The organism is Mycobacterium sp. 94-17, assembly GCF_035617725.1.
GTDB lineage: Bacteria > Actinomycetota > Actinomycetes > Mycobacteriales > Mycobacteriaceae > Mycobacterium.
In genome coordinates this window covers 55,868-113,181 of record NZ_JAPIYN010000010.1, presented here as the reverse complement: position 1 = coordinate 113,181, position 57,314 = coordinate 55,868, and the positions used below count along the sequence as shown (strand labels likewise).

The following is a 57,314-nucleotide window of genomic DNA, read 5'->3' as shown; positions in this document are numbered from 1 at the left end:
CGTCAGCACGCGCAGGTTGTCGACCGATGTCCCGTCGCCGAGAACCGGCGCCAGCACCACTGTGAGTGCCCTGGCAAGTTTGGCGGCCAGCTCCGCGGAGTTGACGCTCACTTCTTGCCGAAGTTGAACAGGCGCTGCGCCACCCGGCGAATCTGGATCTCCTCGGCGCCCTCGGTGATCCGGTAGCGGCGGTGATGACGGTAGATGTGCTCGAACTGCTCGTGGCGGCTGTAGCCGAGGCCGCCGTGGACCTGCATGGCGCGGTCGGCGGCGTCACAAACCAGGCGATTGGCGCGGTAGTTCGCCATCGACACCTTGTCGGAGACCTCCATGTGGTGGTCGCGGTCCAGATGCCAGGCGGCGTAATGCACCAGCAGCCGCACCATCTGCGCCTCGGTCTGCAACTCGGCCAGCGGCCACTGCACGGCCTGGTTGACCGACAGGGGCTTGCCGAACACGTTTCGGCCCGCGGCGTATTCGGCGGCGCGGTCGATGCAGTATTGCGCCGCACCCAGGCTGCTCGCCGCTTGCCGAATCCGGTTCTCGTGCAGGAACGTTTGCGCGACCTCCAGGCCGCGATCCACCTCGCCGAGCACCGCGTCCCCGGGAATGCGGACATCGGTCAGTTCGACTTCACCGTGGTCGGTGGGCATGTTGAAGGTCCACCAGTAGTAGGGGACGTTGAAGCCCGGCGAATCGGTCGGCACCAGGAACGCGGTGATGCCCCGGGCGGATCCCGGTTCGCCGGAGGTGCGCGCGAAGACCAGGTCGTGGGTCGCGCGGTGCACGCCGGTGTTGAACCGCTTGGCGCCGTTGATCACCCAGCCATCGCCGTCGCGTTCGGCGTGCGTCTCCAGCCAGGTGGCATCCGACCCGTGTTGCGGCTCGGTCAGGCCGAACGCCATCGACCGCTCCCCGGTGATCAACGCCTCCGACCACGCCTTGCGTTGCTCGTCGGTGCCGAACCGCTCCATCATGATCACCTGTGGGAAGTTCCCGACGATCGACGATTCGTTCTGCAGGTCGTTGTGCAGGCCAAGGCCCTTGTGCGCCAGGTGTTCCCGGATGACCGCCATGTCGACATTGCTGCCGTCGCGGCCCCCCAGCGAGGCGGGCAGCCCGTAGCGCAGCCAGCCGGCCTTGTCGGCACGCCTGCGCATCTCGACGAGCAGATCCTCCCACTCGCGCGTCGGGATCCCGTCGTTGTCCCAGTCGGTGCGCGCATGCTCACGACGCTTGTCGAAGTACTGTATGTTCTCGCGTTCCAGCGGCTTGATCTCGGCCTCGATGAATTCGTCCATCTCGGCCAGCAGGCCCGGAAGATGTTCGGGCAGAGTGAAATCCACGTTGATTACTCCTTATTGGTCAGGCGCCGTACAAAGTCTTCTTCCAGATCCGGGACAGCAGTGCGATCGCGTCCTCATCGGTGATCGTCACGCCCAGGCCCTTGTGGGGATCGGACCTGCCGACGAATACGGTGGTGAAGTTCTCGAACAGCAGCGCGATGGCCGCCGCGGTGTGCTCCGGGACGAGCTCCGATGCGTGTCCCTGCTCTTGGGCCCGCCGCACCGAGGCGGCCACAATGTCCATGCCGAGCCGCCGAAACTCGTTCTGCACGTCGGCGAAGCGTGGCTGGGTGGCCGCGAGCTGGGCCACGGCGATCATGATGCCGATGTTCTGCTTGAACATGTTCCAGTAGCCGGTGACCACCGAGGTGAAGAAGGCGTCGTCGTCGGGGGAGTCCGGCAGCAGCACGCTCAGCCCGGACGGTTCGACCACCTCGTGCAGGAACGATTCCGCGAGGGCCGCCAGCAGGTCTTCCTTGTCGGTGAAATAGCGATAGAACACCGCAGGTGACTTGCCCGCGGCCGAGGTGATATCGGCCAGGGTGGTGCCGTGAAAGCCCCTCTCGGCGAACAGCTTCCGGGCCGCCTGCTCGATGGCCTGACGGGTCTGCCGACCCTTGGCGCTCACCAGTTCCGCGGGCATCAGCTGCGGATCCGGTCTCCCGCGCGCAGCAGAGCGCTCGGCAGGTCATGGCCGACGGCTTCCTTCGCGACCCGGGCCGCGGCGATGGCGGCCTGCAAATCGACGTCGACCTGGTAGCCGCTGTCGGCCAGCAGGTACACCAGGTCCTCGGTGGCGATGTTGCCGGTGGCGCCCGGCGCGAACGGGCAACCGCCCAGGCCTCCCACCGACGCGTCCAGCCGGGTCACGCCGGCGGCGACGGCCGCGTAGGCGCTGGCCAGGCCGGAGCCGCGGGTGTTGTGGAAGTGTCCCCCCAGTGGCAGGTCGCCGACGATCGGCAGTAGTTGCGAGACAAGCGATTTCACCCGACCCGGGGTGGTGGTGCCGATGGTGTCGGCGATCGAGAACCGGTCCACGCCGCGATCGCGGGCGGCCGCGGCTATGTCGAGCACCCGCTGCGGGGGAGTGGGGCCCTCGAACGGGGAGTCCCAGGCGGTGGCGACGATGACTTCGACGCTGACGTCATTGCCGTGGGCGATGGCGACGATCTCACCGATCTGGGTGGTGGCCTCGGCGCTGGTGCGCCCGACGTTCTTCATGCTGAACGTGTCGTCGGCGGCGACCACGTACTCGATCGACCGCAGGCCGGCGGCGATCGCGCGTTTGGTGCCGTTCGGGCTGGCAACCAGTGCGGAGAATTCGATGCCGGGGAAGTTGTGCAACTCGGCGGCCACCTTGGCCGCGTCGGCCATGGATGGCACCTTGGTGGGGGAGACGAAGGCGGTGGCCTCGACTTCGCGCACCCCGGTTTTCGCGATGGCGGACAGCAGTTCCAGCTTGACCGACAACGGGATTGGTTTCTCGATCTGCAGGCCGTCGCGCAGCGCGACCTCGCGGATGGCTATCCGAGTCATACGATCTCCTCGGCGCGCAGCTCCTCGAGCTCCCCGGCTGTCTTGCCCAGCAGCCCGGTGTAGACGTCGTCGTTGTGCTGGCCGGGACGGGCCGGGCCGGCGTAGCGGACTCGGCCGGGGGATTCGGACAGCAGCGGGACGATGCCGGGCCCCAGCACGTCGCGTCCGATCCGCTCGTCGCGGTGCGCCACCAGCATGCCGCGGGCCTGCAGCTGCGGGTCGTTGACCACCTCGGCGACGGTGTTGATCGGGCCCGCGATAACGCCCGCGGCGGAGAGGGTTTCGATGATGTCGCCGGGCCGGCGCTCCGCGGCCCAGGCGCCGATGATCTCGTCCAGCTCGTCCTGGTTGCGGCCGCGGGCGCGGTGGGTGGCGAACTTCTCGTCAGTGGCGAGCTCGGGGCGGTCCATCGCCTTGCACAGCCGGGCGAACACCGTGTCCTGATTGGCCGCGATCACCACCCAGGAACCGTCGGCGCTGCGGTAGATGTTGGACGGCGCGATGCCCTCGAGCCGGGTGCCGGACGGGCCGCGCACCACGCCGCCGACGTCGTAGTCGGGAATGGTGGATTCCTGCACGGCCAAACAGGATTCGGTGAGCGCGACGTCGACGACCTGGCCCTGGCCGGTGACACTGCGGCGATAGAGTGCGGCCAGCGCGCCCTGCGCGCCGAACATGCCGGCCAGGGTGTCGCCGAGCGAGAGCGCAAGGCGCGGCGGCGGGCCGCCGGGAAAACCGTTGAGGTGCCGTAGCCCGCTGGCCGCCTCGGCCACCGAGGCGTAGCCGGCCTTGTGCGCGTCGGGTCCGGTCTGACCGTAGCCCGACACCCGGACCAGGATGATGCCCGGATTGCGTTCGGAGAGCACGTCGTAGCCCAGGTTCCACTTCTCCAGCGTGCCCGGACGGAAGTTCTCCACCACCATGTCGCATTTCTCGACGAGTTCGAGGAACAGTTGGCGGCCGCGGGGTTTGCGCAAGTCCAGGGTGATCGCCCGCTTGTTGCGGGCGTGCACGGTCCAGAAGACGTGGTGCCCGTCGACCTCGGCCTGGCCCCAGGTGCGCAGCGGGTCCGGGGCGCCGGGCGGCTCGATCTTGATGACGTCGGCGCCCATGTCGCCCAGCAGCCGGCCGACCATGGGACCGGCGATCAGGGTGCCCAGCTCGAGCACCCTGACGCCGTCCAGCGCGCCGGATCCTGTGCGGCGCTCCTCCTCATCGCGTCGCTCTGCATCGTCGCCGCCGGGTTCTGTGCGGCGCTCCTCCTCATCGCGTCGCTCTGCATCGTCGCCGCCGGTCATTCAGCCCCCGCGAATCCGTGCCGGCCCAGCCAATCGGTGACGATGCTTACCGCTTCGCGCAGCTTGTCGCGCTGGTCGGGACCGGCGTAATAGTGTGTGGCGCCGTGGATTTCGTGCATCTCCTTGTCGGGGTGCCCGATCGCCTCGAAGAGCCGCCGGGTGTGGCTGGGTGTGCATGCGTCGTCGCCCAGGTTACCGATGACCAGGGCGGGGACCGCAAGGTCCTTACCGCACGCCACGCCGTCGCCCCGGGCCTCGTCGTAGCTCCACTGCGACAGCCACCCGCGCAGCGTGGAGTAGCGGGCCAGCCCGACCGGGCTCATGTTCACCACCTGCGGGTCGCCGAGGTAGCAGGTTCCCGGCTTGCGCTCGTTGGGATCGACGGTCGGGTCCAGCCAGCGCGGGTCGGCCATGGTGCCGTGCACCACGAAGCAGAACTCGTCGTCGGGGCGGCCCGCCGCTTTCAGCTCGTCCAGTTTCTGGTGCACCCATGCGGTGATGCGCCGGTTGCGGTCGATCTGGGCCTGCCGGTAGCGGGCCAGGAACTCCTTGGTGTAGGGCGGCTGGTTGGGGTTGTCGGGGTTGTAGAGGTCGAGCTCGGGATCGCGCTCGGTGGGGTCGGATTCGTCGAGGATGGACGCGTCCAGCCATTCGGTGAGTGTGCCGTGCCGGCTGATGTGCGCGGCCAGCAGCATGATGCCGTCGGCGGCGCACAGGTCGAGCTTGGTCAGGTCGGGGCCGTCGCCGGTGGGGCTCGACGTAATGGTCGGGTGCTGCGCCTGCTGTTGGTAGAACATCGACAGCGAGCCGCCCCCGCTCCACCCGGCCAGCACCACCTTCCGGTAGCCGAGGCGGTTCTTGGCGTCCTTGATGCACTCGCCGAGGTCCTCGACGACCTTCTCCATCAGCAGCGAAGAGTCGGTACCGCGAAACCGGCTGTTGCAGTAGATGACATGGTGGCCGGCGCGGGCCAGCGCGTTGATCATCGGCAGGTAAGCGCCCCCGCCGATCGGATGCATGAACACCAGCACGGTGTCGCTGGGCCGGTCTTTCGGCTTGAGCAGATAGCTTTCCAGCACGGTGATCTCGGCCAGGCCGCCGTAGACGTCGCGGACGCCTGAATTGTTGGCGAAGGCAACCAGATACGGGATGCGCTCGTAGTCGTACTTAACCGGGGCCTGCGTCATGTCAGTGTTGTCCTAGGTCGTTGGCCAGTATCTCGGGCGAGGGAGTGAGCCGGCGGCGGGTGTCGATCGCGATCACCTGCCAGTCGACCCGTGTGTAGTCGTCGAACTTGCGGCGCGCCCGTTCCCGCGCCTTCTCCGGAGCGCCGTGGTGCACCCCTTGCGGCGCATGGGAAATGAGTCCGGGCGGCATCGGGATGCCGTAGAGCGAACCGCCGTGGAAGAAGGCGATCTCGTCGTAGTCGACGTTGCGGTGATACCAGGGCGTGCGTTCGGTGCCGTGCACACCTTCGGCGGGCTTGGGCAAGAAGTTCATCACGTAGACGCCGGTGGCCTGCATGAACAGATGCACGGTCGGGGGCAGGTGCACGCTGTCGGAGGTGACGACGTTGTAGTCGGCGATGTTGAAGGTGAACGCGAAGTTGTCGCCGCGCCAGCCCTCGACGTCGAGCGGATTATGTTGATAGTAAAGGGTTGTCGGTCCCCCCTCATGGATCAGGCGTACTCGGTACTCCTCGCGCCCGTTGTCGTCGATCGGCGCCGGGTCCGGGATGACGGCCTGCGAGGGATCGAAGGGGAAATGCCGGCCCAGCGTACCGGGCGGGGGGGCCCGGAACTCGTCGGTGGCCTCGATCATCAGCAAAGTCGTTTCGCCATCCGGGATTTGGCGCCAGGTGCAGGCCTTCGGGATGTACACCCAGTCGCCGGGCCGGTAGTTCAGTGGCCCGAATTCGGTCTCGAACAAGCCCGAGCCGTTGTGCACGAAGCACAACAGGTCGCCGTCGACGTGGCGGGCGTAGAACGGCATCTCCTCGCTGCGGCGGCTCAGCAGCACCCGGCAGTCTGCGTTGCTGAACATCAGCAGCGGTCCGCCGTCGGGTTCGGCGGCGTCGCTGGGTTTGAGCTGGTCGGCCAGCACGTCGACCGGGCGCAGCGGGCCGACCGCGCGGTAGGCGGTGGGGTCGTTGCGGCGATACATGTTGGCGGTGCGCCCGGTGAACCCGCCACGGCCGAGTTCGTCGTCCTTGAGGCCGTCAAGATCGGCATGAAGCCGGCGCGGCGTCTTGCCTTTGCGCAGGTGGATGAATGATTCCATGAGCCGCTCCGGGAGGTTGTCGAACCAAAACTGAAAGTGACGTTACTTTTGTTTTCGGTGGAAGGCAAGGGCCGCCCGGCGCGGGGAGGAGCCCGTCGTTGAAGTCTTGCGCTCAGAGTGCATTGCGCGACGCGTCAGCGTCGCGTCGCCAGATTCGCAGTCGACGGAACGGCTAGCGCACCCGCAGCACGACTTTGCCCTTGGCGCTACGGTTTTCCAGCGAAGCCACCGCGGCCGCGGCCTCCTCCAACGGAAAGACCTCGGGATCCGGGGGCGCCAACTTACCTGATGCGAACAAATCCTGGAGGGCGGCCCACTGGCTCTCGAGCGTGCCGGGGTGCCGGCCCGCCCAGGCCCCCCAACCCACGCCCACGACGTCGATGTTGTTGAGCAGCAACCGGTTTACCTTCACTGTCGGGATCTCCCCGCCGGTGAATCCGATGACCAGCAGCCGGCCCGCCGGAGCCAGCGACCGCAGCGAATCGGTGAACCGGTCACCGCCCACCGGGTCCACCACGATGTCGACGCCGCGCCCGCCGGTGAGTTCCTGGACCGCGTCCTTGAAGCCGTCGGCCAGCACAACGTCGGTCGCGCCCGCCGCCGACGCGATCTCGCCCTTCGCCTCGGTGCTGACCACCGCGATCATCCGGGACGCGCCCAGCGCCGGCGCCAGCCGCAGCGCCGACGTCCCGATGCCGCCGGCCGCACCATGCACCAGCACCGTCTCGCCCTGGGCCAGCCGGCCGCGGACGGCCAGCGCGAAGTGCATGGTCAGGTCGTTGAACAGCACTCCCGCGCCGGCCTCGAAGCCGACGTTGTCGGGCAGCTTGAACACCCGGTCGGGGGCCAGCACCGCAACCTCGGCCATGGCCCCGGTCAGCATGGTCAGGCCCAGCACCCGGTCGCCGGCCTTGACGTGGGCGCCGTCCGGCGCCGAGCGCACCACCCCGGCGATTTCGGCGCCGAGCACGAACGGCGGGTCCGGCCGGTACTGGTAGAGGCCACGGGTCAGCAGCGCGTCGGGGAAGGCCACCCCGGCCGCGTGCACGTCGACAACCACACCGTCGCCGGTGGGTTCGTCGACGTCCGCGATCTCGATCGCGTCCGGACCGTCCAGTCGAGTCACCCGTGCTGCGCGCATGCCGATCACCCTACTTCCGGGCGAGGACCGGCCCGCAGCCCCTAGCACGACGAGGCCATCTACGGTGTCGTTATGGATCCCTTCCCGCTCGGCCCCTGCTCGGTGTCTCGCGTCGGTTTCGGCGCGATGCAACTTCCAGGTCCCGGCGTCATGGGGCCGCCCACGGATCGCGACGGGGCGCTGGCGGTGCTACGCCGGGCGGTGGAGCTCGGCGTCAACCACATCGACACCGCCCAGTTCTACGGACCCGACGTGGCCAACGAACTCATCCGGGATGCGCTGCACCCCTACCCGGACAACCTGGCCCTGGTCAGCAAGGTGGGCGGACGCCGCGACGACGCCGGCGCGTGGCTGCCGCTGTCGGAACCCGCGGACCTGCGCCGCGATCTGGAAGCCAACCTGCGCACCCTCGGTGTCGACCGGCTCGCGGCGGTCAACCTGCGGCTGTTCGAAAGCCAGGGGCCGGACCCGCTTTTCGACGACCAGCTCGCGGTCCTGATCGCCGCCCGCGACGAAGGGCTGATCGGCGGCATCGGGCTCAGCGAAATCACCCTCGAACATCTGGTGCACGCGCTGGACTCAACCGAAATCGTGTGTGTGCAGAATGCTTTCAACATCGTGCATCGGGCGTCGAAGCCGGTGCTGGACGAATGCACTGCCCGCGGAATCGCTTTCGTGCCGTTCTTCCCGCTCGGCGCGGCGTTCACCGGCGCCAACAACCCGGTGCTCAACAACGAGGTGGTGCGCAGCGCCGCAGAGCGACTGGGGTATACCCCGGCCCAGATCGCGCTGGCGTGGACCCTGAACGTGGCGCCGAATGTGCTGCTCATCCCGGGCACCTCGTCGGTGCGGCACCTGGAGGAGAACCTGGCCGTCGCGTCAGTCGTCCTGGACGACGAAGCGTGCGACCGGCTGAACGTGATCGCCACTTGAGCTTTCGCCGAACGTGCACTGAGGGCGGAAAAATCGCGAAAAACCCACCACCAGTGCACATTCGGCGACGCGCGCGATCGACGGCTACTTGAGCTCGGCCGACGACAAGCCCAGCAGCCGGCGTGCGACCACCAACTGCTGAATCTGTTGCGTGCCTTCGAAGATGTCCAAAATCTTCGAGTCACGCGACCATTTCTCCAGCAGTGACTGCTCGGAATAGCCTGCGGTGCCCGCCAATTCGACGGCCTTGAGCGTGACGTCAGTGGCCATCCGGCCGGCCTTGGCCTTGCTCATCGACGCTTCTTTGGAGTTGGGGATCTTGTTATCGGCCTGCCACGCCGCCCGCAGAGACAGCAGATAGGCCGCCTCCCAATCGGCTTCCATCCGCAGGAACTCCGACGCCGCCGCGCTCTGGGCGTGCGAGGGCTTGTCGTAGGAGATCTCGACGCCGGCCTCGGTGAGGATCTTGCGGATCTCCTCCAACGCGGCGCGGGCGACACCGACGGCCATGGCGGCGACGATGGGCCGGGTGTTGTCGAAGGTCTCCATCACCCCGGAAAAGCCCTTGCCGACCTCGATTTCGGGATTGCCGAGGAGGTTTTCCTTCGGAATGCGGGCGTAGTCGAACCGGATGACCGCGGTGTCGGAACCCTTGATGCCGAGCTTGTGCTCGAGCCGTTCGACCGTGACGCCGGGGTGCTCGCGCGGCACGACGAACGACTTGATCGCCGCGCGGCCCTGCGACTTGTCGAGCGTCGCCCACACCACGATGTGGGTGGCGCGGGAGCCGGCGGTCACGAAGATCTTCTCGCCGTTGATCACATACTCGTCGCCGTCCAGGGTGGCGGTCGTCGACACCGCCGCCGAGTCCGATCCGAAGCCCGGTTCGGTGATGGCCATTGCCGCCCACACCTTGCCCAGGCGCTGCAGCTGCTCCTCGTTGGCGACGGCGGAGATGGCCGCGTTGCCCAAGCCCTGATAGGGGACCGACAGCATCATCGCGAGGTCGCCCCAGCTGGCTTCCAGCGTCTGCAGCAGCGCGGCCATGTTGGCGCCGTTGTGGTTCTTGTCCCGCTCCTGGTCCTCACCGCCCAGCGCGTTCGCTCCCGCGAATTCGATTGACTCCGAGGCGCCTTCGAAGAGGCTGAACAGAGTGTCGAGTTCGACCGGGTACGCGTGCTCCTTGAGGTCGTACTTGCGGGCGATCGGACGCATCAATTCGGCGGCGCCCTGGTGCGTCTTCGTCGTCACAGCCTGCATCTTGCGGGGAAGCTCCAGATTGATTGCCATGATTGAACTTTCAGCTCGAGTTGGATAACGACTCAGATAACGACTCAGATAACGACAACGCCCTCGGCGACGCCGATGGCCCGCAGGTCGCGGTACCAGCGCTCGACCGGGTGCTCTTTGGTGTAGCCGTGGCCGCCGAGCAGCTGAACGCCGTCCAGACCGATCTGCATGCCCTTGTCGGCGCCGAGCCGCTTGGCCAGCGCCGCCTCTCGGACGAACGGCAAGCCTTGTTCGGCACGCGCAGCGCCGCGCCAGGTGATCAGCCGCAGCCCGTCCAGTTCGATCGCGATGTTGGCGCACATGAAGGCCACCGCCTGCCGGTGGGCGATCGGCTCACCGAAGGCCCCGCGTTCCTTCACGTACGGGACAACGTAGTCGAGCACCGCGTGCGAGGTCCCGACGGCCAGCGCGGCCCAGCCCAGCCGGGCCAGCGCGATCGCCTCGGAGTAGTCCTGGTCCGTCGCCGCATCCTCGCCGAGCCGGGCGTGCGGCGGCACCGTCACCCCGGAGAGTTCCAGGTGGCCCAGGGCCGCGGCGCGGATTCCCATACTCGGATCCGCTTTCACGGCAAGACCTTTCGCCGAGGACTCGACGATGAACAGGGCCGGCTTGCCGTCCAGCTGCGCGCCGACGATGAAGAGCTCGGCGCCGGCGGCGGCCGGGACCAAAGACTTCACCCCCTCCAGCCGGTATCCGCTGGGGGTGCGCACGGCGGTGGTCTTCAGCCGGGTGGGATCGAAGAGTGGTTGCGGCTCGGCGATCGCCACGCATGCCTGTGGCACGTTCTCACCGGCGAACTCGGGCAGATAGGTGGCCTGCTGGTCGGCGCTGCCCCAATGGGTCAGCGCGGCGGCTACGCCGCCCGGGGCCAGCAGCGGCAGCGCCAGACCCATGTCGCCGTAGGCCAGCGCCTCAGCGACCAGCACGTTGGTCACGCTGGAGCGGTGTGCGGCGATGCCGTCGAAGTCCTCGGGGATGTTGATCGCGGTGATGCCGAGTTCGGCGGCCCTGGTGACCAGGTCGCGCGGGTAAGTCGCCGCTTCGTCGGCGTCGTGCGCGGCGGGCCGCAGGACTTCCTCGGCGAACTCCTCGAGGGTCTCGACGATCATTTTCTGCTCGTCGTCGGGCGTCAGGTCGAAGTAGTCCTTACCGCTCGACTTGAGCCGGGTGGGGCCGCCGCGCAGGTTCTGGATGCGCTTGAACTCGCGGGAAGAGTTGGCGGCGGTGGAGAAGACCGTCTTGGTGCCGTAGCGCAGCGCACGGTTGAGCGGGTCACGCAGGTGGTATTTGTCCAGGAACTCCTGCCCGACGAGTGGGGTGAGCAGCGCGATGGCGATGTCGATGCCGGTGCGTTTGTGCGATTGCAGGCCGACGGCGGAGTCGTGGCCGCGCTTCTTGGCGCGGGTGGATTTCTGTTGAGAACCGGAACCGGTCATGGTGAGCAAGCCTCAGGTCGTTGGGCAACGCGGATGGAGCCTATCTTACTCCGGAGTAAGATCAGAGAGAACACTTGTTAACTAATTCACAGGCGGCGGGGCCGCGAGGCTGTCGAGCACTTGTTGCTGCAGCAGGCCATTGGTCGCCACGGCGCTGCCGCGGTGGGGTCCCGCAGTGCCGTCCAATGCCGTCAGCGTTCCGCCCGCTTCGCGCACCAGGATGTCGAGCGCCGCGAGGTCCCATACCGACACCTCCGGTTCGGCGGCGATGTCGACCGCCCCTTCGGCGAGCAGACAATAGGAGAAAAAGTCGCCGAAGGCGCGCACCCGCCACACCGCGTCGGTCAGCGCGATAAACCGGTCCCGCACACCGAGATGCGCCCATCCCGACAGGCTGGAGAACGATAGGCTGGCCGAACTCAATTGCGCCACTGAGGAAACCGAAAGCCGGCGCGCGGACGCGCCGTTGGCCTCGACGAACGCGCCCTCGCCCTGCGCGGCCCACCACCGGCGCCGCAATGCCGGGGCGCTGACGACGCCGACGACCGGCACACCGTCGTGCAATAGCGCGATCAGTGTGGCCCACACCGGCACCCCGCGGACGAAGTTCTTGGTGCCGTCGATCGGGTCGATGATCCACTGACGTCCGGTGTAGGTCGTGGCGCCGCCGAGCTCTTCGCCGACGATGCTGTCGTCCGGCCGCTCGCGCCCGAGCACCTCACGCAGCTCGGTTTCCACCGCGCAATCGGCGTCGGTCACCGGCGTCAGGTCGGGTTTGGTGTCCACGCGCAGGTCCAGCGCACCGAATCGGGCAGCGGTCAACGCGTCTGCGCGGTCGGCCAATGCCAGTGCCAGCGCCAGATCGCCGGTGCGACTCATGACGCAGTCTTATCACGGCCCTACCATGGCCTCGTGTGGGAATTCGGATTGCTGCTTCTGCTGGTGGCGATATTGGGCGTGTTTCTCGTCCAGCGGTTCGTCCCGCGTGGCCCGCGCGGTGAGCTGCTCAACGGCACGTTGCTGGTGACCGGGATTAGCCCGCGTCCCGACGCCGCCGGCGAGCAGTTCGTCACCATCGCCGGCGTGATCAACGGGCCCACCGTCAACGAGCACGCCGTGTATCAGCGCATGGCCGTGGACGTGAATCAATGGCCGAGCATCGGCCAGCTGTTCCCGGTGGTCTATTCGCCGAAGAATCCGGACAATTGGCGATTCGCTCCCGCCGTGCCGCCTGCGCCACCCGAACCGCCGCAGCCGCCGCCGGTCGGCTGAGCGTGCGTCACCCGCGATGGTTCAGGTTGTCGACCATGCCCTGCAGCATTTCCGGATGCCGCAGGAACGGGGTGATGATGTCGACCGGCAGCGGGAAGACGACGGTCGAGTTCTGGTCCGCGCCCAACTCCAGCAGCGTCTGTAGGTAGCGCAACTGCAGCGACGCCGGGCTCTTGGAAAGGGTCTCGGCGGCCTCGCGCAGCTCCTCGGACGCCTGTAGCTCTCCCCGGGCATTGATCACCTTCGCGCGGCGTTCGCGCTCGGCTTCGGCCTCGCGGGCCATCGCCCGCTGCATCGACTCGGGGATTTCGACGTCCTTGATCTCCACGACGCGCACTTGCACGCCCCAGGGCTCGGTCTGCTTCTCGATGATGGTGCGCAGATCGCTGTTGAGGTCCTCCCGGTGTGCCAGCAGCGTGTCCAGGTCCGCCCGGCCCAGCAGCGAACGCAGCGTCGTCTGAGCGATCTGCGACGTCGCCACCGCGTAGTTCTCCACCGCCAGAATGGCTTTCAGCGGTTGCATCACCTGGAACATCACGACGGCGTTGACCCGCGCCGGCACGTTGTCCCGGGTGATCACCTCCTGGGGCGGAATGGTCAGCGTCACCAGGCGCTGGTCGACCCGAATCATCTTGTCCAGCAGCGGGATCAAAACTCGCAATCCCGGGCCGTACAGCGGGCGTATGTGTCCCATCCGGAACACCACTCCGCGTTCGTACTCGCGCAGCACGGTCAGCGACCACGCCGCGAGCACGGCGAGCACGACGATGCCGGCGGCGATCAAGCCGACCACGAGGGCAGTCATGTTGTGTTGTCCTCCTTGCTCTTCCAGCCACCCCAACGCGTGGAGTAGCGGTCGATGGCTGCGGCCACCTGATCCTCGATGCCGGTGCGGTGTGGTAGGTGTTCGGGCGCGTTGGACGGAGTGTTCCACAGGTGACGGACCAGAGGCAGCCCCAGCAGCGCGACGACCAACACGGTAGCCGTCAGGACCAGTGCGTCGGCGGCCGAGTGGTCGGCGACCAGCGTCGCCAGTGACAGCACGATCCCCAGTCCGGCCACGCAGCAGGCGATTCCGCGGTGAAACCGTCCGGCATCCGAATGTGGCCAAGGATCGACCTCGCGGCTTATCTCACGGCCGTGCTCGGACGTGGTGCAGCCGGATTTGACGGGACAGCTGTTGCAGACCATCGGCAGCGCGCGGTAGCGCATGACCCGCTGCTTGGGGTCGAAGGAGGTCGGCCACAGCCAATGATCTTGCGGGCAGACCCACGCGTCATGGTCGGGCCGGTAGGTGAATCGGCCGGTGCGCCAGCGTGCTGCGTGGGCCGAAGCCCGCCGGGCCATCGCGTCGAAACTCCAGCCGACGGCCAGCAGGGCCAGAGAGTATCCGGCGATCATCCACACCGAGGTGCTCGGCGCAGTCACCGGTCAATCCTTCGCCGGCGCCGCGGCACCGGTCCCGGGCGGCGCTTGGGTATACAGCGGGTTTTCCGGCAGTTCGTCGGTGGTGGTACCCGACCGGAAGTTGCGCAGCGCGGTCCAGGCGATCCAGACGAAGGGCAGGACACCGCCGCCGATCAAGATGATGTCGCCGGGCAGCCGGAGCCACTCCAGGACGGCGTTGCCGGGCTTGGTGATATAGCCCAGCGACCGCGCCTCGAAGTAGCCGTCGTTGACCGAGTGGTAGAGCTGCAGCACGCCCAGCGGCAGCAGGGTGGCGAACACCATCCAGGCGAGCCCGATGTTCATGCACCAGAACGAGATTCGCGCCAGCTTCTCGGGCCATTTGTCGGGCGGGATCACATAGCGGAAGGCGAACATGGCCAGGCCGACCGCGAGCATGCCGTATACGCCCATCATCGCGGCGTGCGCGTGGTTGGCCGTCAGGGCGGTGCCGATCTGGTAGTAGGACACCACGGGGAGGTTGATCAGGAATCCAAAGATGCCCGCCCCCAGGAAGTTCCAGAATCCCACCGCGACCAGGAACATGACCGCCCAGCGGTGCGGGAACGGGTTGGCGTCGCCGGACTGCTGGCGCGCACCGAGCTGCAGGAAGGCCCACGCTTCGACGGTCAGGAAGGTCAGCGGAATGACTTCGGCGGCCGAGAAGAATGCGCCCAACGCCATGTGCTCCACCGGTGTTCCGGAGAAGTACAGGTGGTGCATGGTGCCGATGACACCGCCGGCCGAATACAGGATGACGTCGAGGAAGATCACCCCGAGCGCGATTCGCTCGCGCACCACGCCGAGCAGCACGAACATGTAGGCCACCATGACGGTGGTGAACAACTCGAGGAAGTCCTCGACCCACAGGTGCACGACCCAGAACCGCCAGAAGTCGGCGACGGTGTAGTGGGCGTCGCTGCCGGCCAGCAGGCCGACGGTGTAGAAGCCCGGGATGGCCAGCCCGGAGAAGAAGAACAGCCAGGGCATGTTCATCTTCGACTCTCCTTTGAGCCTGCCGCGGATGCCCCGCCAGATGATGGCGATCCAGAGGAACATGCCGACGATCAGCAGGATCTGCCACAGGCGCGGCAGGTCGAGGTACTCCCACTGCTGGGAGAACAGCCCGCCCGCCGGGATCACGCCGTAGATAGACAGCGCCTCGCAGATCAACGACCCGAACACCACCACAGCGACTGCGCCCAGGAGCACATAAGCAAGCAGTGCCTGACGTTTGGGCTCGCGGCGCGCGATGAACGGCACCAGGAAGATGCCACCGGCCAGGAAGGCCGCCGCCGTCCAGAACAGTGACAGCTGCAGATGCCAGGTGCGGGCCAGGTTGTAGGGCAGCACGCGGGCCAGGTCCAGACCGAAGAAGTTCGACAGGTCGGCCCGGTAGTGTTCGGCCGCGGCCCCGAGCAGCGTCTGGGCCAGGAACAGCACCGACACGATGGCGAAGAACCAGATGCAGGCGCGTTGCGCCGGTGTCAGGCTTACCTCGCCGGGCTGCCGGAAGGACAGGGTGGACGACTCGGCGCTGTGCCAGCCGACCTTCTGGCTCCAGCGGCCGTAGACCGCGAACATGATGCCGATACCGCCCAGCAGTGCGATCAGCGACAGCGCCGACCAGACGATCACCGCAGCGGTGGGGCCGTTGTCGACGCGCGGCTCGGCCGGCCAGTTGTTGGTGTAGGAGTACTTGTGGCCCGGACGTTCGGCCGCCGCCGCCCAGGCCGTCCAGGCGAAGAACGCCGTGAGGTCACGGATCTGCGCCCGGTCGGTGATCATGTGCGGTAGGAGGCCGTACTTCGTCGAGTTCTCGCCGAAGTAGGCGGCGTACTGGCTCTGGATGTGATCAAACGCGGCGGCTTGGCGATCGGTGAACACCAACGTTTTGGTGGACGGGTCGTAGCGGTTGGCGCGGAACTCGGTGACGACGCGGTCGCGCGGATCGGTGATGCCCTGCGCGCGGAACTGGCCGGCGACATCCTGCGTGGCGGTCCGCAGATACTCGGCGGTGTAGTCGGGTCCCAGGTAGGCGCCGTGGCCGAGCACCGATCCGTATTCCATCAGGCCGCGAGCCTGGTAGAGCTCCTGGCCCCGGGTGATGTCCTGGCCGGTGAACAGGAGCCGGCCCGATTCGGCGACGACTTTGTCCGGCATCGGCATCGACGCCGTATAGGTGCGGTAGGCCAGGATCCCCATCACCAGGAAGCCGAAGATCATAACCAGGGCGACGCCCTGGATCCAGCCCTTTCCGACCAGGGGCTGTGACGATGATTGTGGCGCGGTTGTCTCGTGAACGGTCATGCGCGAGGTCTCCCGTCTCGGTGGTGGGTGGGCGATGCCCGCCGTCCCGCATGTCAAACGCAGTTGGTTTCGTCCGTACCCAATACTCGATCGCCGATGCCGCGATGGCAACAGTCGAATCGATCTTTCGAACCGGCAATAGGGTCCAATGGCACCTATCTGTGGACCAATGCCTCTGGGGGAGTGAGCTTTACGGGTCATAGCGTGGTACCAGAGCGGAAGGAAGTCGCGATGAGCAGTGTGTATCCAGCTCCCGCAATTCTGGTAGGCGTCGACGGATCCAGGGCGGCGATATGCGCGGCCGTCTGGGCGGTCGCCGAGGCCGTCGGCCGCGACATCCCGTTGCGGCTGGTGTATGTGATCGACCCGCGCGACGGGTCGGGCGCGCAGGCCGGTGACGCCCGGATCGCCAACGCCCGTGCCGCGCTGGCCGACGCTCGTCGGGCCGCCGAGGCCGCCGGCGAGACGGTCAAGATTGAAACCGAAATACTGTGGGGTAGAACAGTATCCAAGATACTGGAAGCATCGAGATCGGCGGTCATGATCTGCGTCGGGCGGATCGGCCTCAACCATGCCTGCCGCGGCGGACCGGCCGTTGCGGCCTCCTTGGTCCGCTTGGCGGCGTGTCCGGTCGCCGTCATTCAGCAGGCGACGGCCCGGCCGGCGAAAGTCGGCGATGTGGTGGCCCAGGTGGACAACGGCACGGTGCTGCGGCACGCGTTCGACGAAGCGCGGCTGCGCCGGACGACGCTGCGGGCGTTGCTGGTCGCACCGGACGCGGCCGCGTGCGAGACAAACCCGGGAAGGCCCTCAGCGCTAGGGCAATTGGACCGCCGGCTCGCGCGGTGGATGCGGTTGTATCCCGACGTGCACGCCGCGCCGACAGTGGTGACCGGGGGCGTGCAACGCTACCTGCGCGACCAGCACGATGCGGGACAGTTGCTGGTCACCGACGCCTACCGGGCCGAAGCTCTGTGCCGCGCGGGCCATTCCGTGCTCGCGATCCGTTGCGGCAACCTGTGACTCGGCGGACGAGCGCTGTGGATTGAAACATGATGCTCTGCAACAGCGTTCATCGACACCGCAAAGATTGCCGTGGTGTCAAGGGACTTAAGGCCCTGTTGGGGGACCCGGGGTCGGGGCAAGATGGTGATGCGCCAAGTTGCGGTTGTATCGAAGGGTTGCCGACCATGAGCCTGCGCACGGCTGCCGAGGCGAGCGCAGACCTGACCGACCGCGCCGATGTGGAGGCGTTACTGCGGCGTTTCTACGGGCGGGCGCTGGGCGACGAGGTCCTGGCCGAACCGTTCGCCGAGTTGCGGGCCACCGGCTTGGAGAACCACGTCCCGACGATGTGCGATTTCTGGGAGACCGTGCTGTTCCGCGCGGCGCTCTATCGCGGCAGTGCCTTGCAGGCGCACGTTGCCATCCACCGGCGCGCCCCGCTGTCTGAACGTGACTTCCGTCGCTGGCTCACCTTGTGGCACAACACCGTTGACGAGATGTACCGCGGACCGGCCGCCGATCGGGCGAAGGTTCAGGCAGGTCGGATCGCGTGGGCTATGCACCGGCGACTGACCGGCACCGACGCGCCCGAGCTCCTCGTCACGCCACCGGTTCGTGGCGGTCGGGCTCCGGACCGAAATGGAAATGGCGGCCGGTGACTTCGGTCGGCGTGATGCGCACATAGTGCGGTTTGAGCGTTGCGGTCCACGGCAGCAACTGCGCGCGCTCGGCGTGTTGAACATCCGCGTCGCTCTTGAGCAGTCGTGCGCGACCGCGCACGATCACGCTCCATCCCTCGATCAGGTTGTGGTCGTCGACCTCGAAGACCACCGCCTGATTCGCCACGGCCGAGAACAGTTTTGTGCCCTGCGCGGTGCGGAACAGCACGGTGCGGTCCTGCACGACGAAGTTGACGGGAAAGATCTCGGGCTCGCCGGCGAAGTTGGTGACGAGCCGGCCCAGCGAGACGCTGCCCAGCAGATTCCAGTTCTGCTTCTCCGAAAGCGGGGAGACGGGTTGGTTGCTGCCCATGCCCACAACGCTACGGAGGGTCGACGTCGTTGAGTAGAGCCCTTCGTACTCGCGGGCCGCAACTCAACCGTGGCTGATCCGCAGCAGCTTGTCCAAACTCGGCAGCTTGACGCGCGGGCGTCCGTGCGGCTCCCCGGCCGCCCGCTCGTGGGCGTCGATGAGGTCCCAGTGCGCCGAGGTGACCAGCTTGGGCTGACGCGATGCCAGCCAGTCGGCCACCCGGTCGGCGTGATCGTCGGGGAAGTCCGCGAGACCGTCGCCACCGGACAGGTCGGCGAGCAGCGTGTCCACGGTGTCCTGGGAGTCCTTCTTGTTGGTGCCGATCACCCCGGTCGGCCCCCGCTTGATCCACCCGACCACGTATTCGTTACGGCTGCGTTCGATCCGGCCGCCGGCGTTGGGGATCGTCGCGGTCTTCTCGTCGAACGGCAGCCCCGGGGTGGGGACGCCGCGATACCCGACCGAGCGCACCACCAGCTGGACGGGCAGCTCCTCGCGCTCGCCGGTGTCCACCGCGGACACCCACCCACTGTCGTCGATGACCAGCTCGTTGCGGCCCAGCACCATCGCCTCGACCCGCTCGCTTCCCTTGATCTCGATGGGGGAAGTCATGAAGCGCAACACGATGCGGCGGTGGCCGGGACGCGGGTCACGCTTGGCGTAGCCGCGCAGCACGTTGATGTTCTGCTTCGCCGTCTTGCCGGCCGCGGCCGCATCCTCGTCGCTGATGCCCTCCAGCTGGGCGGGGTCGACGATCACGTCGACGTTGTCCAGGTCTCCCAGCTCACGCAGCTCGAGGGTGGTGAACGCGGTCTGCAGCGGCCCGCGCCGGCCGATGACCACCACCTCGTCGACGCCGCACGGGCGCAGCGACTCCAGCGCGTGGTCGGCGATGTCGGTCTGGCCCAGCACGTCGGGGTCGGTGACCAGAATGCGGGCGACGTCGAGCGCGACGTTGCCGTTCCCGACGACCACCGCCCGGGCCCCCGAGAGGTCGGGCGTGGCCGCCTCGAAATTCGGGTGCGCGTTGTACCAGCCCACGAAATCGACGGCGGCGATGCTGCCCGGCAGGTTCTCGCCGGGGATGTTCAGGGAACGGTCGGACTGTGCCCCGACCGCATAGACGACGGCGTCATAGCGCTCGGCGAGCTCGGCGGCCTGCACGTGCTCGCCGACTGCGATGTTGCCGAAGAAGCGGAAGCGGGGATCCTGCGACGTCTTCTCGAATTGCTTGCTGATCGACTTGATCTTCGGGTGATCGGGCGCGACCCCCGAGCGCACCAACCCCCACGGGGTGGGCAGCATCTCCAGCATGTCGACGGCGACGTGGATGTCTTCGGCGCCGTCGGCCGCCTTCAGCAGGGAAGACGCGGCGAAAAAGCCCGACGGTCCGGAGCCAACGATTGCAACGTGGTAAGGGCGCATTCTCGACCTTCTATTCGTGCCCGAGTGCGCGCAGGGGGCTGGCGCGCAAAACGGGGCGCACATGATCGTGACTCGATGCTAAACGCATGACCGCTGGTCGTGAGCTGGACACTCGCTGCGGGCCGAGCCGGTTGGGAGCCCGGGTAACCTTGTCGGCTGTGGAGCCCGACCGTCAAGCCGATATCGCCGCCCTCGATGCCACCCTGACCACGGTGGAGCGGGTGCTCGATGTGGACGGTTTGCGTGCGCGCATCGAGAAGCTCGAACACGAGGCCTCCGATCCCCAGCTGTGGGATGACCAAGCCCGTGCCCAGCGGGTGACCAGCGAGTTGTCGCATGCCCAGGGCGAGCTGCGCCGGGTCGAGGAACTGCGCGGGCGGCTGGACGACCTGCCGGTGCTCTACGAGCTGGCGACCGAGGAGGGGGGAGATGACGCCGGCAGAATGGAGGCGCTGGCCGAGGCCGACACCGAACTGAAGGCGCTGCGCGCGGACATCGAAGCCACCGAGGTGCGCACCCTGCTGTCGGGTGAGTACGACGAGCGCGAGGCGCTGGTCACCATCCGCTCCGGCGCGGGCGGGGTGGACGCCGCCGACTGGGCCGAGATGCTGATGCGGATGTACATCCGCTGGGCCGAGCAGCACAAGTATCCCGTCGAGGTTTTCGACACCTCCTACGCCGAAGAGGCAGGCATCAAGAGCGCGACGTTCGCCGTGCACGCCCCGTTCGCTTACGGCACGCTGTCCGTGGAGCAGGGCACCCACCGGCTGGTGCGAATCAGCCCGTTTGACAATCAGAGCCGGCGTCAGACGTCGTTCGCCGAAGTCGAGGTGCTTCCGGTGGTCGAGACCACCGACCACATCGAAATACCGGAAGGCGATGTGCGCGTTGATGTTTACCGCTCCAGTGGCCCGGGAGGCCAGTCGGTGAACACCACTGACTCCGCGGTACGTTTAACCCACATACCAACGGGTATCGTCGTGACTTGCCAGAACGAAAAATCGCAACTGCAGAACAAGATCTCGGCGATGCGAGTGCTTCAGGCAAAGTTGTTGGAACGCAAGCGTTCCGAAGAGCGTGCCGAGCTGGACGCGTTAAAAGGTGAAGGTGGTAGTTCGTGGGGCAACCAGATGCGCTCCTACGTTCTGCACCCGTATCAGATGGTCAAGGATCTGCGAACCGAGTACGAGGTTGGCAATCCCGCGGCCGTCCTGGATGGAGACATCGACGGATTCCTGGAGGCGGGAATTCGTTGGCGCAACCGAAAAGATGACGACTAACACAAAACTTCTTGCGGGCAACGACGTTCTCGCAACAGCCATGACGTCAGCGACGCACCGCTGGCACGACTTCTGGCGGGGTGAGCTCGGCGAGTGGATCATCACCAAGGGTCTGCGGATCGTCATGGTCCTGGTCGCTGCGGTGCTGGCCGCCCGGTTCGTCAACTGGGTGGCCCAGCAGGTGACCCATCAGCTCAATCTGGGCTTCACCGAAAGCGACGCCCTGGTGCGCTCGGAAGCGACCAAGCATCGGCAGGCCCTGGCGTCGGTGATCTCCTGGGTGTCGGTCGTCATCATCGGCATCTGGGTCATCCTGCAGATCTCCAATGTGCTGCAGTTCTCGGTGGGCGGGCTGGTCGCACCCGCCACCGTGGTGGGCGCCGCGCTGGGTTTCGGCGCACAGCAATTGGTGCGCGACCTGCTGGCCGGCTTCTTCATCCTGGTGGAACGCCAGTACGGCTTCGGAGACCTGGTCACCATCACCGTCGTGTCCGCGACGGAGGCCAGTGGCACCGTCGAGAACGTGACCTTGCGGGTGACCCGCCTGCGGTCAGCGGACGGCGAAGTGCTGACCATCCCCAACGGGCAGATCGTCAAGGTGGTCAACCTGTCCAAGGACTGGGCGCGCGCCGTGGTGGACATCCCGGTGTCTACCAGCGCCGACCTCAACCGGGTGAACGAGGTCCTGCATCAGGAATGCGATCGCGCCATGGACAACCCGGTGCTCGGGGAACTGCTGTTGGATGCGCCCACCGTGATGGGTGTGGAAAGCATCGCGGTCGACACCGTGACCCTGCGGCTGGTGGCCCGGACGCTGCCCGGCAAGCAGTTCGAGGTCGGCCGGCAGCTGCGCGTCCTGGTCATCCGGGCGCTGGCCCGCGTCGGGATCGTGACCGCGGCGGACGCGACCATCGGCCTGGTGGAAGACCCGTCGGTGCCGGTCGCCCAGGCCGCCGAACGGCAAGCCGATGACGAAGCCCAAGGTGCGGTGCAGAAGCGTTGAAGTTCACCCTGAACATCCTCGAGAAGCGCGGCGACGCCGACCACCCGGATGCCGAGCATCGCTGGCCGAACTACGTGTTCGGCGGACGGATGCGCACGTCGACCCTGGTGCTGCTGATCACCTTCCTGGTGGTCTGGTGGGTCTACGACACCTACCGGCCCGAGCCGGCGCCCAAGCCCCCGGCGCAGCAGGTGGTGCCGCCGGGCTTCGTTCCCGACCCCAACTACACCTGGGTGCCGCGCAGCCGGGTGGAGGCGCCGGCGACCGTCACCTATACGCCAACGCCAACGTCGACGCCACCACCACCTCCGCCGCCACCACCTCCACCGGTGACGACCACGACCACCACCACACCGGCGTTCCAGCTGCCACAACTTCCGTGCATCTTGCCCGCGCCGTTCTGCCCGCCCAGCTCGAGCCCCGCCACGCCACCGCCGCAGCAACCACAGCCGGGCCCCGGCCCGGTGCCGACTTCACGGCCACCGGCCAGTTGACTTCGCCTGCCAGCGAAATTCACCGCTACACTGGCGTGCCGTGATGATCACCCTGGACCATGTCAGTAAGAAGTACAAAGCGTCGGCCCGCCCGGCGCTGGAAGACGTCAACGTCAAGATCGACAAGGGTGAATTCGTCTTCCTGATCGGGCCGTCGGGGTCGGGCAAGTCCACCTTCATGCGGCTGCTGCTCGGTGCGGAGAACCCGACCAACGGTGACGTCCGGGTGTCGAAATTCCACGTCAACAAGCTGCGCGGTCGTCACGTCCCGAAGCTGCGCCAGGTGATCGGCTGCGTGTTCCAGGATTTCCGGCTGTTGCAGCAAAAGACGGTCTACGAGAACGTCGCGTTCGCGCTCGAAGTGATCGGCAAACGCACCGACGCCATCAACCGGGTGGTGCCGGAGGTGCTGGAGACCGTCGGCCTGTCCGGCAAAGCCAACCGCTTGCCCCACGAGTTGTCCGGTGGCGAGCAGCAACGGGTGGCGATCGCCCGCGCGTTCGTCAACCGGCCGCTGGTCCTGCTGGCGGACGAGCCCACGGGCAACCTCGACCCAGATACCAGTAGGGACATCATGGATTTGTTGGAGCGGATCAACCGCACGGGGACGACGGTGCTGATGGCGACGCACGATCACCACATCGTCGACTCGATGCGCCAGCGTGTCGTCGAGTTGTCGCTGGGCAGGCTGGTCCGTGACGAGCAGCGCGGCATCTACGGGATGGACCGCTAAGTGCGCTTCGGTTTCCTACTCAACGAGGTCCTCACCGGGTTTCGTCGCAACGTCACGATGACGGCCGCGATGATCCTGACGACCGCGATCTCCATCGGCCTGTTCGGCGGCGGGCTGCTGGTGGTCCGGCTGGCCGACAACTCGCGCGAGATCTACCTCGACCGCGTCGAGACGCAGGTGTTCTTGACCGACGACATCTCGGCCAACGACACGACGTGTGCGTCCGCGCCGTGTAAGGGGCTGCGGGACAAGATCGATGCGCGCCAGGACGTCAAGTCGGTGCGGTTCGTCAATCGGCAGGACGCCTACAACGACGCCATCAAGAAGTTCCCGGAGTTCAAGGACGTCGCGGGAAAGGACTCGTTCCCGGCGTCGTTCATCGTCAAACTGAACAATCCCGAACAGCACGCGGAGTTCGATGCCGCGATGCAGGGCCAGCCCGGTGTGCGCAGCATCCTCAACGAGAAGGACCTCATCGACCGGTTGTTCGCCGTGCTGGACGGCCTGCGCGACGCCGCGTTCGCCGTTGCCCTGGTACAGGCCGTCGGCGCAATCCTGTTGATCGCCAACATGGTGCAGGTCGCGGCTTACACGCGGCGCACCGAGATCGGGATCATGAGGCTGGTGGGTGCCAGCCGGTGGTACACCCAGCTGCCCTTCCTGGTGGAGGCGATGCTGGCCGCGGCCATCGGCGTGGCCATCGCCATCGTCGGACTCATGCTGGTTCGGGCATTGTTCCTGGACAACGCGCTGAGCCAGTTCTATCAGGCGCATCTGATCGCCAAGGTCGACTATGCCGACATCCTCTACATCTCGCCGTGGCTGTTCCTGCTCGGCGTCTCGATGGCGGCGGTGACGGGGTATGCGACCTTGCGCCTCTATATACGGCGGTAGCTGTGACCAAGGGTTCCGGCCGCGCCAAGGCGGCGGGCGGCAAGGGTGGCAGCAAACAAGTCATCGCCACCAATCGCAAAGCGCGGCACAACTATTCGATCATCGAATTGTTCGAGGCCGGAGTGGCGTTGCGGGGCACCGAGGTGAAAAGCCTTCGCCTGGGCCAAGCATCGCTGGCTGACGCGTTCGCAACGATCGATGACGGCGAAGTCTGGTTGCGCAACTTGTACATTCCCGAGTACCAGCACGGTAGCTGGACCAACCATGAGCCACGTCGCAATCGAAAGTTGTTGTTACATAGGCAACAAATTGACAGGCTGGTCGGCAAGATACGAGATGGTAACCTCGCGTTGATGCCGTTGTCTCTGTATTTCTCCGAAGGGAAGGTCAAGGTCGAGCTTGCCCTTGCCCGCGGTAAGAGGGCTTACGACAAGCGCCAGGACATGGCGCAGCGCGATGCGCAGCGCGAAGTGGTCCGGGAAATGGGACGTCGAGCAAAGGGCATGACCTGATCGGGGCGGCATACGCCCAGCTGTCTGCCGTGACGTACGGTGTCAGCGACTTCGTGGGCGGGGTAGCAGCGCGGCGAGTGGCCGCGCTGCGCGTGATGCTGGTCGCCTACCCGATCGAGACGGTGCTGCTGGGCGCGATGGCCGTTTTCGTCGGCGGGCCTATTCATACCGGTGCGGTGCTGTGGGGTTGCCTGTACGGCGTCGGCATGGCCTTCGGCATGTGGGCGTTCTTCGCCGCACTCGGCTCCGGGCCCATCTCGGTCGTCTCGCCACTGGCGGCCGTGCTCAACGCCGCGGTGCCCGTGGCGGTGGGTATGGCGCTGGGGGAGCGGCCGGGCCAGGCCGCCCTGGTGGGCGTCGTCCTGGCGCTGGCCGCGGTGATGCTCGTCAGCCGCGAGGCCCCCGCCGAGGGGACGCCGTATCGGTTCACGCCAAAAGTGGCCTGGCTCACAGTAGTTGCCGGCTCCGCGATGGGGCTGAACCTGGTGTTCCTGCACCAGGCGCCGCACGTGTGCAAACTCTGGCCGCTGGTCTTCGCCCGCGTGGCCGCCAGCCTGGTGGTCTTCGCGATGGCCAAAACCAGCGACAACCTCGAGATGCCGCGCGGGCAGCCGCTCAAATTGGCGGTGGCCGTCGCCCTGCTGGACATCTTCGCCAACATCACCATGCTGGTGGCCTTGCACACCTGGCTGCTGTCGCTGGCCAGCATTCTGATTTCGCTGTATCCGGCCGCGACGGTGGTGCTGGCGATGGTGGTGCTGCGCGAGCGGGTGACACGCCTGCAGGGGATCGGCATGATGCTGGCCATGGGCTCCGTGGCGATGATCGCCTCGGCCTGACGGCCGTGCGACAGCCGCTGTTGATGGCAAGCTGATCGGCCTACGATCCTGATCATGGCCGATCGTCCCGTCACCAAACTCGACAAGTCCGCCGTGCTCTCCGGTCTCTTTGCGGTGTGGGACGACATCGACACCCTGCTGGCCGGGCTGTCCGAAGCCCAATGGCGCGCGGCGAGTCCGCTGCCGGGCTGGGACGTCAAGGCTTTGGTGGCGCACATGATCGGCACCGAGTCGTTTCTTGCCGGCATCGCCGCACCCCAGCCCGACATCGACGTCTCGGCGCTGGAGCACGTGCGCAACGACATCGGCGTGATGAACGAGTGTTGGGTGCGCCACCTCAGTACGCACGCCGACGCCGATGTGCTGGAGAGCTTCAGGGCGATCACCACCGATCGACGCGAAGCGCTGACGAGCCTGCCCGGCCAGGAGTGGGAGGCGGTGACGATCACCCCGGCGGGTCCGGATTCCTACGGCCGGTTCATGCGGGTCCGGGTGTTCGACTGCTGGATGCACGAGCAGGACATCCGCGTGGCGTTGGAAGAGCCGCCGCCCGATGACGAGCTGGCCGGGTCGGCGGCGTCGCTCGCCGTCGACGAGATCGCCGCCACGATGGGCTACGTCGTGGGCAAGCTGGCCAAGGCGCCCGACGGTTCACGCGTGCAGTTCGATCTCACCGGCCCGCTGGCGCGCACCATCCGGGTCGGCGTCGACGGCCGGGCCGCGGTGGTCGACGACTTCGGCGGCGACGAGCCGACCGTGACGATTCGGCTGGACGGGCTGCAGTTCACCAGGCTCGCCGGTGGTCGCCCGATGTGCCCCGCTCGGGACCAGGACGTCGAACTCGGTGGCGACAAAGACGTGGGCACCCAGATCGTCGAGCACCTCAATTTTGTGATCTGATCGCAGCCGGGTGGGGAAGATAATCCCGTTGCCGCTGGTTGCTGGGCAGGTATCATGGATATTCCTGCCGAAAGTCGGTGGGGTGCTCGAAGTACCAAGACACGGGGCTGAAAGGTTTCGACTTCGCGCATCGAATCAAGGGAAGCGTGCCGGTGCAGGCAACCGACCACCGTGAGCGTCGTTGCAAACAGATAAGCGCCGATTCACATCAGCGCGACTACGCTCTCGCTGCCTAAGCGACAGCTAGTCCGTCAGACCGGGAAAGCCCTCGACCCGGAGCCTGGCGTCAGCTAGAGGGATCCACCGATGAGTTCGGTCGCGGGACTCATCGGGACACCAACAGCGACTGGGATCGCCATCCTGGCTTGTTCGTGTGACCGGGAGATCCGAGTAGAGGCATAGCGAACTGCGCACGGAGAAGTCTTGAGGGAATGCCGTAGGACCCGGGTTCGATTCCCGGCAGCTCCACCCAGAACGTGCTGGTCAAAGCACACAAGTCAGCTGCGACCCCCCGCGCGGGTTGGATTGCGCCCGGGGTGAGCGGCTTTAATCGTCATACGACCGCCATGTCGCGCTGTGCACGCCCGAGCCGGTGAACGTTCGCAGCTGGAACGAGGAGCTCTCATGACCTATCGCCGTCTTGCTTGGGCGCTCGGCGCGGTAATCGCCGCGGCCATCATTCCCGTCCAGGCCCACGGCGACCCGCCGACGAAGTGTCTGACGAACACCCCGAAGGGCAAGCAGGTCTACGTCCCCTGCGATCTGCTCAACGCCGGCGCTAATTTCCCGCCGGGGCAGCGCTGCCCTCCGCCGCTCGACCAGTACCCGAAAGATGTGGCGGACTGGTGTGGCGAAGGCCCGGGCCTGGCGAGTCCCGCGCCAGCGAGTTCTGCGACGCCGGCGAGTCCTGCGACCCCAACGAGTCCTACTAGCCCGACCAGTCGTACGGCCCCGACGAGATCCACGACACCGACCAGTTCCACGACACCGACCAGTCCGACAACCCCGGTGAGCTCCACGACACCAACCAGTCCGACAACCCCGGTGAGCTCCGCGACACCAACCAGCTCTACGACCCCGACGAGCCCCACGAGCCCGGCGGCTTAGCCAAACGCTGGTGGTGTAGCGAGAACCAAGGGCGGCGGCGCCGGTCATCGCACCAAACGTGCTGGCAGACAGTCGGTTTCGATCCCTGCGGTTGCGTCAGGGGATCTGTAGGGGAAAACACTGCAACCGACTGGTTCGACGGCCGCGAGATGGACGCCTCCGCCGCGGCGCATAGATCGCGCGGCCACTGCGGGAATCAGCTCGACAGCTCCGGCGTTGGGCTGACGGTGCCGCAAATAATGAGACGTCTTAAGATCAGCGCGTCAAATAGTCCTGAGCGGGGGGCGCAATGTTGACGATTCTGAAGCGAGCGTGGGTGCCGCTCGTCGTGGTCGTGGCACTGATCATCGGCGGCGTTGCAGTGCAACGACTCAATGGCGTCTTCCCGGGACCCGGCCTGGCCAAGCCCGATCCCCGCGATGCGACCCCGCCCTATGCGACCAAGACCGCCACCTACGAAATCCTCGGGCCGCCCGGGACGACCGGCGTCGTCAACTGGATGGACGCCGAGTCATTACCGCAGAAGGCCAACTTCACCACGCTGCCCTGGGCGACGACGATCGTCGCAGCGATGCCCGGAATCTTCGCCTACGTGGTCGCCCAAGGTGACAGTCCCTCCATCAGCTGCCGGATCACCGTCGACGGCAAATTGGTCGATCAACAACAGGCCAACACCCGCGACGCGCAGGTCTCCTGCTTGGACAAATCCGCGTGAGCGACGACAGCAACGCCACGACCGACACGGACAAAATACCGGTCCCGCAACGCACTGAGGTTGAGCGCAAACCCCGTCTGGCCCGCACCATTCGCGTCCTGGCGCTGCCCATCATCATCATCTGGCTGCTGATTGCGGTGGGTGTCAACGTCTTCGTCCCGCAGTTGGAGAAGGTTGCCGAAGACGTCTCGGTGCCGCTCTCGCCGTCCGACGCGCCGTCGGTGACGGGGATGAAGCACATCGGGAAGAAATTCAAGGAGTACGACTCCGACAACCTCGTCCTGGTGACCCTGGTCGGCGACAAGCCTCTCGGCGAAGACGCGCACCGGTATTACGACGAACTGGTCACCAAGCTCAAGCAGGACCATGAGCACGTCGAGCATGCGCTGAACTTCTGGGGACAGCGATTCACGTCCTCGGGAGTCGAGAGCTACGACCACAAAGCCGCCTATGTGCAGGTCAACCTGAAGGGTGACCAGGGCGGGGCCGTCGGCGACAAATCGGTTGCCGCGGTCCGCAAAATCGTCGCGGATTCGAAACCGCCTGCGGGAGTGAAGGCTTACGTCGCCGGCCAGGGAGCCCTGACCGCCGACACGATCGTCGTCGGCGATGCGAGCCTGGCCAAGATGACGATCATCACGATCATCATCATCGCGATCATGCTGATGTTCGTCTATCGGTCCATCGGCACGGTGCTGCTGACGATGGTCATCCTGTTCGTCGGACTGGCCACCGGCCGGGGTGTGGTAGCGCTGCTGGGCGAAACCGGCATCATGGGGTTGTCGACTTTCGCCGTCAACTTGCTGACGGCGTTGGCCATCGCGGCGGGTACCGACTACGCGATCTTCATGGTCGGCCGCTATCAAGAGGGCCGCGAACGAGGCCTGACCCGCGAGGCCGCCTATTACGACACCTCCGCCGGGGTCACCAAGGTGGTGCTCGGCTCGGGTCTGACGATCGTCGGGGCGCTGGCCTGCCTGAAGTTCACCCGGCTGCCCTACTTCAGTTCGCTGGCGTTTCCGTGTGCCGTGGGTCTGCTGGTGGTGGTGGTCGCGGGGGTGACCCTGACGCCGGCATTGATCGCTTTCGCAAGCGGCTTCGGCCTTTTCGACCCGAAGCGCGAGTTCAACTACACCAGGTGGCGCCGGTTGGCGACGGCCATCGTGCGCTGGCCTGCGCCCATCCTCGCCACCTCCGTGATCCTGGCGATCGTCGGCGCCATCGGCTTGATGGGCTTCACCCCGCGCTACAACGACCTGTATTACCTGCCCGACAGCGCTGCATCAGTGCAGGCGTACACCGCGGCCGATCGACACTTCACCCAGGCCCGGCTGAACCCGGACCTCCTGATGGTCGAATCGGACCACGACCTGCGCAACACCACCGACATGCTGGTCCTGGACAAGGTCGCCGGCGCCATCTTCCGGGTGCCCGGGATCGAACGGGTGCAGAGCATCACCCGACCCCTCGGCCCGCCGATTCAAGACGGATCCATTCCGTTCCAGCTCAGTGTGCAAAGCGCGCCGATCCGCAGCAACCTGGACTACCTGAAGGGCCGCATCGCCGACATCAAGAAGATCACCGGCGATCTCGGCACGTTGATCTCGCTGTTGGAGCGTACCTACGCGGTGACGCAGGAACTCGCTAACGCCGCGGACGACAGCGCGAAAACCGCGGGCAACACGGCGGCGATCACGGACGAAATCCGGGACCACATCGCGGATTTCGACGACTTCTGGAGACCGATTCGCAGCTACTTCTATTGGGAGAAGCACTGTTTCGACATCCCGATCTGCTGGTCGCTACGAAGCCTGTTCGAGTCTTTGGACGGGTTCGATCAGCTCGCCGAGCAGTTTCACAATCTCACCAGCGACCTCACCAAAACCGCTGCGGCAACCCACCATTTGTTGGCGATCATCCCGTCGATGATCGACACGTCGAAGTCGATCCGGGATACGACGCTGACGATTTACAGCTCGTTCGACAGCCTGATCGGTCAGTTCGACCGGCTGACCGACACTAACGCCGTGATGGGTAAGTCGTTCAACGACTCTCAGGTGGAGAGCCTGTTCTACCTGCCACCCGAGATCTTCCAGAACCCGGACTTCCAGTTGGGTTTGAGCTTGATGGTGTCGCCGGACGGAAAGGCCGCTCGATTCATCATCACCCACGCCGTGGATCCGGCGACCACTAAGGGAATCGCGTCCGTCGATCAGGAGCGCCAAGCGGCCAAGGAGGCGCTGAAACTCACCTCGCTGGAGAATGCCGACATCTACCTCGGCGGTACGGCCGCGACGTTCTACGACATCGCCAACGGCGCCAAGTACGACCTGATGATCGCCGGGGTGGCCTCGATCGTGCTCATCTTCATCATCATGGTGATCGTCACCCGCGCACTGGTCGCGGCGGGCGTCATCGTCGGCACCATCGTGATGTCGCTCGGCGCGGCGTTCGGGTTCTCCACACTGATCTGGCAGCACCTTGGCAACTTCCAGTTACACTGGGTGGCTACCGAATTCGCGTTGATCGTGCTCTTGGCAGTCGGGTCGGACTACAACCTGATGCTGGTGTCCCGGATCGAGGAGGAGATCGGCGCCGGCCTGAAAACGGGGCTCATCCGCGGCATGGGCGTGACCGGCCCGGTGGTGACGGCCGCCGGTGTGGTGTTCGCCGTCACGATGGGCACGATGATCACCAGCGATCTCCGGGCGATCGGCCAATTCGGCACGACGATCGGTATCGGCCTGCTGTTCGACACCTTCGTCGTCCGGTCGCTCATCACGCCGTCGATCATGACGGTGATGGGACGCTGGTTCTGGTGGCCGAAGCGGGTACGGGTCCGCCCGGCCAGCCTGATGCTTCGGTCGGTCGGGCCGCGCCCGCTGGTTCGTGCCCTGTTGCACCAGCCTCGGCATGCGGTCCCGCGGGCATAGCATCCGGTGCCGCACCCGAAATCATGTTGAATTGGGCGCCGCCTGTTTTGCGAACCGATCAGGGCAATCGCGCGTACCCTGACCGATATGGTCAAGACCAAGACCTGTGTACATTGCGGCCACACCTTCGATCCGAAGTACCGACAGCGTGACCTGTCCGATCCGGACTGGCTTCCGGCCGCATCGGTGTATTGCTCGCATGATTGCAGTGACCGGTTCCATTGCGATATGGGGCATTGCTGCTCCGCCCACGAGAAAGAGAAGGCTCGGCGCGAAGCCGCCAAGACGGCACACTCTGGAACCTAGCGTCAGCGGAAGCGGACGTTCACCGTCGCCAAGCCGAAGATCTTGCGGCCCCCGGACTTCGCCCCGACCAGGACGACGCCGGTGCGCGTCGCCGGGTCCAGCGACTTGACCTTGCCGCTGAACTCGATATCGCAGCCTTCCTTCGCCGGCACGATCGCGGGTGCCGAGAGCCGCACCGCGTAGCGGGTGACCGCACCGGGATCGCCCGTCCACGTGGAGGCGAATCCGGCACCGAGCCCCATGGTGAGCATTCCGTGGGCGATCACGTCGGGGAGGCCGGCCAGCTTGGCGATCTCCTCGTCCCAGTGGATCGGGTTGGCGTCGCCGGCCACGCCGGCATAGTTCACCAGATCCCCGCGCGACAGCCGGGTGTGATGCACCGGTAGCTCGTCGCCAACCTTCACGTCATCGAAAGACGGTGTCCCCGGCGTGCGGGTGCTGCCGTGCTCGGCGATCCGGATCTCGCCCTCGGGGCGCACGGTCTTCTCATACGCGTCATCGGCTTCACCGACTGCGGTGAGGTCCACGTCGTGCATCATGATGTTCGGCACGGCCAGCTTGATCGCGGGATCGACATCCTCGGCGGTGACCCCGACGACGGTGGTGTGCAGGGTGTGCACCCGCTCGCCGGCCGCGTCGGTGAACGTGTTGGTCACTGTGATCAGGTCCCTGCCGGCGATCCGGCGCACCGAGGTCAGCTCGACGTCGATGTGCAGTTCGTCGCCGGCCACGATCGGGCGGTGCTGCTCGAACAGCTCCTCGGTCTGCATGTAGGTGTCGTAGCCGACGACGACCTGTTCGAACATGCGGCGATTGCAGGTCATGCCCGGCGTCGACGTGAACGTCAGCGGCGCGACCAGGTCCGGATAGCCCAGTTCAGCGGCGGCGGCGACGTCCCAATGCGCGGGGTGGTAGTCCTGCACCGCGCGGGCGTACTCGCGCAACTTCTCCCGGCCGACCAGGTAGGTGCCGTCCATCTGGTAGTAGTGGCCGACCCGCGATTCGAGCGTCGACGCTTCTGCTGTGGTCATGTATTGCTCAACTTTTCTATCGGCCGGTTCTTTGCGGCCGACCAGTGCACACTAGCGCGCGTTGCGGCGAGGACGACGTCCGCGGATTCCCGGCGAGGCCGCCGTGTCGAAACCTATGCTGCCCGCATGACCGAGTTCCGTGCCTCGCCCCCGCCGGATCTTCCCGGCGTTCCCTCGGCCGAGGGAACGTTGCCCGGCCCGGATCAATTGGTCGGCCGCCCGCGCGCGTTGCCCGTGGATGTGCTCGGCGAATTGCACGGTCCGTTGTTCTACGCCGACTTCAACGGCGGCTTCAGGAAGCTCTACGCGTGTTCGCTCGAACTCGTCACCGAGCTGTGCGACGAAAGCCGCTTCGCCAAGAACTTGACGGTCACCCTCGCCCGGGTCCGGCCGTTGGCCGGCGACGGCCTGTTCACGGCCTACCACGGCGAACCGAATTGGCAGCGTGCCCACGATGTGCTGCTGCCGGGCTTCAGTTACGCGGGTCTGCGCAACTACCACGCGGCGATGCTGGACATCAACTGCGCAATGCTCGACCGGTGGGACGCCATCGCCAGCGCCGGGGCCGGGGCGGTCGACGTGTCGAACGACCTGCAGAAGCTGGCGATGGACACCGTGGCGCTCGCCGGATTCGGTTCGCGCTTCGAGTCTTTCGAGTGCCCCGGCCTGGCACCGATCCCGCAGAGCTTCACAACGGCGCTGGGGGAGTTGGCATCCGAAGCGCCGACGCCGGCGTTCGACGACGAATTGGCCACGCTGCACACGTTTATCGACGGGCTGATAGCGCAGCATCGATCCGGTGACCGTGAGTTCGAGGACCTGTTGGCGCTGATGCTGCAACAGGATTCGGACGGAAAGCCTGTACTGGAGACCCAGAACATCCGCAACCAGATCATGACCTTCCTGATCGCCGGTCAGCTCACCACGTCGGAATTGATGCCTAACGCGCTGTACAACATCGTCAGCGACCCGGCGGTGCTGCATCGGGTGCGGGCCGAGGTGGACACCGTGTTCGGGGCCGACGACGGCTACCTGCCGTGCTACGACGACATCGGCAAACTGACCTATCTGCGACAGGTCATCGAAGAAACCCTGCGACTGTCCCCGCCCGTGCTGAATTTCGATCGAATGGCCTTGGAAGACACCGTGATCGGTGGGAAGTATCCGATCAGGCGCGGCGAGGCGGTCACGGTGCTCACCGGCGCGCTACACCGCCAGCCGCAGTGGGGTGACAATGTCGAACTCTTCGATCCCGACCGCTTCGCCCCCGACCGTTCGACGGCCCGGCCGGCAGCGTTGTTCAAACCTTTCGGAACCGGCGCCCGATCCTGCATCGGCCGGCAGTTCGCGCTGCATGAGGCGGCCATGGCGCTGGCCCGGATCGTCCATCGCTACCGCCTCATCGACGCCTATCACTATGTGCCGCAGTGGGAGACCGCGACCAGTCGCCGGCCGGTCGGATTCCGGCTCGAGGTCCTCCGGCGCACAACGCAGGACCGTCAGATCGGCACGCCCGGTGTTGCGGCAGCGTCCGGACAGAACGTGGAGCGCCCGACGGCGATCACGGCAGGCACCCGGCTGGCCGTCTTGTATGGCTCGAACCTCGGCACCTGCCGCGCACTGGCCCGCCAATTCGCGGACGATGCCACGGCTTTGGGCTGTACGGCGTCGGTCGCCTCCCTCGACGATGCCGCGGGGGGCTTCCCCGAAGCCGAGGCGGTGGTGATCATCGCGTCCTCGTACAACGGGCAGCCGACCGATGACGCGCGCGCCTTTCTCACCTGGCTGCTCGACACGAATGCCACGCTCGGTCCGACGCCCAACGTCGCGGTTCTCGGTGTGGGTGACCATAACTGGGCTGACACCTACCAGGTGATCCCGCAGCGCATCGACGAGCGCCTCGGCGAGCTGGGAGCCAACCGATTGGTCCCGCGGGCGGCGGCCGACACCTCTGGGGACATGGTCGGCACGATCGAGGAGTTCGCGGCCGCGCTGTGGTCGTCGCTGGCCGAACGCTTCGGCGACCCGGATGCCGCGCCGCTCGCGGACGCGGCCGAACCGCTCTACGAGCTGCGCCGGATCGTCGGTCCGGTGACGGCGGCGATGGACGCGCGGTCGTCGGTGATCCCGATGACCGTCGTCGAGAGAACGGAGCTGGTCAAGCCCGGGCTGGGTCAGGCCAAAACGAGTGTCCGGGTGCAACTTCCGGACGGCGTCGACTACCAGACGGGCGATCACCTCACGGTGATGGCCGACAACCCGCCCGAGGTTGTCGACGCGGTTCTGGCCCAACTCGGCATCGACCCCGGCCTGCGGCTGGCGATCAATCCTCGGCGCAGCTCCCGACGGCTCATCGCGCTGGACCGGGAAGTCAGCGCCCGAGAATTGCTCACGCATTTCGTCGAATTGCGAAAGCCGTTGACCGGCAGCCAATTACGCAGTCTGGCTGCGGCGAACAGCAATCCCGAGGAGTGTCGGCGGCTCACCGCACTGGCCGAGGGTCCAGACGGCTGCCCGCTCAGCGTGTTGGAATGCCTCGACGAATACCCGGGTTGCGTTCTCACTGGTGCCGAACTTCTCGAACTGCTGGATCCCATGGTGCCGAGGCACTATTCGATCGCGTCGTCGTCGCTGCTGTCGCCGCGCACCGCAGGACTGATCGTCAGTGTGCTGGATGCGCCAGCCCGTTCCGGTCATGGCCTGTTCAAAGGCGTAGCGTCCAACTACCTCGCGACAGTCCAGCCCGGACAATCGATTCGGGCACGGGTTGACCCGGCCCGCAAGGCGTTTCGGGCCGGTGCCGATCCGGCCAGGAACGCGATCCTGGTCAGTGCCGGTACCGGGGTGGCACCATTCTGCGGTTTCCTCGGCGACCGGCTGGCCGCACAACGAGACGGAGCGCCGGTGGCGCCCGCGCTGTGCTTTTTCGGGGTTCGTGACCCGGAGGTCGACTACATCTTCCGCGACAAGTTCGAGCAGGCTGAGGCCATCGGTATCGTGCGGATGCGCCCGGCGTTCTCCCGTGCGCCGCAGGACGGGGTTCGCTACGTGCAGCACCGAATCGCCGCTGACGCCGACGAGGTGTGGGATTTGTTGGGCGACCCGGCCAAGGACACCCACGTCTACGTGTGCGGCGATGGCGCGCGGATGGCGCCGGCCGTGCGCGGGTCCTTCCTGGACATCTATCGGGCGCGGACGGGCGCCGGCGACGAGCGAGCCCGCGAATGGTTGAACGGCCTGATCGAATCCGACCACTATGTCGAGGATGTCTGGGCGGGCTGAGCCTCGTCAGGAGGCGTCGCGCAGGCGTGTCTGCACGTCGGTCAGTTGCCGGCCTCGATTGACGCGACCCGCGCTGCCGCGTCGGGGCCGCAGAACCGCTGCAGGTCCACTCCGCCCGCGCCGACCAGGTCGTCAACGCGTCGCTTGAGGTCGCCCGAGGACAGGTGGGCGTACAGGTGTGCACCCGGGCACGAGGTCGGGGCCAGGTCACGATGGCCCGCCAGGGTGTCGGTCGGAACGTGAAAATTCTGGGCCGCCCAGGCGAATGCGCGCGCCGCTCCCAGGAGCTGGGCCTCCGGCACGGCCTCCTGATCGAAGTCCCCTTCGCAGAGGACCAGGAAATGGCCCGTCGTGTCGTAGTCGGTGGCGGTGTCGCCCGCGATTTCGGTGCTTCGCAGTTCGTAGATGTTGCCATTGCGGTCGACGCCGACGTGATAGGCGATGTCGATCCATCCGTGCTGGTCCTGGTGGTAGCGCTGATCCTGTCGGAGATGGTTTGGGGCATTGCGGTTTTCGCCGAGGACGACGGCCTCATGGTGCAGAGTCATCCGGGTGATGGTGTGGCGCTTCCCTCCGGCGCGGGCCGGTCGCGCGCCCCAGGCGTCCCGGCATAGCAACGGTGCCGACGTCGCGGCGGTCAGGCGTGCAGCGATCGTGGGCGCGGGAACCGCGAGTGGCGCCTCAGACGCACTCGCGCAGCCGCCGACGAGGGTCGCCGCCGCGGCGCTGCCTGCCATGGCCAGCAGTTGGCGGCGGCTGACACCAGCCGGCCTGCCGCACGCTGGCTCACACACGGTCCTCACCATACGGGCCCGACGTCGGCCCGGGGGAGGCCTTCATTCACGGGCCGGCCAGCGCGTCGCGCACGCGCCCGCGCGCCCGGTCCAGCCGGGCGGCGGCCTCGGTCGCGTCAATGCCCGCGCGCAGGGCGACGATCGCGGTCTTGGCGTGACCGCCCGCGGCGGCCAGCGCGGCGGTCGCGGTCTTTTCGTCGACGCCGGCCACGTCGCGGACGATCCGCACCGCCCGGCGGCGCACCTTCGCATTGGTCGCGCGCACGTCGACCATCCGCGGTCCGTACGCCTTGCCGAGCGCGATCATCACGCTCGTCGACAGCGCGTTGAGCACCACCTTCTGCGCGGTGCCCGCGGTCAGCCGCGTGGAGCCGGCGAGCACCTCCGGCCCGGTCAGCAGCTCGATCAGCACGTCGGCCGACGCCTCGCTGGCCGGGTTGTTGACGATCGCCACGGTCAGCGCGCCCGCCCCGCGCGCGTGCGCGAGCGCCCCGAGCACGTACGGTGTGCGGCCCGACGCCGTGATCCCGACGAGTGCGTCGGCGGCGGTCAGGCCGGCGAGATCGGCGGGGTCGAACGCGTCCTCGGCACCTTCGATGGCCTCGGTCAACGCCGTCGGCCCGCCCGCGATCACGCCGCGCACCAGGTCGGTGCCGAACGTCGGCCCGCACTCGGCCGCGTCGAGCATCCCGAGCCGACCGGGTGTCCCGGCACCCGCATAGATCAGGCGGCCGCCGCGGTCGAGCCGCGCGGCGAGCGCCTCCGCCGCCGCCGCGATACGCGGAACGGCCGCCGCCAGCGCGCCGTGCGCTTCGGCCTCGGCGGCGACGAGCAGCCCGACGACCTCGGCGATGGGCCGCGCGTCGAGGTCGTCGAGCCCTGGCCGCACGGCCTCGGTGGCGAGCGCATCGATCCCTTGTGCGACAACGACTTGCGGATCCCCGCCCACACGAATCACATACGGCTCGTGGATCGTCCCCAGCCGCAGCGCGCCGTCCAGCGCGTCGCCGACCGCCGGGATCAGATCGAGGCGGCTGCGCAGCGCCGGCACCCCTGCCAGGCCGCCGGCCATCGCCACCGGGCCCGCTCCGACCGCGCGCGCCGTCGCGGCCAGCGCGTCGGCGGCTTGGGCGACGATCGCCCGGGCCGCGCCGTCGCCCACCGCGGCGAGGACGTCGGGCGCGAAGGACGCGACCGCGGCGGCATCGCCGAGTTGCGCGGGCCAGGTCTTCGGCGCGCCGAAGCGGTCGCGGGCGGCGTCGAGCAGCACGGTGGACGGGCCGCGGCCGTCGTGGGCGCGCAACGCCGCGCGCAGCCCGGCGGCGCCGATCCACGCGCCACCACCCTCGTCGCCCAGCAAGGGGCCCCAACCGTCCGCGGTGCGCAGGGCGCCGTTCGCGTCGATCGCGAGCGCCACGACGCCGGTGCCCACGATTAGCACGGCGCCCGGCTCACCGCCCAGCGCACCCGCGTGCGCGGTCACGGCGTCACTGGTCACCGCGACGCGCCGCGCCCGCAGCGACGCCAGCAGCGCATCGGCCAGCGCGCGCGCCGCGTCGGGCGCCGCCAGCGCCCCGGCGGCGCCCACCACCACCTGGTCGACGGCGCCGAAATCTCTTGCAAGCTCGTCTGCCAAGCCCACGATCGCCGCCTCCGCGGCCCGCACGCCGCCGGGCATCGCGAGCCCCGGCGCGCCCGCGCCCTCGGCCTTGCGTCCGCCCGCCGCGGCTCGGCAGCGCGTCTTGCCGAGGTCGACGGCGAGAATCACCGTATTTTCTCGGCGAATTCGATGACGTTGCCGTCGGGGTCGGCGATGTGCAACGTCCTTTCACGCCACGGTCGATCCACCGGTCCGCGCAGGATCTCGACGCCGAGCCCGCGTAACCGATCCGCTTGCGCATCCACGTCTTCGATCAAAAAGCCGATCTCACCGCAGGGCGCGGTACCGCCTTCGCGACCGATCAGCTCCGGCAGCTTCGAGCGTTCGAACAGCGAGAACTTCGTGTTCTCCAGTTCGAACTCGACGTACCCGTCGCCCTCGGTTCGGACCCGGAGCCCGATCACGTCGCGGTAAAACGCCACCGACCGGCTGAGCGACTCGACGTAGTGAATGACGTAGTCCACGCGGCGCATATATGAAACCGTAGCGGTTTCCGCTGCTAGCTCAAGGAAGTTCAGCAACCGGTGAATATCGGAGCGCGGCGCTGGGCTGACGCCGCCACGCCCTCGCGGAAGTCGGCGGTCGCCGCGAGGCGCGTTTGTTCCTCGAGTTCGTGGGCGGTGGCGGCCGCGACGGCCTCGGCGAGCCCGGCGCGCATGGTGGCGCGGATGCTCGTGAGCGCCAGGGGAGCCGAGGCGGCGATGCGCTCGGCGAACCGAATCGCCGCCGGGCGGACATCGCCGTCGGCGGACAGTTCATCGAAAAGTCCTGATGCATAGCCAATTTCACCACCGAAACGCTCACCGGTGAGCATCCACTCGAGCGCTTTTTGCTGGCCGACGACACGTGGCAACGTGGCGGTGATGCCGGAGCCGGGATGAAAACCGAGCCGGCTGAAGTTGGCCGCAAATTTCGAGGAGGGTGCCGCCACTCGGAAGTCTGCGCTCAGCGCAAGCCCGAGCCCACCGCCGATCGCGGCGCCGTGCACCGCCGCGACAACAGGCTTTTGGCGCGGAACAACCGGACGGCCTGGGTATAAAGCTCGTTGGGTGACGAGCGATTCTCGGCGGGCCGGGAGAAGTCGGCGCCCGCGCAGAAGTGTTTTCCCTGCGCGCACAACACGATCGCCCGGCATTCGATCTGGTCGTCGAGTTGCTCGTAGGCATCGGCGATGCGTGTGATCAAGGTGGTGTCGAAGTAGTTGTTCGGGGGCCGATGGATCTCCACCACGGCCACGTGGCCGACGAATTCGATGGTGACATCTACAGTGGTCATAGCAGCTCCAACAGTCCGCGCACGGCAGCATTGAATGTATCGGGCCGGTCCATGTTGGCCGCATGCCCCGCGTTGTCGATGACCAGCTTGCGGGAATTGGGGATCTTGTGGTGCATGTAGTCGGCCGGGGCCAGGAAGTCGGTGTCTTGCGCGCCGACGACCACCAGCGTGGGCACCCTGATGCTGTCGAGCGATGTGATGACGCGAGCGTCCTTTTGAGCCATCACACCACGGGCGGCGCGAGCCAACCCGTCGGGATGCTCGTGCACCGCCTGCGCGACTTCCGCCGACATGTCGGCGCGTCCGTCGTCCCGCTCAAGTTCTTGAGCGCGTCGTTCCACCCAAGCGTTCCACTTGTCGCGCGCCACGTCGTTGCGATAGCCCGGCCCCGTGTCGACCAGCACTAGCGCGGCCACGCGCTGGGGATGGGTCAGGTGAAAAGCGAGGGAAAGATAGCCGCCCAACGACATTCCGCCCACCACCGCCGATCGGCGCCGGCGGCGTCAAGGATGGCCGCCATGTCGGCGACGCCGATTTCCTGGCTGTAGCAAGCCATCTCGTCGGGCGCGTCGCTGCTCCCGTGGCCGCGCTGGTCCCAGACGATCACCGGCCGGTCGACGCTCAGGGCCGCGATATTCGTGTTCCACATGCCCGCGGTGGCTCCGAAACCGTGCGATGAGCACGAAGAGCACGCCCGTCTTGGCGAGTTGCTCTGCGTGCCCTCCGCACGGCATCGTGGACGTTGATCGGGTGTGGCAGTTCGGGTCCTCACGAATAGTGCAGCGCCAGTGCGTGATACGGGCCGCAGCCGCGACGAGGAGGTCCGATTCGCCGGCCGCCGTCAGTCGTTCACTCCCGCGGACGCATTCGGATCGGGATCGGGCGCGTGCTCGAGAATCCAGCGCAGCAGCTCATCCGCGGGCACTGCGGGACTGTGAACGAAGCCCTGGGTGATGGTGCAGCCGTAGCGCCGCAGCGCGTTCAACGTGATCTCGTCTTCGACACCCTCGGCGACCAGGTCCGCCCCCAGGCTGTTCGCCAGTGCCACCGTGGACCGCACGATGGCCACCGACCGTGGATCGTGGGCGAGCCGTGCCACGAAGATCCGGTCCAGTTTCAGCTCGTCGACCGAGACGTCTTGCAGGCGTGCCAGAGACGACCAGCCCGTACCGTAGTCGTCGAGTGAGATGCGAACGCCGAGGCGCTGCAACTCGGCGACGGTATTGCGCGATCGCACCGAGTCGACCAGCGCGCTCTCGGTGATTTCGATGATCAGCGAGTCGGGGGGCAAATCGTGGATTCGCAGCAGCCGCTCGATGGCGCCGATCAGGTCGAGGTCAAGCAGGTTGGTGGTGGAGAGGTTCACCGCAACGCTCAGGTCGATGCCCTGTTGGCGCCACCAATGGATCTGCTCGAGGGCGCGGTTGACCGTACGGTTGGCCACCATGCGCATCAGCCCGGCGCGTTCGGCGGCGGGCAGGAACTCCTCCGGCAGCAGCAGCCCGCGGCGGGGATGATGCCAGCGCAGCAGGGCTTCGACGCTGTGGATACTGCCGTCGCTGGCGTTGATCTTCGGCTGGTAATGCAACGCCAGCTCGTCGCCGTCGAGCAACGCGGCGCGCAGGTCTTCGATGAGGTTGGGGTCGTTGTCGCGGTACAGCTCGAACGTCGGATCATACACCGCGATCTTGCTTTTGGCGGTTTTGGCTTGGGGGATCGCCGTCTCGGCCCGATTCAGCAGCTCCTGAGGGTGGTCGCAATGGTCCGGGCAGAGCGCAATAGCGATGCGCGCATCGACCTGCACGGTGATCGGATCCAGCTCGAACGGTTCGCTCATGGCCTCGAGGATGCGACCCGCCTGAGCCCGCGCGGCGATGAGGTCGGAGCCTTCGGCCATCAGTATCGCGAATTCGTGTCCACCGGCGCGGGCGAGCAGATCGTCGTTGCGCACGCAGTCCGCGAGGCGGTTGGCGATGTGGGACATCAACTCATCGCCGAAGCGGTCACCGAGCGAGGTGCTGATCTCTTGGGACTCATACACATTCAGCAACAGCAGCGCCCGGTGTGATGACGTTCTGGCGACCGGCAGCAAGGTCCCAGGGGAGGCGCGACCGGATCCGGCGGTCAAAGCCGTTGCGAGCGAACGGCGATTGGGCAGCCCGGTCAGCTCGTCGGTCATGGAGTGTTTGTGCTTGTCGGCGAGCACGCTGAGATCGCGGAAGGTCACCGCGAATCGCGCGGCGGTTGCGATCAGGCTCGCCGCAGCCAGCGTCACGGCGAGTAACGAATTGTGCCCCATGACGGCGACTCCCAGCGCCACGACGGTACACATCACGGGCTTGATGTAGGGACCGAGACCGCGCCTCGTTGTCGGCAGCACCGACGACGCAGGCGCCCAGCAGGCCGTCGCCACCAACAATGACGAGCCGGCCCAGCAGGCATCGAGCAGAGTGCCCACCCGATAGGAGCCGGCGGATGTCTGGAAGAGATAGACCGTGTCGGCAGCCGCATACACAACAAATCCGGCGACCAGCAGACTCCAGCGGAAGTCCTTGCGCCAACCGGCAATTGGCACCATGCTGGCGGCCATCGCCAGCAGGATCAGGTCTCCCCACGGGTACAACAGCCCCACCAGTACTGTGGCCGGAGTCCGAGTGGTGGCTGCGTGGATCGGGCCGGCCGTCAGCGCCACGGCAACCGCGGCCGCGGTCAACGCGCACACCAGGGCGTCGATCCGGAGCGGAACGGGCACCGACTTCAGCCGCGTCCGTATGAGTAACAGGATCCCGCCGTAGACGAACGGATAGAACACGAGGTACGCCGGATCGGCCGCCGACGGTGACTGCACGTGCGGCACGTACAGGGCGTAGATGACATCGCCGATCGCCGAGCATGTCATTCCGGCTGCGATCAGAACCCAGGCCACCCGATCGCCGGCCACGCGGTATGCGCGGACGCCAATCAGGCCGGCCGCCGCCAGGTTCAACGCCGAATACAGAATCTTGTTGAAGAACGCGCTCTGAATCGTGTTGAGGTTGAGCACCGTTGACGCTGCGAACGCGACCACCCCGACCGTCAGCACCCCGAGGGCAACGCGAATCGCCGTCGGGGGCCACGGAACGCTCTTGGTCGTGTTGTTGAGTCGCTCCGGCGCCGCGACGCCGGACATCGTCCCAGATGCCGGCATGAGCGCCGTGTGATGGCCTGCGGCGGCGCGGGCGGGCGCACCCGCCACCCGATCTTTGGTGTCCGATGACCGCGAGTCCGTCGCCTCGGGCGGGGCGAAGGGAAACGGCACATCGGGCACAAAACTGCGGATACATTGGCCGCCTTGACGTTTGGCGGCATACATAGCCAAGTCCGCGTGGCGGAGCAGCTGGTCGACGGAGCAGTCCGGTGTGGTGGCCACCGTGAATCCAATGCTCGGACGCACCGTCAGGGGAACGCCCTCGATCACGATCGCCGCGCCGAACGCCTCGAGAATACGATGCGCCGCAGCTTGTGACTGCTCGACGGAAGCTTCGATGAGCACCGCGAATTCATCGCCGCCCAGGCGGGCAACAGTGCCAGCGTCTCCCAACGCGCCGGTGATCCGACCGGCGACCCGGATCAGCAGCTCGTCGCCGGCCGGATGGCCCAAGGCGTCATTGACCATTTTGAAGTTGTCCAGATCGAGGCACAGCACCGCAACCGGCGACGCATCGTGTCGTCGCTGGGCGACGACTTGTCCCAGGCGCTGCATGAAGTGAGCCCGGTTCGCCAAGCCGGTCAGGTTGTCGTGGAACGCTTCCCGTGCGACTTCGGACAGCAACTTCTGGTTTTCGAGCAGCACCACGAACTGTCGGCCGAGCACCGAGGCCACCAGGATTGTCAGTGCGGCGGCCATCGGCCCGCGGGGCAGGAGGGCCGCCGTGTTGGCGACCCCGACCGCGGCGGCCACGACGAGCGGGACGTAGGGCAGCCACAGCAAGATACGGGATGTGATTTCATCCCGCCGGGCCCCGGTGGGCAACTCGGTGATGCTGGACAAGCCGGCCAACGCCAGCATCCATATCCCGGCCACCCAGCCCAGGTCGGCCAGACCGTCGCCGTGATAGCTGCCCACCCCGGTGTAGAACACCATCACTATGTCGGCAACCGAGATCGTGCCGATACCGCAGGCCAACAGAGTCCGGCTCGGCAGGTCGTCGGGATGAAGCCGGGAAATCATGATGATCGCCGTCGTCAAGAGGACGATATCAGCGAATACCTGCGTGACCGTTACGGGCAGCGAGCCACTGTTCGCGCGAAATTGCTTGTCGAGCACGAATACCCACGCGATGACGAACAGAGAAGTTGCCACGATGAGGCCGTCCAGCACCAATCGCCGCGGGCTGCGGCGCGACAAATGGGATAGCAGCATCAAGGACAGCATGGTGCAGACCGGATACACCGACAGCACGACCTCGGCGGCGGGGTGGGCGGCGTGTTCCCCTTGCGGACGCAGCTCATAGACCGCCCAGATGACTTCGCCGACGGCCCACCCCAGCAGGGCGGCCACCAGCGCAACCCATCCCACTCGCCGACGGCGGTCGGCGGCGAAGTGAGCGGCGTAGCCGGCGCATGCCGCCGCGTACACAAGACACACGACCAGCGTCGCCTCGTCGGCCGGCCGAGTCGCGTAGCTGTCGTTCCACCCGAAGATCGTCGACGCCGCGATCAGGGCGGCCGCGACGCAGTATCCCCCGAGGACGAACCACCCCACGCGCGCCGGCAGCCCGAAGCGTCGCCACGGATTCCCCGTCCCGCGTTTCATACCCCGCCCCAGCCGATCTGCGCCTGTCGGTCAACTCAGGGAGAGCGTCACTATGCGCTAGAGCAGAATAAGCCGCGGCGCCATTGTCGGGGAGATGATCAGATGCTCTTATGCAGGCGACTTGATATTGACTAGAGCGTCAAAAATTGGCCCGGGCGAATTGATTATTGCCGCGCACTACGTAAGCGATCCGCGCCCCTTGCGGCGAAATTCGCACGCCGGGATGAGGGGCCGAGCCGGCACCCGTAGGGCGCCTGCCGTGGTGTCGCGGACGAGCCGGTACCGTCCAAACCTGCAGTTTGCAAAAGATTTACAAGCCGACGATCAGTATGTACAGTCGTCTAATAGTGCATCAGCGGTATGGACACTCGGTGCCGTCCACCGCAAGCCGTGGGCCGCCTCGTGTCGGTGTGTTAGGAGCATCATGGACCTCACGCGGAAGACCGGGCGGGCAACGGTGGCGGGACGATGAGCAAGCGGTGGGTCCGGTCGACGGGGTCATCCTCCACCCGCCTGATCGACCTCAATCAGCTGCCGATCGGTCTGATCGACATCGAACTCAACATGCCGCCAACGGAACTCGTGCACGACAGGGCCACTTTCGCGCTCCGTCCCGAGGACGGGCCGCCCACCGCGGTGTTGAAGGTGGCCCGCGGTCTTCAGCGCGCCGCGGAACTGCGTACGCAGCGGCGCGTGCTCGCCGAACTCGCCATCCACCAGGGACTCGACGACGAATGGCGCGAGCTGCTGCCCCGGATCCTGGCGTTCGATGAGCGCACCGCGGCGACCACGTCCGTTGAGTCCTATCGGCCGGGAATCGACCTGGCGGATCTGCTGGCACGCTGCCCGGGCCACGTCGAGGAACTGACCGTTGCGGCCCTGACCGCGATCGCGCCGTTGCACCAACGGACCGCCACGATCATCGGCGTCGACAACGTTTGCATGCTGCGGCGATGGGTCGTCGAACCGCTGGCCGCCCTGACGGATATGTGCCGCCGGCTGGCTCCGGGCCTGGTTCCCGAGGTGGACCGGCTTGGCACGATGCTGCGGCAGGCTTTCGTCGGCCGGCGTATGCCGGTGAGCTGGACCCACGGTGACTTCACCCCGGCCAATGTCCGGGTGGCCGGGGTGCAGGGCCCGGTTACCGGCATCGTGGACTGGGGTGGGGCGCGGCCGGGCAGGCCGGCGCAGATCGACGAGTATCTGCTCATCCTCGAGGCGAGCTGCCAAGTCGAGCGAGCCGATCTGGGTGCGCTCGTCGCCGAGCGACTGCGCGCGGGCGGGCTGTCAGCGCGCGAGCGCAACTCCCTCGATGCCGCACGCCGGCGTCCCGACGGCGAGATCGCCGAGCCCGGGCCCGTCGATGATTTCGTCGACGAGCGCGTCGCCATCCTGCTGACCTGGCTGCACCGCGTCGCCGATTTGTGGCGTAAGCGCGCCACCCCCCCGAACCAACACACCTGGTTCGCCGCCAATGTGTCCCCGGTGCTCGCGGGTACCTGGCACCGGACCAACTCTTCACATGGCGCGCCGAGGACTGCGTCACCGCCCGGCGACAATGCCCGGCGCCGCGCCGGACCCGAGGATGCGTGCCCCCGCTAGCCCTGGGTGCCAGCGATTGTTCGCAATTTGACTTGTTTTGGCGCTTAGATGTGGCCCGGTTGCTACTGTTCCCCGCATGGCGGACGCGCGTTTGATGGGTGACGGCTCAGCTGGCCAGCCCAACGACGGCGCTGGGGTGGACGGTGTCCGGCGCGTCGAGCGGCGGCGCAACGGTGGCACGCCTGCGTCACCGCGCGATGTCCTCTCCGAGTTGCCCGCCGTAGTGGTGCTGGAGCGGTTCCCGGTTCCCACTTTGGCGATCGCTCGCGACGGCACGATCTTGTTCGCGAACACCGCGTTTGCCTCGATGGTGGGTTACCAGCCGGAGAACGTCGCGGGGCTCGCGTTCAGTCAGCTCTTCCACATGGATCCGGCAGCGTTGTCGGCGCTCTCCAGCGTCGATGCGCTGGCGAATATGGTTGTGGAGCTGCGGCATTCGGAGGGTTGGACGGTGCGGGCCAGGATGAGCAAATCGGCGCTGCTGCGCCGCGATGACCCGGTGACCCTGGTGACTTTCGACAATCTGACCGAGCGGCTGTGGGGTGACGAGCGATAGCTCGTCGGGTTGGTCCCTCAGCTGCCGGCGTGCCGCGGCCCTTGCCGTAGCGACTCCCGGGCAAGAAACTCGCGGAAGTAGGCGAGCGAGGTGTCGCCGACGATCGCCGGTAGGAGCAGTTCCAGGGACCGGGTCAGCCGGCTGATGTGATCGTTGCCCTCTCCAGTTTCGGGGAGTATCTGGGCGCCGAGCATGCAGTTGAGTATCGATTCGCTGACCATGACGGGATCGAGCCCTTCGCGCAGGTCGCCTTCGGCGCTCGCGAGGCTGGACTGCGCCGTTATCGCCTCGAGTCGGCTGCTCCAGACCTGGGAGGCCGCGCTGTTGAACTCGGCCAGTCCGCGGGCGAGTTGGTCAGCTGTCCGGGCCGTTCTGTCGGACACCAGGAGGTCGGTGACGACGAAGACTCCATGGATCAGGTTCTCGAGGGCGGGCGCAGATGATTGGCACACGTGCCGGAACGCTTCGCGGGTCAGGTTGGTGCCTTGTTCGATGATCGCGGTCGCCAACGCTTCTTTCGAGTCGAAGTGGTGGTAGAGGGCGCCCTTGGTCATGCCGGCACGTTCGATGATCTCGCCCAGCCCCGCGGCGGCGTATCCGACCTCGCCGAACAAACCCATCGCGGCGTCAAGGATTTTTTGGCGGGTGACTTCGGACCGGGCTTGGGGAGCCATCGTCCTTAGACCTCCGGATCTGCGGTAGACGTGTGTTGGCGCGCTGGCTGGCGGTCCGGCTAAGAGTCGGTGGGTGCCGAGGCGACGGCGTGAAGATCGGCCGCGGGCGCCTCAGGGGACACCTTTCTCACGGCCAGGGCGTGGCGCCGCGTGATGAATTGGGTGAAGTAGTCAATCCGATCGGGATTGGTAACGCTGGGCAGTATCAAGATCCAGGCTTTCTGCAGGTTGTCGAGGTGTTGCTCGGGTTGGTCGAGGTCGCTGATCTGGCGGACCCCCACCCACAGCGCCACCAGTATCTTGGCGATGTCCTCCGGGTCCTGGGGGCTGACGACATCGCCCTCTTCGACCGCCTTTTTGATGAGCGAGGAGACGATCTCACTCCACGTCTGCCACATGGCAGCCGTGTTATCCAGGGTGTCGAGCAGTCGGACGCCGGCCCGGGCCACCTCGTGCTGGGTGTCTTGAACGGCGAGGAGGTAGACCAGCTCGATCAGTGTTTCCAGTCCCGACATCCTGCGGGCAAGCAACTCGGTGATCGCCACACGACTGAGCTCGGTGAAGTCGTCGATGATCGCGAGTGCCAGTGCTTGCTTGGACGGGAAGTGAAAGTACATGGCGCCCTTGGTGAGCTCGGCATCCGCCAGGATGTCATCGAGGCTGACCATGCTGTAGGGGCTGTGAGCGAATTGGCGCGACGCGGCGTCGATGAGTCGTTGGCGCGTGTTGCCGGCGCGTCGTTCACCGGTTTCGGTCATCGCCCTCCTTGGCTCGTGACGGCCGCCGCGCAGCGGAGAGACCGCTTGCCAAGACATTTCTTCGACGGAGTCCGTGTCTTTGATGATAGGAGGTGACGCCCCGTGGGCCGTGCGGACCCGCCCGCGGGGCGGCGATGTACATGCCTTGGTCTTCCGCCGATCCGCAGTCTGCCCCCTCGCTGGCATCCCGCGTTTAGTCATGTTTGGGATCTTACTAGGAGACTGCCAGTTTGTTAACTATGACAGGTGATGTCAGGTAGTAGGTATCCTGTCGAAATTGATCCGTTACTCCTTGGCGATCCCCGGCGAGGAGGGCGCGAAGCTCACACAAATGGCGGGAAACCGTTGTCAGGCAAGGGCGTGACGCCGGGTGATGAATTGGGTGAAGTAGTCGATCCGCTCAGGGTTGACGATGCTGGGCAATGCCAGCAGCCAAGCCTTGTGAAGGTTGTCGGCATGTTGCTCGGATTGGTCGGCATCGCTGATGCGGCGGATGCCCGACCACAGCGCCACCAGGATCTTGGCGATGTCCTCGGGATCGCGGTCCGCGGTGACGTCGCCGTCGTCGACGGCCCGTCGGATAAGCCTGGTGACGAATTCGATCCACGTGGGCCAGAGCGGGGGGGTGGCGGTGTCCATCGTGTCGAGCAGTCGGACGCCGGCCCGGGCCACCTCGTTTTGCGCGTCTTGAACGGCAAGGACGTGGACGAGTTCGATCAGTGTTTCCAGTCCCGACATCCTGCGGGCAAGCAACTCGGTGACCGCCGCGTGGCTGAGCTCGACCAGGTCGTCGATGATGGCCAGAGCCAGCGCCTGTTTGGACTGGAAGTGAAAGTACATGGCACCTTTGGTGAGCTCGGCCTCCGCCAGGATGTCCTCGAGGCTGACCACGCTGTACGGACTGCGGGCGAACTGGTGTGATGCGGCGGCGATGAGTCGCTGACGTGTGTTGTCGGCTCGTCGGTCACCGGATTCCATCATTGCCCTGCCTGTCTCGTCGCCGGCGGCGGGGCAGCGGTGCGATCGCTTCGCGCCGAGGCACTCCTGTCGCCGGCTCCTTGGCCTCGATGTTCGGGAAACAACGCGCCGGCTCGGTGCTGACCCGCCCTGCGGCGGTGGCCCTGTCCGTCGACGTCATTTCGGGTGAGTGCGGTCGGCTCAGGATGAGCTTCCCGATATTTACTCATGCTTTATACGCTGAAGCAATACTTTTAGTTCAGCTATTAGGATCATAGCATGTCTATCGGTATGTGCGCTTGGCGATGCGAGACGGGTCATCGGTTCGAAGCTCACCGGACTGTTAAGCCCATGTCACCCGAGCACTCTGATGCTGGGCGGCCATTCGAAGACTGGAAGGTCATCAACCGAAATGCCAGATGGCTACAAGTATGCTCAGCGGTTTACATAGACATAGATAGTATGTATTCTGCTTCACAAAATACGCCGTCAAATACGTCGTCGGTATTCCGTACATCGCAGCCGGTACGGCGGTCATCGGGCCCGCCGTCCAGGTCGGGCCCGCTCCCATAGGAGGAAACATGTCGGTCGTGACCACGCAGCCTGAGGCGCCGACGGCTCCGCCGTCCACATCAACCGAGGCGCTCGCCGCCGACGGCGATCGGCGGTCCGAGCGCCGCCGTAATGGTGGGGCCTGCGGCTCGCCGATGGAAATCCTGACGCGACTGCCTGCCGTGGTGGTCTTGGATCGGGTGCCGGTTCCTGCGCTGGCGATGACGCTGGACGGTACCATTCTGTTCGCGAACACCGCCTTTGCCGAGATGTCGGGTTACCGGCAGGACGCGTTGGAGGGGCTGGCGTTCCCGGAGGTCTTCGAGACCGTGCCGGCCGAGTTGTGCGCGCTCTTGGGCGTCACCGCGCTGACGAATCTGGTTGTGGAACTTCGTCATTGCGAGGGTTGGTCGGTGCGGGCCCGGATGAGCAAGTCCGCGCTGATGCGCCGCGACGATCCGATTGTGCTGGTCGCCTTCGAGGATCTGACCGAGCGGCTGTGGATTGACGAGCGCTGACGTCTTTCGGCCCTGACCTGTTCGCCTGAGCTGTTCGCAGGGCCGCGTCGATCTTTTCCGTCGGCTGGATAGTCTCTGCCCGTGTGCCGGCACGGGCTTCGCGTGCCCGTAGGGACCGCCATCGCGGCGGCACCCGTCCCCGGCCTGGCGACCGTCCCCGGCGTGGCGTCGCCGGATCCCCCTCCTTGTCGATCACCGTGGTAGGTGGCCGCCCGGAACGCTGCGCGACGGGCATGGCGCGACGGCGGCCGTCGCGCCACGGACGTGGGGCATCCCGGTCTCCGACGTTGACTCGCATGTCTTACCGACCCTGACAGACTGATTGTCTAGTTATCGGTTTACAGATCGACCATAAGTATGTATTCTCCTGCATAGCTGAATTATCGGTATCTAGCTGGTCATATCGGATGCCGCATCGGCCTACTTCGGTCAGGAGGAACGCATGTCGTTCGTGAACACACAGCCAGAGGCGCTGGCGACCGGGGCAGCAGCCCTGCAAACCCTGGGCACCACGATGAGCGCCGGCAACGCTGCGGCGGCGGGACCTACCACCGCGGTGGTTCCGGCGGCCGCCGACGAGGTCTCGGCGCTGACGGCGGCGCAATTCGCGGCACAGGGCGCGCTGTATCAGCAGCTGAGCGCGCAAGCCACTGCAATCAATGACCTTTTCGTCAATGCACTGGCCACCAGCGCCGGATCGTATACGGCCACCGAGGTCGCCAATGCGGCCGCCCAGCTCTGAAAGAGCAGAAGGATAGCCATGGATTACGGGGCCTTTCCGCCGGAATTCAATTCCGCGCGGATGTATGCGGGGCCGGGGCCGGAGTCGATGCTGGCCGCCGCCGCCGCATGGAACGGCTTGGCCGCCGAACTGCGCTCCGTAGCTTCCACGTATGGGTCGGTGATTTCGGGATTGATCGACGGGGCGTGGCTGGGACCGTCCTCGACGGCGATGGCCACGGCGGCCATGCCCTACGTGGCTTGGCTGACGACGGCCGCCACCGAGGCGGAGACGACGGCCACCCAGGCACAAGCGGCGGTGGGTGCCTATCAGACGGCATTCGCGATGACGGTGCCGCCGCCGCTGATCGCCGAGAACCGCGCCGAGTTGTCGATGCTGGTCGCGTCGAATGTGCTGGGTCAAAACACGCCGGCCATCGCGGCCAACCAGGCGCAATACGGCGAGATGTGGGCCCAGGACGCGGCGGCGATGTACGGCTACGCCGCGAACTCGGGGACGATCACCGCGGCGATGACGCCGTTTGCCCCGCCGCCGGAGACCACCAACGCGGCCGGGATGGCCGCGCAGGGAGTCCAGGACGCTGCTACCTCCGCCAGCGGGGGCACGCAGTCGGCGCTCTCGAAGGTGATGTCGGCAGTCCCCTCGACGCTGAACGGCCTCGGCTCAGCCGGTTCGTCGACGTCGTCGGCGTCCGGACTCCTGAGCGGGCTGCTGGACGGGTCCGCCTCCGGGGCATCCACGACGTCGAGTTTCCTGGGCTCGACGACGACCGGAGACTTCATGTCCAGCGTGCTCCAGCAATACGCGGTTATGCCGGCCTGGGCTGCCATGTTCATCGGCCAGACAGCGCTCACCCCGCTGATGACCGCGTACGCGCCCGCCCTGACGCCCCCGGTAGCGGCGGCAGACGCGGCGGTAGCCGACGGGGCGGCGGCCGCCGAGGGCGCGGCCGACAGTGCGCTCGGGGCGGGCGGGGCCGGCGTCGCGGACCTGGGCGCCGTCGCGGGCGTGGGCGAAGCGGCCTCAGTGGGAGCGCTGGCGGTGCCACCGGCCTGGGGCTGGGCCGCGGCGGGTCTGCCGGCGACGATGGCCGGCGTGCCGTTGACGCTGCCGGGCATCGATATCGGCGCCGCGGGCGGGCTGCCGATGGCGGCCGGGCTACCGATGATGATGGGCGGACTGCCGGGGGTGGCCGCCGCGGGTGCCGCCGGGGCCGCCGCGGGCGCCGCCGGAGCCAAATACCTGCCACGCCTTCGGGTACTGGCGCGCTCTCCGGCAGCCGGATACTCGGCCGCGTCGGCATCCCCGCCCGGCCCGAAATATCCGGTGCCCGCGGCGTTTCCGACAAACGGCCACGCGCCCCCCGGATATCAGCCGGCGATCGTGTACCTGCCATCCAACGGCCACCAGCCGGCCCACGCAGAGAACTAGCCCTCGCATGAAGGCCGCAATGCAGCGTCATTTCGTCACACGTCTTCGGGAAGGAGACATTCAAGTGCCTACGCGGTTTATGACCGACCCGCACCCGATGCGGGCAATGGCGAAACGACTCCCCGCCGGCATCGCTGGAGCCGTCCTTTCGATCGGCGGCTCACAATGACCGCGCTCTCCATCATCATGCCCGTCTACAACGAGGCGGCTACCATAGTCCGGGCCATCAATCGTGTTCTCGCGGTTGACTACCCGTGCCCGGTAGAGCTCATCATTGTCGACGACGGCAGCACGGACGGCACCGTACAGCTGCTGGCGCCCTTCACCGACTGGGGAGTGACGTTGGTGGGCCATCCCACCAATCGCGGCAAGGGTGCCGCGGTGATCACCGGGGTCCAAAAGGCGACCGGCACGCACGTGATGATCCTGGATGCCGACCTCGAGTATTCGCCGTCGGACATCCCGAACCTGTTGCAGCCCGTGGTAAACGGCATCGCCGACCACGTATTCGGAAGCCGCATATTCGGCCTGAATACGCGGTTTCCCTCCTACCGCCTGGCGATCGGCGGGCGGTTCCTCACCGCGGTGGCCAACGTGCTCTTCGACTCCTGCCTGACCGATATGCACACATGCTTAAAACTGATTCCACTGCAACACTTTCGAGCACTCATGCTGTCGCAGAACGGCTTCGGTCTGGATACCGAGCTCACCGCCAAGATCCTGCGCGCGGGCATCAGGCCGTACGAAGTGCCCGTCACCTACTACGGGCGCACGTCCCAGGAGGGCAAGAAGCTGAGCTGGCAGCGTGACGGCTGGGTGTGCCTGTGGCTTCTCCTGATGACCAGGCTGCGCAAGCCCGAGAAACTTCCCGTCACGACGGTGGAGACGATCAGCGTGGTCGTGCCGATGCCCGCCGCTTCCGCTCCGCCCCTCCGCGACAAGCTTTCGGGGCAGATAGTCAATGCCGTTACCTGACGAGTTCATGACCACGCGCCCCGGGCCAACCGATGACGTGGAGCCGGCGGCGACGTCCCACCGCCCAGGGACCGGAACATCCACCGGCACAACCGATGAACAACCTGCCTTGCGCGGATACGGTTTCGTCGTGGCCGTGCTGTCGGCAATCCTTGCCGTCGGCGCGGTGTTGGCCGCTCTCTCGGGCACGGTGCGACACGAGATCGCGGTTTCACTGACCAGGCAGCCGGAAAAATACACGGTGCTGTACTTCTCCGACGGTTTGAAGTGGGCCGGCGCCGGCACCGACCGGCTGATCATGACCGTCTCGTTCACCGTCGTCAATCACCAGGGGAGGCCGACCCGATTCCCCTACGCGGTACAGGTTCTCGACCCGGCCAAGACGCCGATCGCGCGTTCTGAGGGTTCGGTGGACATCGCAGACGGCAAAGACACCACCGCCGCGGTGGACGTCAATGTACCCGCCTCGGCGGGATGGTCGGCGGTCGAGGTGAATCTCGTGGGCCGTGCCGAACGCATCCGCCTTCTCCAGTCATCTTCGGAAGCGACGAACAACTGATCATGCACGCACGTGAGAAGCCGGTTCCGCTTGTCGCCGAGCACTGCGCGGCTGCCACCGGCCGGACTGCTCGCGGTGCCCGGGCATGACCGCCGTCATCGTTCGTCACTCGACGCGGGTCCCGTCCCCGCAGATAAAGGCCGGCGGCGGGCCGAAGGGCCTCGGCGAGCTGATCCTGGCGATCGCCGCTGTGGTTGCAGCCGCTCTGGTGCTGACCGGCATCTGGCCGCTCGCGGTGAATGTCGTTGCGGGGCTGTTTCTTTTGATCGTGCTTCCGGTGATGCTGGTCAACGCCAAGATCAATTGGCCGGAGGGCACCGAGATCCGCGAGAGTCTGGCGTATTCGCTTGCGCTGGTGCTGCTCGGGATCATGGTCGGCGGCTTGGTGATCAACGAGTCGCTCCCACTCGCCGGAGTCGCGCGACCACTCGACCGCGTTCCGGTGGTCATCACGTTGTTGATCGCGCTCACCGCGCTGGCGGTGTGGCGGCCCCGACGGTGGCGCCTGTATGACGGGCACTCCCCGGCGCGGCGGGAGCGCGCGTGCCCCGTCATCGGCCGACGCGATCAGGCCGTACTGCTGGCCGGGGCGTTCATGGTCGGCGCCTCGGTCGCCGGACCCCTGCGAGTCAACAACGGCGCCGGTAGTTCCGTCACGATCGCGATGCTCATGCTCGCCGCCGCGGTCATCGTCGCGGTGTTCTCCTGGCGACGAAGTCTGAACGAGTCGACGATCATCGTGACGATCTACCTGCTCTCGTTGTCGCTGTTGCTGATGACCTCGTTGCGTGGCTGGCTCATCACCGGCCACGACATTCAGCGCGAGTTCCGAGTGTTCGACATCGCGTCGAGCCACGACCTTTGGTACATGCCCTGGTTTCCCGACGCATACAACGCCTGCCTGAGCCTGAACATCCTGCCGACCATCATCCAGCGCACGACCGGGATTCCCGAGCTCTACGTCTTCAAGGCCGTCTACCCGACGTTCTTCGCGTTATGCCCGGTACTCGTCTACTTGATCGCGCGACGGTTCGCATCCAAGCCCGTCGCGATTCTCGGGGTGGTGTACTTCGTCGCGTTTCCAACGTTTTTCACCGACATGCCGTTCATCGCCCGGCAGGAGGTGGCGTTCTTCTTCCTCGCAACGGCGCTCCTGTTGATCACCGATGACGGCATACCCGTGCGTACCCGCCAGATAGGATTCACCGTCTTCGGCGCCGGGGTCATCTTGTCGCACTACTCGACGGCGTATGTGTTGCTGGGTGTGCTCGTGATCGGCTGGATCCTCACCGGCGCCCGCAAGGTGGTGGAAAAGCAGCCGGCACAATACCGGCGCCGGCCCTTCATCTCCGGCCGGCTGCGCCGCCGGGCAGACCTGGCGCAACGCCCCACGGTGCTGAATTCGGCCGTCATTCTCACGCTGATCATTCTCACCTACTTATGGGTCGGCCCACTGACGGGAACCGGTGGGGTGCTCGAGGAAACAGTCAGTGAGACCATCAGCTCGATGACCGGTGGACACAATGACGGTCCAAAATCCTCCGACGCGTCCTACAGCATTTTCGGCGGCGCGAAACCCAGTCCGGAACAGCGGCTGCAAGACTATAAGGACGACTCAATCCAGAAAAGGCGAGAAAGGGGTCAGAATTTCTACCCCTTGTCCGCGGCGCAGAATTACCCGACACCCGTCGTAGCACCTGAACAGCTGCCGGTGACGATCCTGGGCAAGGCAGTGGAATTGCTCGGACTCAAAGTGCCGCTGATGAACCACCTGCTCCGCACCGGAGCGCCGCTGATGCTGCAGCTATTCGTCGGGCTCGGCTTCCTGATGGTGCTGCTCGGACGAGCGCGGGGATTCTTCCCCAGCTTTGCGTTCATCGCGGGCGCCGCCGCATACATGGTGGTCATCTGCAGCCAGGTCGTCCTCCCGCATCTGTCGGTCGAATACGGCCTGCTGCGCACGTTTGCCCAGGGATCGATGTGGTTCGCGCCGTTCTTGGCGGTGGGCAGCATCCAGGCCTTCGGCTGGCTGGGCCGGTCCAGGTCGATGAAGGTCGCGCTAAGCGCCGCGACGGTGTTTTTTCTGTCGCAGACGGGCGTCATACCTCAACTGCTCGGCGGTTACGAACCACAACTGCACCTCAACAATGCCGGGCTTTACTACAACAACCTCTATTTTCATCCGCAAGAGCTATCGGCGATCGAATGGCTGCAAAGCCAAATCGCCGCAGACCCGGCGTCCATTTCCAGCATCCAGACCGAGGTCTCGTCGACGGACAGGTTCGCGGTAAGCGATCTGCAGAACTATGCGGCCATCAAACCATCCGACGACATATTGCCGATACTCGTCCGCAAGGACACTTATGTCTTCATGGGGTACACCGCCGTCCGCCGGGGCGACGTCTCTTTCTTGTTCTCGGGTGACGTGCTGACCTACAAGTATCCGTTCGATTTCCTCGACAACAACAAGAGCATCATCTACAGCAGCAATGGCGCGAGGATTTATCGATGAATGAAACCGGCCGCTCTTCGCGCCGCCCCCCGCAAATGTCGGTGCTGATCGTGCCTGCGTGCGCACCCGCGCGCCGCGGCGAGATCTACGCGCACATCCGCGATCTGGCCGTGCAGTTGGTCCGGCGGCATCGCATCGACGTGGTGGTCGCCTGTCCGGCCGCCGGCGATGCCACGGTGTCGACGGCCGAGCAACTCTTCGGCGGGGTAGACGGTGTGCGCCTGCGGCGGCTGCCGGCCGCGCGCACGGCCGGCGGTGCTCCCGCCGGCATCGGCTGGGCGGGTCACCTCGAACGGATCGCCCGTGAAGAAAACATCAGCCTCGTCAACGTCCACGCTTCGGAGTCGTTCGCGGCGTGCCGTGCCGCACGCGCGTGCCGGGGAGTGCCGTTCGTGCTCACCTACTACGGCGGCCCGGCCCGCGACGGCGGCCGGTTCGCCGACATCGGCCGACGGAGCTTCCAGCGGACGATGCTGGCCCGCACGGTCCGCCGGGCAGACGCACTGATCCTGGCGTGCGGCGACACCGTCGACGGCCTTGCCCGGACGGTCGTTCCGATACGCGAATCGATCTGCCCGGCAACCGATCCGGAGTCACAGGCGCGTCGCACGTTGAACGTCTTCGAGCGTGTGCTGCATCGGCGGGCTCACGGCACCACACGGGTAGCCGTCGTCGCTCCGTACTATCACCCGCATATCGGCGGCCTCGAGAACTACGCGCAGCAGGTGGTGCAGGCTCTCGATCACAGCCCGCGTCACGATGTCGTGGTGCTGTGCACCAACGGATCTCGTCGCACGGTGGTGGAAAGCCAGGGCGGCATCACCGTGGTCAGGCTACCGACCCTGGTGAAGCTCTCGAACAGCCCGCTTCATCCTTGGTGGCCAATCCTGTTGAGGCGCTTGTTCCGTCGGCTGAGCATCGACGTCGTCCACGCGCATGCTCCGGTGCCGGGGCTCGCCGACGTCGCGACGTTCGTGGCCGGCGCCCGGCCGGTGGTGCTGACCTACCATTCGGGCAGCCTGCTCAAAGGCCGCAGGTGGATCGATCTGCTCCTCTCCGCCTACGAGAAGTATTGGCTTCCATGCGTTTTCAACCGGTGCGCGGCGCTGGGAGCCGTCTCGCCCGTGTCGAAGGTGTATGAAACCGGGCGGGCCGTTCTGCTCCCACCGGGGGTC

At 66.4% G+C, this 57,314-nt stretch carries 54 protein-coding genes, 1 other RNA gene and 1 pseudogene (2 of these 56 running past the window's edge); 26 read left to right on the top strand and 30 right to left on the bottom strand.

The features are described from left to right. From OQ789_RS13855 to OQ789_RS13820, 8 genes are all read right to left on the bottom strand, one after another. A protein-coding gene (locus OQ789_RS13855) for a phosphotransferase family protein (RefSeq protein WP_324686492.1) crosses the window boundary here: on the bottom strand, positions 1 to 111 show its beginning. 1,311 nt of this gene lie to the left of the window's left edge; 111 of the gene's 1,422 nt are visible here — the first part of the coding sequence; its start codon is at positions 109 to 111; its stop codon lies off the left edge, out of view. Next, positions 108 to 1,346 (bottom strand): acyl-CoA dehydrogenase family protein, encoded by a 1,239-nt coding sequence (locus tag OQ789_RS13850; protein WP_324686491.1) that lies wholly within the window; start codon positions 1,344 to 1,346, stop codon positions 108 to 110. The genes OQ789_RS13855 and OQ789_RS13850 overlap by 4 nt, the downstream gene beginning before the upstream one ends. A gap of 19 nt (positions 1,347 to 1,365) precedes the next feature. Continuing rightward, positions 1,366 to 1,989, bottom strand: coding sequence for a TetR/AcrR family transcriptional regulator (locus OQ789_RS13845; protein ID WP_324686490.1), 624 nt, complete (start codon positions 1,987 to 1,989; stop codon positions 1,366 to 1,368). Then, positions 1,989 to 2,882 (bottom strand): hydroxymethylglutaryl-CoA lyase, encoded by an 894-nt coding sequence (locus OQ789_RS13840; RefSeq protein WP_324686489.1) that lies wholly within the window; start codon positions 2,880 to 2,882, stop codon positions 1,989 to 1,991. The genes OQ789_RS13845 and OQ789_RS13840 overlap by 1 nt, the downstream gene beginning before the upstream one ends. Continuing rightward, entirely contained in the window at positions 2,879 to 4,180 is a 1,302-nt protein-coding gene (locus tag OQ789_RS13835) for a CoA transferase (protein WP_324686488.1), read from the bottom strand. The genes OQ789_RS13840 and OQ789_RS13835 overlap by 4 nt, the downstream gene beginning before the upstream one ends. Beyond that, the gene (locus OQ789_RS13830) at positions 4,177 to 5,367 is read right to left on the bottom strand and encodes an alpha/beta fold hydrolase (RefSeq protein WP_324686487.1); all 1,191 of its coding nucleotides are present in this window, start codon (positions 5,365 to 5,367) and stop codon (positions 4,177 to 4,179) included. The genes OQ789_RS13835 and OQ789_RS13830 overlap by 4 nt, the downstream gene beginning before the upstream one ends. Position 5,368: 1 nt before the next feature. Beyond that, on the bottom strand, positions 5,369 to 6,460 hold the full coding sequence (locus tag OQ789_RS13825; RefSeq protein WP_324686486.1) for a homogentisate 1,2-dioxygenase: 1,092 nt from the start codon (positions 6,458 to 6,460) through the stop codon (positions 5,369 to 5,371). 172 nt (positions 6,461 to 6,632) lie between these two features. Then, positions 6,633 to 7,601, bottom strand: a complete 969-nt coding sequence (locus tag OQ789_RS13820; protein ID WP_324686485.1) for an NADPH:quinone oxidoreductase family protein — start codon at positions 7,599 to 7,601, stop codon at positions 6,633 to 6,635. 72 nt (positions 7,602 to 7,673) lie between these two features. Between OQ789_RS13820 and OQ789_RS13815 the strand changes: the two genes are divergently transcribed. Further along, complete coding sequence (locus OQ789_RS13815) at positions 7,674 to 8,534, top strand: oxidoreductase (protein ID WP_324686484.1); 861 nt, start codon at positions 7,674 to 7,676, stop codon at positions 8,532 to 8,534. Positions 8,535 to 8,618: 84 nt separating this feature from the next. Here OQ789_RS13815 and OQ789_RS13810 read toward each other — a convergent pair whose 3' ends face one another. The 3 genes from OQ789_RS13810 to hisN all read right to left on the bottom strand — a co-directional run bounded on the left by OQ789_RS13810 (position 8,619) and on the right by hisN (position 12,139). After that, entirely contained in the window at positions 8,619 to 9,824 is a 1,206-nt protein-coding gene (locus OQ789_RS13810; RefSeq protein WP_324686483.1) for an acyl-CoA dehydrogenase family protein, read from the bottom strand. A 44-nt stretch (positions 9,825 to 9,868) separates the two neighbouring features. Continuing rightward, positions 9,869 to 11,260, bottom strand: a complete 1,392-nt coding sequence (locus OQ789_RS13805) for an acyl-CoA dehydrogenase family protein (protein ID WP_324686482.1) — start codon at positions 11,258 to 11,260, stop codon at positions 9,869 to 9,871. An 81-nt stretch (positions 11,261 to 11,341) separates the two neighbouring features. Then, a complete protein-coding gene (gene hisN / locus OQ789_RS13800) occupies positions 11,342 to 12,139 on the bottom strand; it encodes a histidinol-phosphatase (protein ID WP_324686481.1) in 798 nt (265 codons plus the stop codon). A gap of 33 nt (positions 12,140 to 12,172) precedes the next feature. On the opposite strand from hisN, the gene OQ789_RS13795 reads away from it, so the two are divergent. Continuing rightward, the gene (locus OQ789_RS13795; protein WP_324686480.1) at positions 12,173 to 12,532 is read left to right on the top strand and encodes a hypothetical protein; all 360 of its coding nucleotides are present in this window, start codon (positions 12,173 to 12,175) and stop codon (positions 12,530 to 12,532) included. 7 nt (positions 12,533 to 12,539) lie between these two features. On the opposite strand, the gene OQ789_RS13790 is transcribed toward OQ789_RS13795, so the two are convergent. Genes OQ789_RS13790 through OQ789_RS13780 form a run of 3 tightly spaced genes read right to left on the bottom strand, consistent with a single transcriptional unit; the run spans position 12,540 to position 16,288 of the window. Continuing rightward, positions 12,540 to 13,337: a slipin family protein gene (locus OQ789_RS13790; RefSeq protein WP_324686479.1), complete on the bottom strand. Its 798-nt coding sequence runs from the start codon at positions 13,335 to 13,337 to the stop codon at positions 12,540 to 12,542. Further along, complete coding sequence (locus tag OQ789_RS13785) at positions 13,334 to 13,960, bottom strand: hypothetical protein (RefSeq protein WP_324686478.1); 627 nt, start codon at positions 13,958 to 13,960, stop codon at positions 13,334 to 13,336. The genes OQ789_RS13790 and OQ789_RS13785 overlap by 4 nt, the downstream gene beginning before the upstream one ends. Before the next feature lie 3 nt (positions 13,961 to 13,963). Next, positions 13,964 to 16,288, bottom strand: coding sequence for a nitric-oxide reductase large subunit (locus tag OQ789_RS13780; RefSeq protein WP_324686477.1), 2,325 nt, complete (start codon positions 16,286 to 16,288; stop codon positions 13,964 to 13,966). Positions 16,289 to 16,519: 231 nt separating this feature from the next. On the opposite strand from OQ789_RS13780, the gene OQ789_RS13775 reads away from it, so the two are divergent. Then, positions 16,520 to 17,311 carry a universal stress protein gene (locus OQ789_RS13775; RefSeq protein ID WP_324686476.1) on the top strand — a complete coding sequence of 264 codons (792 nt, stop codon included), beginning with the start codon at positions 16,520 to 16,522 and terminating at the stop codon, positions 17,309 to 17,311. A gap of 167 nt (positions 17,312 to 17,478) precedes the next feature. Beyond that, positions 17,479 to 17,952 carry a group III truncated hemoglobin gene (locus tag OQ789_RS13770; protein ID WP_324686572.1) on the top strand — a complete coding sequence of 158 codons (474 nt, stop codon included), beginning with the start codon at positions 17,479 to 17,481 and terminating at the stop codon, positions 17,950 to 17,952. On the opposite strand, the gene OQ789_RS13765 is transcribed toward OQ789_RS13770, so the two are convergent. Next, positions 17,894 to 18,325 (bottom strand): pyridoxamine 5'-phosphate oxidase family protein, encoded by a 432-nt coding sequence (locus tag OQ789_RS13765; protein ID WP_324686475.1) that lies wholly within the window; start codon positions 18,323 to 18,325, stop codon positions 17,894 to 17,896. The genes OQ789_RS13770 and OQ789_RS13765 overlap by 59 nt on opposite strands. Before the next feature lie 63 nt (positions 18,326 to 18,388). After that, complete coding sequence (locus OQ789_RS13760) at positions 18,389 to 19,750, bottom strand: FAD-dependent oxidoreductase (protein WP_324686474.1); 1,362 nt, start codon at positions 19,748 to 19,750, stop codon at positions 18,389 to 18,391. Positions 19,751 to 19,908: 158 nt separating this feature from the next. Between OQ789_RS13760 and prfB the strand changes: the two genes are divergently transcribed. From prfB to ssrA, 9 genes are all read left to right on the top strand, one after another. After that, on the top strand, positions 19,909 to 21,030 hold the full coding sequence (prfB, locus tag OQ789_RS13755; protein ID WP_324686473.1) for a peptide chain release factor 2: 1,122 nt from the start codon (positions 19,909 to 19,911) through the stop codon (positions 21,028 to 21,030). Positions 21,031 to 21,070: 40 nt separating this feature from the next. Then, positions 21,071 to 22,033, top strand: a complete 963-nt coding sequence (locus OQ789_RS13750; protein WP_324686472.1) for a mechanosensitive ion channel family protein — start codon at positions 21,071 to 21,073, stop codon at positions 22,031 to 22,033. Further along, positions 22,030 to 22,527, top strand: coding sequence for a hypothetical protein (locus OQ789_RS13745; RefSeq protein WP_324686471.1), 498 nt, complete (start codon positions 22,030 to 22,032; stop codon positions 22,525 to 22,527). Before OQ789_RS13750 ends, OQ789_RS13745 begins: the two co-directional genes overlap by 4 nt. 43 nt (positions 22,528 to 22,570) lie before the next feature. Beyond that, entirely contained in the window at positions 22,571 to 23,260 is a 690-nt protein-coding gene (ftsE, locus tag OQ789_RS13740; protein WP_324686571.1) for a cell division ATP-binding protein FtsE, read from the top strand. Further along, positions 23,261 to 24,154, top strand: a complete 894-nt coding sequence (gene ftsX / locus OQ789_RS13735; RefSeq protein WP_324686470.1) for a permease-like cell division protein FtsX — start codon at positions 23,261 to 23,263, stop codon at positions 24,152 to 24,154. A gap of 2 nt (positions 24,155 to 24,156) precedes the next feature. Continuing rightward, on the top strand, positions 24,157 to 24,666 hold the full coding sequence (gene smpB, locus OQ789_RS13730; protein WP_324686469.1) for an SsrA-binding protein SmpB: 510 nt from the start codon (positions 24,157 to 24,159) through the stop codon (positions 24,664 to 24,666). Then, entirely contained in the window at positions 24,663 to 25,505 is an 843-nt protein-coding gene (locus OQ789_RS13725; RefSeq protein WP_324686570.1) for an EamA family transporter, read from the top strand. Before smpB ends, OQ789_RS13725 begins: the two co-directional genes overlap by 4 nt. A 54-nt stretch (positions 25,506 to 25,559) precedes the next feature. Continuing rightward, entirely contained in the window at positions 25,560 to 26,405 is an 846-nt protein-coding gene (locus OQ789_RS13720) for a maleylpyruvate isomerase family mycothiol-dependent enzyme (RefSeq protein WP_324686468.1), read from the top strand. Between the two features lie 103 nt (positions 26,406 to 26,508). Continuing rightward, positions 26,509 to 26,876: a transfer-messenger RNA gene (ssrA, locus tag OQ789_RS13715) on the top strand. A gap of 457 nt (positions 26,877 to 27,333) precedes the next feature. Here the strand turns inward: ssrA and OQ789_RS13710 are convergent. Beyond that, complete coding sequence (locus tag OQ789_RS13710) at positions 27,334 to 27,465, bottom strand: hypothetical protein (RefSeq protein ID WP_324686467.1); 132 nt, start codon at positions 27,463 to 27,465, stop codon at positions 27,334 to 27,336. 339 nt (positions 27,466 to 27,804) lie between these two features. Here OQ789_RS13710 and OQ789_RS13705 point away from each other — a divergent pair, with 339 nt between their 5' ends. The 3 genes from OQ789_RS13705 (at position 27,805) to OQ789_RS13695 (ending at position 31,466) form a co-directional block, all read left to right on the top strand. Continuing rightward, a complete protein-coding gene (locus OQ789_RS13705) occupies positions 27,805 to 28,227 on the top strand; it encodes an MmpS family transport accessory protein (RefSeq protein ID WP_324686569.1) in 423 nt (140 codons plus the stop codon). Next, a complete protein-coding gene (locus OQ789_RS13700) occupies positions 28,224 to 31,160 on the top strand; it encodes an RND family transporter (RefSeq protein WP_324686466.1) in 2,937 nt (978 codons plus the stop codon). The genes OQ789_RS13705 and OQ789_RS13700 overlap by 4 nt, the downstream gene beginning before the upstream one ends. A gap of 87 nt (positions 31,161 to 31,247) precedes the next feature. After that, complete coding sequence (locus OQ789_RS13695; RefSeq protein ID WP_324686465.1) at positions 31,248 to 31,466, top strand: ferric uptake regulation protein; 219 nt, start codon at positions 31,248 to 31,250, stop codon at positions 31,464 to 31,466. A gap of 2 nt (positions 31,467 to 31,468) precedes the next feature. Here OQ789_RS13695 and OQ789_RS13690 read toward each other — a convergent pair whose 3' ends face one another. Next, positions 31,469 to 32,497, bottom strand: a complete 1,029-nt coding sequence (locus OQ789_RS13690; RefSeq protein WP_324686464.1) for a fused (3R)-hydroxyacyl-ACP dehydratase subunits HadA/HadB — start codon at positions 32,495 to 32,497, stop codon at positions 31,469 to 31,471. Positions 32,498 to 32,623: 126 nt separating this feature from the next. Between OQ789_RS13690 and OQ789_RS13685 the strand changes: the two genes are divergently transcribed. Beyond that, complete coding sequence (locus OQ789_RS13685; RefSeq protein ID WP_324686463.1) at positions 32,624 to 35,779, top strand: cytochrome P450; 3,156 nt, start codon at positions 32,624 to 32,626, stop codon at positions 35,777 to 35,779. A gap of 41 nt (positions 35,780 to 35,820) precedes the next feature. Here the strand turns inward: OQ789_RS13685 and OQ789_RS13680 are convergent, their stop codons facing one another. The 9 genes and pseudogenes from OQ789_RS13680 to OQ789_RS13640 form a co-directional block, all read right to left on the bottom strand. Continuing rightward, entirely contained in the window at positions 35,821 to 36,396 is a 576-nt protein-coding gene (locus OQ789_RS13680; RefSeq protein WP_324686568.1) for a peptidoglycan recognition family protein, read from the bottom strand. Between the two features lie 223 nt (positions 36,397 to 36,619). Then, positions 36,620 to 37,486, bottom strand: a complete 867-nt coding sequence (locus OQ789_RS13675) for an N-acetylmuramic acid 6-phosphate etherase (protein WP_324686567.1) — start codon at positions 37,484 to 37,486, stop codon at positions 36,620 to 36,622. A 141-nt stretch (positions 37,487 to 37,627) separates the two neighbouring features. Further along, positions 37,628 to 38,251: pseudogene (locus tag OQ789_RS13670) on the bottom strand (BadF/BadG/BcrA/BcrD ATPase family protein); the annotation flags it as partial. Between the two features lie 86 nt (positions 38,252 to 38,337). Continuing rightward, a complete protein-coding gene (locus OQ789_RS13665; protein WP_324686462.1) occupies positions 38,338 to 38,706 on the bottom strand; it encodes a VOC family protein in 369 nt (122 codons plus the stop codon). Between the two features lie 41 nt (positions 38,707 to 38,747). Beyond that, positions 38,748 to 39,221 carry an enoyl-CoA hydratase/isomerase family protein gene (locus tag OQ789_RS13660; protein WP_324686461.1) on the bottom strand — a complete coding sequence of 158 codons (474 nt, stop codon included), beginning with the start codon at positions 39,219 to 39,221 and terminating at the stop codon, positions 38,748 to 38,750. Then, the gene (locus OQ789_RS13655; protein WP_324686460.1) at positions 39,179 to 39,508 is read right to left on the bottom strand and encodes an enoyl-CoA hydratase/isomerase family protein; all 330 of its coding nucleotides are present in this window, start codon (positions 39,506 to 39,508) and stop codon (positions 39,179 to 39,181) included. Before OQ789_RS13655 ends, OQ789_RS13660 begins: the two co-directional genes overlap by 43 nt. Continuing rightward, entirely contained in the window at positions 39,505 to 39,978 is a 474-nt protein-coding gene (locus OQ789_RS13650) for an alpha/beta fold hydrolase (protein WP_324686459.1), read from the bottom strand. Before OQ789_RS13650 ends, OQ789_RS13655 begins: the two co-directional genes overlap by 4 nt. Further along, positions 39,939 to 40,157, bottom strand: a complete 219-nt coding sequence (locus tag OQ789_RS13645; protein WP_324686458.1) for a hypothetical protein — start codon at positions 40,155 to 40,157, stop codon at positions 39,939 to 39,941. The genes OQ789_RS13650 and OQ789_RS13645 overlap by 40 nt, the downstream gene beginning before the upstream one ends. A 192-nt stretch (positions 40,158 to 40,349) precedes the next feature. Next, entirely contained in the window at positions 40,350 to 44,303 is a 3,954-nt protein-coding gene (locus tag OQ789_RS13640; RefSeq protein WP_324686457.1) for a diguanylate cyclase domain-containing protein, read from the bottom strand. 468 nt (positions 44,304 to 44,771) lie between these two features. On the opposite strand from OQ789_RS13640, the gene OQ789_RS13635 reads away from it, so the two are divergent. Next, entirely contained in the window at positions 44,772 to 45,905 is a 1,134-nt protein-coding gene (locus OQ789_RS13635; protein ID WP_324686456.1) for an aminoglycoside phosphotransferase family protein, read from the top strand. Positions 45,906 to 45,999: 94 nt separating this feature from the next. Next, positions 46,000 to 46,461: a PAS domain-containing protein gene (locus tag OQ789_RS13630; RefSeq protein WP_324686566.1), complete on the top strand. Its 462-nt coding sequence runs from the start codon at positions 46,000 to 46,002 to the stop codon at positions 46,459 to 46,461. Between the two features lie 17 nt (positions 46,462 to 46,478). Here OQ789_RS13630 and OQ789_RS13625 read toward each other — a convergent pair whose 3' ends face one another. The 3 genes from OQ789_RS13625 to OQ789_RS13615 form a co-directional block, all read right to left on the bottom strand. Then, positions 46,479 to 47,135, bottom strand: a complete 657-nt coding sequence (locus tag OQ789_RS13625; RefSeq protein WP_324686455.1) for a TetR/AcrR family transcriptional regulator — start codon at positions 47,133 to 47,135, stop codon at positions 46,479 to 46,481. A gap of 59 nt (positions 47,136 to 47,194) precedes the next feature. Next, positions 47,195 to 47,893, bottom strand: a complete 699-nt coding sequence (locus OQ789_RS13620; RefSeq protein WP_324686454.1) for a TetR/AcrR family transcriptional regulator — start codon at positions 47,891 to 47,893, stop codon at positions 47,195 to 47,197. A gap of 348 nt (positions 47,894 to 48,241) precedes the next feature. Beyond that, positions 48,242 to 48,874: a ScbR family autoregulator-binding transcription factor gene (locus tag OQ789_RS13615; protein WP_324686453.1), complete on the bottom strand. Its 633-nt coding sequence runs from the start codon at positions 48,872 to 48,874 to the stop codon at positions 48,242 to 48,244. 683 nt (positions 48,875 to 49,557) lie between these two features. Here OQ789_RS13615 and OQ789_RS13610 point away from each other — a divergent pair. The 7 genes from OQ789_RS13610 to OQ789_RS13580 form a co-directional block, all read left to right on the top strand. Then, a complete protein-coding gene (locus tag OQ789_RS13610; RefSeq protein ID WP_324686565.1) occupies positions 49,558 to 49,920 on the top strand; it encodes a PAS domain-containing protein in 363 nt (120 codons plus the stop codon). A 442-nt stretch (positions 49,921 to 50,362) separates the two neighbouring features. Further along, the gene (locus OQ789_RS13605) at positions 50,363 to 50,662 is read left to right on the top strand and encodes a PE family protein (protein ID WP_324686452.1); all 300 of its coding nucleotides are present in this window, start codon (positions 50,363 to 50,365) and stop codon (positions 50,660 to 50,662) included. Between the two features lie 18 nt (positions 50,663 to 50,680). Beyond that, a complete protein-coding gene (locus OQ789_RS13600) occupies positions 50,681 to 52,093 on the top strand; it encodes a PPE family protein (protein WP_324686451.1) in 1,413 nt (470 codons plus the stop codon). Between the two features lie 165 nt (positions 52,094 to 52,258). Further along, positions 52,259 to 53,068, top strand: a complete 810-nt coding sequence (locus tag OQ789_RS13595; RefSeq protein WP_324686450.1) for a glycosyltransferase family 2 protein — start codon at positions 52,259 to 52,261, stop codon at positions 53,066 to 53,068. 130 nt (positions 53,069 to 53,198) lie between these two features. Beyond that, positions 53,199 to 53,627: a hypothetical protein gene (locus tag OQ789_RS13590; protein ID WP_324686449.1), complete on the top strand. Its 429-nt coding sequence runs from the start codon at positions 53,199 to 53,201 to the stop codon at positions 53,625 to 53,627. A gap of 85 nt (positions 53,628 to 53,712) precedes the next feature. Then, a complete protein-coding gene (locus tag OQ789_RS13585) occupies positions 53,713 to 56,139 on the top strand; it encodes a DUF2206 domain-containing protein (protein ID WP_324686448.1) in 2,427 nt (808 codons plus the stop codon). After that, positions 56,136 to 57,314, top strand: partial view of a glycosyltransferase gene (locus OQ789_RS13580; protein WP_324686447.1) — the 5' portion only. 627 nt of this gene lie beyond the right edge of the window; the window shows 1,179 of its 1,806 coding nt (coding positions 1-1,179); the start codon lies at positions 56,136 to 56,138; the stop codon falls past the right edge of the window. The genes OQ789_RS13585 and OQ789_RS13580 overlap by 4 nt, the downstream gene beginning before the upstream one ends.

Coding starts and splice junctions, on each gene's coding strand:
- OQ789_RS13845 (WP_324686490.1), bottom strand. CDS start 1,989: ATGCCCGCGGAACTGGTGAGCGCCAAGGGTCGGCAGACCCGTCAGGCC.
- OQ789_RS13840 (WP_324686489.1), bottom strand. CDS start 2,882: ATGACTCGGATAGCCATCCGCGAGGTCGCGCTGCGCGACGGCCTGCAG.
- OQ789_RS13835 (WP_324686488.1), bottom strand. CDS start 4,180: ATGACCGGCGGCGACGATGCAGAGCGACGCGATGAGGAGGAGCGCCGC.
- OQ789_RS13830 (WP_324686487.1), bottom strand. CDS start 5,367: ATGACGCAGGCCCCGGTTAAGTACGACTACGAGCGCATCCCGTATCTG.
- OQ789_RS13825 (WP_324686486.1), bottom strand. CDS start 6,460: ATGGAATCATTCATCCACCTGCGCAAAGGCAAGACGCCGCGCCGGCTT.
- OQ789_RS13820 (WP_324686485.1), bottom strand. CDS start 7,601: ATGCGCGCAGCACGGGTGACTCGACTGGACGGTCCGGACGCGATCGAG.
- OQ789_RS13815 (WP_324686484.1), top strand. CDS start 7,674: ATGGATCCCTTCCCGCTCGGCCCCTGCTCGGTGTCTCGCGTCGGTTTC.
- OQ789_RS13810 (WP_324686483.1), bottom strand. CDS start 9,824: ATGGCAATCAATCTGGAGCTTCCCCGCAAGATGCAGGCTGTGACGACG.
- OQ789_RS13805 (WP_324686482.1), bottom strand. CDS start 11,260: ATGACCGGTTCCGGTTCTCAACAGAAATCCACCCGCGCCAAGAAGCGC.
- hisN (WP_324686481.1), bottom strand. CDS start 12,139: ATGAGTCGCACCGGCGATCTGGCGCTGGCACTGGCATTGGCCGACCGC.
- OQ789_RS13790 (WP_324686479.1), bottom strand. CDS start 13,337: ATGACTGCCCTCGTGGTCGGCTTGATCGCCGCCGGCATCGTCGTGCTC.
- OQ789_RS13780 (WP_324686477.1), bottom strand. CDS start 16,288: ATGACCGTTCACGAGACAACCGCGCCACAATCATCGTCACAGCCCCTG.
- OQ789_RS13775 (WP_324686476.1), top strand. CDS start 16,520: ATGAGCAGTGTGTATCCAGCTCCCGCAATTCTGGTAGGCGTCGACGGA.
- OQ789_RS13770 (WP_324686572.1), top strand. CDS start 17,479: ATGAGCCTGCGCACGGCTGCCGAGGCGAGCGCAGACCTGACCGACCGC.
- OQ789_RS13765 (WP_324686475.1), bottom strand. CDS start 18,325: ATGGGCAGCAACCAACCCGTCTCCCCGCTTTCGGAGAAGCAGAACTGG.
- OQ789_RS13760 (WP_324686474.1), bottom strand. CDS start 19,750: ATGCGCCCTTACCACGTTGCAATCGTTGGCTCCGGACCGTCGGGCTTT.
- OQ789_RS13750 (WP_324686472.1), top strand. CDS start 21,071: ATGACGTCAGCGACGCACCGCTGGCACGACTTCTGGCGGGGTGAGCTC.
- ftsE (WP_324686571.1), top strand. CDS start 22,571: ATGATCACCCTGGACCATGTCAGTAAGAAGTACAAAGCGTCGGCCCGC.
- OQ789_RS13720 (WP_324686468.1), top strand. CDS start 25,560: ATGGCCGATCGTCCCGTCACCAAACTCGACAAGTCCGCCGTGCTCTCC.
- OQ789_RS13695 (WP_324686465.1), top strand. CDS start 31,248: ATGGTCAAGACCAAGACCTGTGTACATTGCGGCCACACCTTCGATCCG.
- OQ789_RS13690 (WP_324686464.1), bottom strand. CDS start 32,497: ATGACCACAGCAGAAGCGTCGACGCTCGAATCGCGGGTCGGCCACTAC.
- OQ789_RS13685 (WP_324686463.1), top strand. CDS start 32,624: ATGACCGAGTTCCGTGCCTCGCCCCCGCCGGATCTTCCCGGCGTTCCC.
- OQ789_RS13665 (WP_324686462.1), bottom strand. CDS start 38,706: ATGCGCCGCGTGGACTACGTCATTCACTACGTCGAGTCGCTCAGCCGG.
- OQ789_RS13655 (WP_324686460.1), bottom strand. CDS start 39,508: ATGACCACTGTAGATGTCACCATCGAATTCGTCGGCCACGTGGCCGTG.
- OQ789_RS13650 (WP_324686459.1), bottom strand. CDS start 39,978: ATGTCGTTGGGCGGCTATCTTTCCCTCGCTTTTCACCTGACCCATCCC.
- OQ789_RS13645 (WP_324686458.1), bottom strand. CDS start 40,157: ATGTGGAACACGAATATCGCGGCCCTGAGCGTCGACCGGCCGGTGATC.
- OQ789_RS13640 (WP_324686457.1), bottom strand. CDS start 44,303: ATGAAACGCGGGACGGGGAATCCGTGGCGACGCTTCGGGCTGCCGGCG.
- OQ789_RS13635 (WP_324686456.1), top strand. CDS start 44,772: ATGAGCAAGCGGTGGGTCCGGTCGACGGGGTCATCCTCCACCCGCCTG.
- OQ789_RS13630 (WP_324686566.1), top strand. CDS start 46,000: ATGGGTGACGGCTCAGCTGGCCAGCCCAACGACGGCGCTGGGGTGGAC.
- OQ789_RS13625 (WP_324686455.1), bottom strand. CDS start 47,135: ATGGCTCCCCAAGCCCGGTCCGAAGTCACCCGCCAAAAAATCCTTGAC.
- OQ789_RS13620 (WP_324686454.1), bottom strand. CDS start 47,893: ATGACCGAAACCGGTGAACGACGCGCCGGCAACACGCGCCAACGACTC.
- OQ789_RS13615 (WP_324686453.1), bottom strand. CDS start 48,874: ATGATGGAATCCGGTGACCGACGAGCCGACAACACACGTCAGCGACTC.
- OQ789_RS13610 (WP_324686565.1), top strand. CDS start 49,558: ATGGAAATCCTGACGCGACTGCCTGCCGTGGTGGTCTTGGATCGGGTG.
- OQ789_RS13605 (WP_324686452.1), top strand. CDS start 50,363: ATGTCGTTCGTGAACACACAGCCAGAGGCGCTGGCGACCGGGGCAGCA.
- OQ789_RS13600 (WP_324686451.1), top strand. CDS start 50,681: ATGGATTACGGGGCCTTTCCGCCGGAATTCAATTCCGCGCGGATGTAT.
- OQ789_RS13595 (WP_324686450.1), top strand. CDS start 52,259: ATGACCGCGCTCTCCATCATCATGCCCGTCTACAACGAGGCGGCTACC.
- OQ789_RS13585 (WP_324686448.1), top strand. CDS start 53,713: ATGACCGCCGTCATCGTTCGTCACTCGACGCGGGTCCCGTCCCCGCAG.